Below are 56,006 nucleotides of genomic sequence, written 5' to 3' on the forward strand. Positions count from 1 at the left end.
GGTTGTCGCCGGCAAGGGCTTTCGAGTGGTTATGGCCCGCCGACATCAGCAGGCTGGAGATCAGGTAGGCCTCGGCGTGCTCGGCCAGCGGGCCGCCACTCTGAAGCCCGGTGCCGGCATCGAGCGTGAGCCGCAGGTAGTCGATGAAATGCACCAGCGGCGCGAGCGTGGGGCTGTCCAGCGGCACGCCGAGGTCGAACACCAGCGGCTTTCCGACAGGTGCCTGCAGCAGCGATTCGAGCCGTGAAAGCAGCGCTGAACGTGCCAGCTGCACGATCAGGTGCGGGCTTCCGTCGGCCCAGCGCATCGACAGCGGCTCGGTGGGCGAGGGCAGCGACGCCAGGCGGGGCGTGGCCTCCACCTGCTGCGCGCCGCAGCGGATTTCGGCGCCGCCGCGCAACGGAATCTGCAACAGGAAGAAATCCTGCAGGTAGCCCGGGTCGATCTGCACGCCGGGGCCGTACTGCACGTAGTTGAGGCTCACGTCCCGGTGCAGCCGCGCGCTGTGGTGGCAGGCGTCGAGCTTGCTGCGCGGCCTGAGCATGACGAGGCCGTGCGGGCAGAACACGCGGGCCACGCTTTCACGCGCCTCGTCCACGTCGTGGCTTTCGAAAAGCCGGTAGCGCTGCAGCGGCAACGGTGGGGTCGTGAGGGTTTCCATGGGGCGAGAACGGGGCGTGGGCACCGTAGCAAAAACCATCCCCGCCCACAATTCGGACCTCCCCTCGGGGCACTTCTTGAAGTCCGCGTGGACGTCGCCCCAAGAAAACTGCGCGCCAGGGACAGCGCCTGCGTTTGCGGGACTCGTCCCGGGGCCCCTTGACCATAACGTTCGCTCCACAGGCACCAGCCGGGCCTGCCTGATCAACCGAGGAGAGCAAGCGTCATGTTCAAGGGACTCGAAGGCAAGAGCGCCATCGTCACCGGTGGCTCCACACTGATAGGCGCGGGCGTGGTGCGCGCCCTGCATGCGGCGGGCGTGAAGGTCGTCATCGCCGACATCGACGCCGCCAACGGCCAGGCACTGGCGGATTCGCTGGGCGCCGGCGTGCGCTTCGTGCGCACCGACATCACCGACGACGCGCAGGTGAAGGCCTGCGTGGCGGAAGCGGTCGGGCGGCACGGCGGCGTGCACTTTCTGGTCAACCTGGCGTGCTCCTACGTGGACGACGGCTTCAAGTCGCCCCGCGCCGACTGGCTCGCCTCGTTCAACGTGAACGTGGCCAGCGCGGTGGCGATGCTGCAGGCCGTGCATCCGCACATGGTGGCGGCCGGCGGCGGGGCGGTGGTCAACTTCACGAGCATCTCTTCGAGCGTGGCGCAGACGGGCCGCTGGCTCTATCCGGTGAGCAAGGCGGCGATGGCGCAGCTCACGCGCAACATGGCGATGGACCTTGCGCCCGACCGCATCCGGGTGAACAGCGTGTCGCCAGGCTGGACCTGGTCGGCCGTGATGAACCAGCTCACCAACGGCGACCGCGCCAAGACCGACCGCGTGGCCGCGCCCTTCCACCTGCTGGGCCGCGTCGGCGACCCGGACGAGGTGGCGCAGGTGGTGCTGTTCCTGTGCTCCGACCACGCAAGCTTCGTGACCGGCGCCGACTACGCGGTGGACGGCGGCTACTCCGCCATGGGCCCCGAGCAGGCCGTTCCCGCCATTCCCAAGTTGATGGACTGACCCGCTCCACGCGGAGCATCGAAGGAGCATGAAATGAAGCGAATCGCCATCGTCGGAGCGGGCCAGTCGGGCCTGCAACTGGGGCTCGGCCTGCTTTCCGCGGGCTACGAGGTCACGATGTTCAGCAACCGCACGGGAGAAGACATCCGGCACGGCAAGGTCATGTCGAGCCAGTGCATGTTCCACACCTCGCTGCAGATCGAGCGCGACCTGGGGCTGGACCACTGGGGCAGCGTATGCCCCACGGTGGACGGCATCGGCCTGGCCGTGCCGCACCCCGAGCAGAAAGGCGCCAAGGCCATCGACTGGGTCGCACGGCTGAATTCGAGCGCGCAGTCGGTCGACCAGCGCGTGAAGATCCCGGCGTGGATGGACGAGTTCCGGAAGAAGGGCGGCGAGCTCGTCTTCAAGGACGCGGGCATCGACGAGCTGGAGACCTGCACGCAGACCCACGACCTCACGCTGGTGGCCAGCGGCAAGGGCGAGATCTCCAGGCTCTTCGAGCGCGACGCCCACAAGTCCACCTACGACAAGCCGCAGCGCGCGCTGGCGCTGACCTACGTGAAGGGCATGAAGCCGCGCGAGCCGCACCCGGCGGTGTGCTTCAACCTCATTCCCGGCGTGGGCGAGTACTTCGTGTTCCCCGCGCTGACCACCACGGGGCCCTGCGAGATCATGGTGTTCGAAGGCGTGCCCGGCGGCCCGATGGATTGCTGGGCCGACGTGAAGACGCCCGGGGAACATCTGGCGCGCAGCAAGTGGATCGTCGACACCTTCACGCCATGGGAGGCCGAGCGCTGCCACGACATCGAGCTGACCGACGACAACGGCATCCTCGCCGGCCGCTTCGCGCCCACGGTGCGCAAGCCGGTGGCGACGCTGCCTTCGGGGCGCAAGGTGCTGGGCCTGGCCGACGTGGTGGTGCTCAACGACCCGATCACGGGGCAGGGCTCGAACAACGCGGCCAAGTGCGCCGACACCTACCTCAAGAGCATCCTCGCGCGCGGCGACGGCCCGGCCGACGCGGCCTGGATGCAGCAGACCTTCGACCGCTACTGGTTCGGCTACGCGCAATGGGTCTCGCAGTGGACCAACATGCTGCTGGCGCCTCCGCCGCCGCACGTGCTCAACCTGCTCGGCGCGGCCGGCGCGATGCCGCCGCTGGCCAGCGCGTTCGCCAACGGTTTCGACGATCCGCGTACCTACTTCCCGTGGTTCGCGGACCCGACCGAGGCGCAGCGCTTCATCGACACCTGCGCCGCCGTCGCATAGCTGGAGCCGCACCATGAAGCGACGCGTGGCCATCGTCGGCGCCGGCCAGTCCGGCATGCAACTCGCGCTCGGCCTGCAGAGTGCGGGGCACGAGGTGACGGTGTTCTCCAACCGCAGCGCGCGGGAGATCGGCGAAGGGCCGGTGATGTCCAGCCAGTGCATGTTCGAGACCGCGCTGCAGACCGAGCGCGAGCTCGGGCTCGACTGGTGGGCCGATGAATGCCCGGCGGTGGAAGGCATCGCCATGACGGTGCGCAACCCCGAAGGCGGCAAGGCCGTCGAATGGAGCGCGAAGCTCGACGGCCCCGCGCTGTCGGTCGACCAGCGGCTCAAGATACCCGCGTGGATGGCCGAGTTCGAGAAGCGTGGCGGACGGCTGGTGCTGCGCGACGTGGACATCGACGACCTGGAGACCTGCGCGCAGATGAACGACCTCGTGGTCGTGGCGAGTGGCAAGGGCGAGATCTCCAGGCTCTTCGAGCGCGACGACGAGCGCTCGCCTTTCACGCAGCCGCAGCGCGCGCTGGCGCTGACCTACGTGAAGGGCATGAAGCCGCGCGAGCCGCACCCGGCGGTGTGCTTCAACCTGATTCCCGGCGTGGGCGAATATTTCGTGTTCCCGGCGCAGACGACTACCGGACCCTGCGAGATCATGGTGTTCGAAGGCGTGCCCGGCGGCCCGATGGACTGTTGGGCCGACGTGAAGACGCCGCAGGAGCATCTGGCGCGCAGCAAGTGGATTCTCGAAACCTTCCTGCCGTGGGAAGCGGAGCGCTGCAGAAACATCGAGCTGACCGACGACAACGGCATCCTCTCTGGCCGCTTCACCCCGACGGTGCGCAAGCCGGTGGCGACGCTGCCTTCGGGCCGCAAGGTGCTGGGCCTCGCCGACGCCGTGGTGCTCAACGACCCGATCACCGGCCAGGGCTCGAACAACGCGGCCAAGTGCGCCGACATCTACCTCAAGCGCATCCTCGAGCAAGGCGACGAACCCTTCGACGCCGAGTGGATGCAGAAGACCTTCGACCGCTACTGGGAAGGCTACGCGCGCTGGGCCACCGACTGGACCAACAGCCTGCTCGCGCCGCCCAAACCTCATCTGCAGAAGCTGCTGCAGAGCGCCAGCAGCATGCCAGCGGTCGCGAGCATCGTGGTCAACGGCTTCGACGATCCGCGCGCCTTCGCGCCCTGGTGGTTCGATGCCGCCGAGGCGGATCGCTTTCTCGAAGACCGCGCGCGCGAGGCCGTGGTCGACCGCTTCGACCGGCGCGACTTCCGCAGGGCGCTTGGCCAGTTCAGCACCGGCGTGACCGTCATCACCACCCGCGCGATGGACGGCCGCCGCGTGGGCATGACTGCCAACTCGTTCTCGTCGGTCTCGCTCGATCCGCCGCTGGTGCTGTGGAGCCTTGCGCGGCAGGCGCCGAGCCTGGGCGACTTCACCGGCGCCAGCCATTTCGCGATCAACGTGCTGGCGGCGAACCAGCATCACCTGTCGCGGCAGTTCTCGACGCCGCAGGCGGACAAGTTCGGCGGCGTGGACTGCTGCGAAGGCACCTCCGGCGTGCCGCTGCTCAACGGCGTCATCGCGCGCTTCGTGTGCCGCAACGTCAGGCAGTACGATGGCGGCGACCACCTCATCTTCATCGGCGAGGTCGAGCGCTACGACCGCTTCGACGGCGAGCCGCTGGTCTTTCATTCGGGCTACTACCAGGTGACGACGCGACATCCGGAATGCATGCAATGAGCAATGAGCGCGCGGCCCGCACCATCCACCCCATGAACGGAGCAAGACACATGCAGCAGAAAGCACCCCACGCAGCAGCACCACAGCGCATCCGCATCGAGGCCACCGACGCGAGCGGCAGTTTCAGCGGCTACCTCGCGTTGCCCGCCTCGGGCACCGGGCCCGGCCTGGTCATCGCGCAGGAGATCTTCGGCGTGAACGCCACCATGCGCGAGGTGGCCGACTACTACGCCGAGGAAGGCTACGTCGTGCTCGTGCCCGACCTGTTCTGGCGCCAGCAGCCCGACGTGGAGCTGGGCTATTCGCCCGAAGACTGGCAGCGCGCCTTCGGCTTCTACCAGGGCTTCGACGAGGCCAAGGGCATGGAGGACATGCAGGCTTCGATCACCGCCTTGCGCCAGCGCCCCGAGGTGCAGGACGCCAAGGTCGGCGTGCTCGGCTTCTGCCTCGGCGGCAAGCTGGCCTACCTCGCGGCCTGCCGCACCGACGCGGACGTGGCCGTGGGCTACTACGGCGTGGGCATCGATGCCGCGCTGGACGAGGCCGACAAGATCAAGCGGCCGCTCACGCTGCACATCGCCGAGCTCGACAAGTTCTGCCCGCCCGAGGCGCGAGACCGCATCGTCGCGGCGCTCAAGGACCGCCCCGGCGTCTCGCTGCACGTGTATCCGGGCATGGACCACGCCTTCGCGCGGCTGGGCGGCGAGCACTTCCACAAGCCCTCCGCGCTGATGGCGCACGAGCGCAGCATCGCCACGCTGAAGGGTGCCATCGGCCCGCACTACGACCTCTCGGCGCTTTGGGACAAGCACTGCGAGTACGAGTTCGGCACGCGCAACGTCGACGACACCATGTCGACCATGGTGGCCGAGCCCTACGTCAACCACATCCCGACCATGACCGGCGGCGTGGGCTACAAGAACCTGCACGCCTTCTATTCGAACCACTTCGTCAACAGCAACCCGCCCGACACCTCGCTGGTGCCGATCTCGCGCACCATCGGCGCGACGCAGGTGGTCGACGAGATGCTGTTCTGCTTCACCCACACCACCGAGATCCCGTGGATGCTGCCGGGCGTGGCGCCCACCGGCAAGCGCGTGGAGATCCCGCTGCTCGCGGTCATCAAGTTCCGCGGCGACAAGCTCTATCACGAGCACATCTACTGGGACCAGGCCAGCGTGCTGGTGCAGGTAGGGCTGCTCGACGCGAAGCTGCTGCCGGTGGCCGGCGTCGAGACGGCGCGCAAGCTGCTCGACGAGACGCTGCCGTCGAACACGCTGATGCAGCGCTGAGGGCTCAGTCCGAGGCCTTCACCGCATCCACCAGGAAGCGCACGAAGGCCTTCGCCGCATCGGGCAGCGAGCGGCCCGCCATGGTTTCGATGGCGAGGTGTCGCTCGTGCATCTCGCGGTCCTTCAGCGCAATGGCGACCAGCGCCTTGCTCTGCAGCAGTGTTCGGATCGACAGCGGACCGTAGAAGGCGATGCTGCCGCCGCCCGCGGCCGCGAAGCTCAGCAGCGAATTCGCATGGTTGCTGGACATGGCCAGCTCGTAGCGCAGCTCCTGCCGCGAGCAGCTGGCATCGAGCAGGCGGCGGATGGAGCTGTCTTCCTGCGGCAGCCCCAGCGGATACGCCACCACCTGGCGAAGCGAGAGCTGCCGCTGCTGCGCCAGCGGATGGTCCATGGCCATCACCGCGAGGATGGGGCTCGGGTGCCTCAGCTCCACCTCGATGCCCGGCTCGGGCAGCGCACTGAGCGTGATGCCCACGTCGGCTTCGCCGTCGCGCACCAGCCGCGAGATGTCGGCGGGCGCGCAGACCTCCAGGTGAAAGCGGATGCCCGCGTGCTTGAGGCGGAACTGCGCGATCAGCCTGGGAATGAAGTCGAAGGCGAAGCCCTCTGTGCTCGCCACGCGCACATGGCCGCTGCGCAGCCCGCGCAGGCCGGCGATCTCGTTGGCGACGCGCTCGATGTCCTGCTGCGCCCGCTTGGCGTGCGCCGCCAGCAGCTCGCCCGCGGCATTGGGCACCATGCCGCGCGCATGGCGTTCGAAGAGCAGGGTGTCGAGCTCCCGTTCGAGCCGCGCGACCTGGCGGCTCACGGCCGAGGGTGCGACGTTGAGCTTGAGTGCGGCTTCCTTCACCGAGCCGGTCTTCACCACCTCGAGAAAGTAGCGCACCGCTGTTTCCTGCAAGGCACGAGGCGCCATGGATCGCTCCTGCACGTGGGTCCGGATGGTTGCTGAAGATTGCCGATTCGGCAACGAAGAATTCTAAACATTGCGCTTGTGACACCGGCATGACGATCCTAGGATGAACTCGTTCGCACCCTCGAACCCCTGTCATCCAGTCGAAATTCCAGGAGTCCCGATGAACCGTCTCCCACTCGTGGCGCGCATGGCCTTGCTGTGCTGCAGCCTTGGATTTGGCGCCATGCCACTGGCTTCGCTTGCCGCCGAGCCGGGGTTTCCCGCGCGGCCGGTCACGCTGGTGATTCCCTTTCCGCCCGGCGGCGCCACCGACGTCAACGGCCGCGTGATCGCCCAGAAGCTCGGCAAGGAACTGGGCCAGCCGGTGGTGATCGAGAACCGCGGCGGCGCCGGCACCGTGGTCGGCGCGAGCTACGTGGCGAAGTCCGCGCCCGACGGCTACACGCTGCTGCTGAGTTCGGGCTCCACCTTCACTGTCAATCCCGCGATCCGCAGCAACCTGCCCTACGACCCGGTGAAGAGCTTCGAGCCCATCGGCATCGCCGGGCGCGTTGCGCTGATCCTTCTGGCGAACAGCGAAGTGCCGGTACAGACGGTCAAGCAGTTCGTCGACTACGTGAAGGCCGCGCCAGGCAAGTACTCGTACGGCTCCTTCGGCACCGGCACCACCGCGCAGTTCGCGGGCGAAACCGTGCTGCACGCCACCGGCCTGAAGATGACGCACATACCCTACAAAGGCAGCGCCCCGGCCATGACCGACCTGATGGGCGGGCAGATCCCGTTCAGCATCGACACCGTGAGCGCGGCCGTTCCGCAGCTCAAGAACGGAAAGATCAAGGCGATCGCGCTGACCACCGCGAAGCGCTCGGCGCTGCTGCCCGACGTGCCCACCTTCGCCGAGAGCGGCTATCCCGATGTCGAGATGGATTCCTGGCTCATGCTCGCGGCCCCCAAGGGTGTGCCCGCCGATGTGAAGGCGAAGCTGGAGAAGGCGCTGGCCGCGACCATTGCCGATCCGGAAACCAGGAGCAAGCTGCTGGCCGCGGGGCTGGAGCCGAGCTACAGCAGCGCGGCGGCAAGCGTCGAGTTGATCAACCGCGAACTGCCGATCATGCGGGCCGTTGCCGCGCGAGCCAACATCACTGCCGATTGAATTGGCTCTCCCCAGGCTTCGCGCACTTCGTGTCGCTGCGCCAACCCCCTCGCCGGGGGCGACACCGACGGCCCGGCAAAGCCGGTTCCGTGGTGTCCCGCGAATGCGCGGCGCCATGCCCAGAACAAGAGACATCGATGACCTCCGCCAAAACAACCCACGAATCCGCCACCGAACTCGTCGAAAAATCCGCTGTCGAACTGCGCCGCCTCATCGGCAGCAAGCAGGTCTCGCCCGTCGAGCTGCTGGAGGCATGCATCTCGCGCATCGACCGCCTGAACCCCTTCGTCAACGCGGTCACCGCCACCTGCTTCGACCGCGCGCGCGCTGAAGCGAAGGCGGCCGAAGGCGCCGTCATGCGCGGCGACGCGCTGGGCCTGCTGCACGGCCTGCCGATGGGCGTGAAGGACCTGGAGCCCACCGAGGGCCTGCTCACCACCTGGGGCTCGCCGATCTACCGCGACCACGTGCCGACGGAAGACATCGAGCTCGTGGCGCGCCTGCGCCGCGCGGGCGCCGTCGTCGCGGGCAAGACCAACGTGCCGGAGATGGGCGCGGGTGCCAACTCGCGCAACGACGTGTGGGGCGCCACCGGCAATCCCTTCAATCCGAACCTCAACGCGGGCGGTTCATCGGGCGGCTCGGCGGCTGCGCTGGCGTGCGACATGCTGCCGGTGTGCACCGGCTCCGACACCGGCGGCTCGCTGCGCATTCCGGCCGCGAAGTGCGGCGTGGTGGGCTTCAGGCCATCGCCTGGCGTGGTGCCCAGCGTGCGCAAGCCGCTTGGCTGGACGCCCATTTCGGTCGTCGGCCCCATGGGCCGCACCGTGGAGGAGGCCTGCCTGCAGCTCGCCGCCTCCGCCGGCATGTGCGCGGGCGATCCGCTGAGCTATCCGCTCGACCCGATGTCATTCCTCGTGCCGCCTTCGGTTGACCTGGGCCGGCTGCGCGTGGCGTGGACCGAAGACTTCGGCATCTGCGCGGTGGACGACGGCATCCGCGCCACCTTCCGCCGCAAGATCGAAGCGATGCGGCACCTGTTCGGCCGCTGCGACAAGGTCGAGTTCGACATGGGCGAGGCGCACCGCTGCTTCGACGTGCTGCGCGCCGAGGCCTTCGTGGCCGGCATGCAGGCGGCCTACGAGCGCGATCCGGACAGCCTCGGCCCCAACCCGCGCGCCAACTACGAGATGGGCGCGAAGATGAGCCTGCTCGACAGCGCCTGGGCACAGGCCGAGCAGACCCGGCTGCTGAAGCGCTTCCAGGCCACCTTCGCCGACTACGACCTCGTGCTGTCGCCGACCACGCCCGTCTCGCCCTTCCCCTGGACGCAGCTCTACGCCGCCACCATCAACGGCGAGCCGCAGGCCAACTACTACCGCTGGCTGGCGCTGACCTACGTGGTCACGCTGACCACGCATCCGGCGATAACGCTGCCCTGCGGCCTCGACCACGCGGGTATGCCCTTCGGGCTGCAGGTGGTGGGCGGGTTCAGGGCCGACCACCAGGTGCTGGGCGCTGCCCATGCGATGGAGGCGGCGTTCTCGTCGAACCCCGAGCTGCGCCGTCCGCGCCCCGACCTGGCTGCGCTGCGCGTGGTCGAGCCGGCGCTGACTTCGATCGTCAAGGCGCCGCCGGTCTTCGGTGACGGCCGTGCTGTCGCATCGGCCGCGGTGTCGGCCGTCTAGCCATTCGCCACCGCGTAGGGCGTGAACCGGCTTTCGTTCTCGTTCACGTCCAGCGCCCGCCCGATGAACGGGAACGCCCGCTGCGGGCAGGCCGTGCGCTCGCACACCTTGCAGCCCATGCCGATGGGCGTGGGCGCTTCCTGGTCCGCGAGGTCGAGGCCCTTGGAATAGATAAGCCTCGGCGCATGCCGGATGTCGCAGCCCAGGCCGATGGCGAAGGTCTTGCTCGGTGAGCCGAAGCCGCGCTGTCCGTGCGACACCGTGCGCGCCACCCACAGGTAGGTGCGCCCGTCGGGCATGCGCGCGACCTGCCGCAGCACCCGCCCGGGCTGCGCGAAGGCCTCGTACACGTTCCACAGCGGGCAGGTGCCGCCGGTCTTCGAGAAGTGGAAGTGCGTGGCCGACTGCCGCTTGGAGATGTTGCCGGCACGGTCGACGCGGATGAAGAAGAAGGGCACACCCGGCGCGCCGGGACGCTGCATCGAGCTCAGGCGGTGGCAGATGGTTTCGAAGCCCACGCCGAAGCGGCGCGCCAGCAGGTCGATGTCGTAGCGCAGGGCTTCCGCCGTCTTCAGGAACAGGCCGTAGGGCAGCAGCATTGCGCTGGCGAAGTAGTTCGCCAGTCCGATGCGGGCCAGCGCATGCGTGGGCGCGTCGTCGTTGAAGTTGGCGCCCTGCAGCAGCGACTCGATCAGCCGCGCCTGCTCCAGCAGCGCCAGCTGGGTCGCGAGCTGGAAGGCCTGCTGCCCGGGCTCCAGGCCGGCCGACAGGTGCAGCACGCGGTTGACGGGGTCGTAGCGGCGCTGGCTGTCGATGGCGTCGTCGTCGGTGGGCACCACGTGCACGCCGTGCTGCCTGGAAAGGCGCAGCTGCAGCCACTCCGACAGCGGACCGCCGCGACCGCGCGCTTCGTCCGCGAGCTTTTCCGCTTGCAGGTCCAGCTCCCCGAAATGGTTCTGGTGGGCGAAGAAGAAGTCGCGCACCGCCTCGAAAGGCATGGGCCGGGCGTTCGTGAGTTCGCCGCGCCCGTCGCCGAGTTCGGTGGCCATGATCTCCAGCCGCTCCATCGCTTCCTGGTGGCGGCGGTGCAGCGCCAGCAGCGCACGTGCCACGGCCGGCATCTGCGAGGCCACCTCGCGCAGCTCGGGCAGGGCGACGGCTTCACCGCCGGGGTTGTCGGCCAGCGCATCGCGCATGCCCGAGACCAGGCGGGCTTCCTCGTCTTCGGAGAACTGCTGCACGTCGACGCCGAGCGTGCGGCTGATCCTGAGCAGCACGGCCACGGTGAGCGGCCGCTGGTTCTGCTCCAGCTGGTTCAGGTAGCTGGGCGACAGGCCCAGCGCCTGCGCCAGCGCCACCTGCGTCATGCCGCGCTCGGCGCGCAGCTTGCGCAGGCGCACGCCCATGAAGGTCTTGCTCATCGTGCGGTTCCTTGCTGCCCCTGTGATGTTCGCAATATTCGCAAATCAGGTGCTTTCCATTCGCAATGGTTGGCCAATTCAGTCCTTCATTATGGGCGCGCATTTGCGTAAATTGCGAATCATGACAAACCGGAACACGGCACTCGAGCTCACGGAAATCGTGTTCCCGGAGCATGCGAACCACTACGGCACGCTGTTCGGCGGCAATGCGCTGATGCTGATGTCCAAGGCGGCCTTCCTGGCGGCGCGCGACTTCGCGCAGGCCGACGTGGTCATGGCCGGCTGCGGTGACGCGCAGTTCCTCGCGCCCGTGCCGGTCGGCAGCGTGCTGCGGCTGCGCGCCTGGGTCAGCCGGCAGGGCCGCAGCTCGCTCACCGTCAGCGTCACCGGCAGCTTCGAGCAACTGGGGCAGGCGCCGCGCGAGGCGCTGCGCTCCTTCTTCGAGATGGTCGCCGTGGACAAGAGCGGACGGCCCAGGCGCATCCCCAACGCACAACCGAATCCAGAAAAGGAAGCAGCATGAACGACATCGCCACCCCCGCCGAGGCCTCCACCGAAGCCGCAGCCGGCTTCAAGCCGAAGAAGTCCGTGGCCCTGTCCGGCGTGACCGCCGGCAACACCGCGCTGTGCACCGTCGGGCGCACCGGCAACGACCTGCACTACCGCGGCTACGACATCCTCGACATCGCCGAGGTCTGCGAGTTCGAGGAAATCGCGCACCTGCTGGTGCACGGCAAGCTGCCCACCGCCGCGGAGCTGCGCGCCTACAAGGCGAAGCTCAAGTCGATGCGCGGCCTGCCCGCGAGCCTGAAGGAAGCGCTGGAGCAACTGCCCGCCGGCGCGCACCCGATGGACGTGATGCGCACCGGCGTCTCGTCGCTGGGCTGCATGCTGCCCGAGAAGGAAGACCACAACCTGCCGGGCGCGCGCGACATCGCCGACCGGCTGATGGCTTCGCTCGGCTCGATGCTTCTGTACTGGTATCACTGGTCCACGCAGGGCAAGCGCATCGACGTGGAGACCGACGACGACTCCATCGGCGGCCACTTCCTCCACCTGCTGCATGGCCGGAAACCTTCGCAAGCCTGGGTGCGCGCGATGCACACCTCGCTCAATCTCTACGCCGAGCACGAGTTCAACGCGTCGACCTTCACCGCGCGCGTGGTGGCCGGCACCGGCTCCGACATGTACTCGGCCATCACCGGCGCCATCGGCGCGTTGCGCGGGCCCAGGCACGGCGGCGCCAACGAGGTGGCCTTCGAGATCCAGAAGCGCTACGACTCGCCCGGCGAAGCCGAGGCCGACATCCGCCGCCGCGTCGAGGCCAGGGAAGTGGTGATCGGCTTCGGCCACCCGGTCTACACCGTGAGCGATCCGCGCAACGTGGTCATCAAGGGCGTGGCGAGGTCGCTGTCGCAGGAGGCCGGTTCGACCAAGATGTTCGACATCGCCGAGCGGCTCGAAGGCGTGATGTGGGAGGTCAAGAAGATGTTTCCCAACCTCGACTGGTTCAGCGCCGTGAGCTATCACATGATGGGCGTGCCCACGGCCATGTTCACGCCGCTCTTCGTCATCGCGCGCACCTCGGGCTGGGCGGCGCACATCATCGAGCAGCGCATCGACAACAAGATCATCCGGCCCAGCGCCAACTACACCGGGCCGGAAGACCTGAAGTTCGCGCCGATCGAGGATCGGAAGTAAAAAGAGAAGAAGACGAGACAAGACAAGACACCGCAGAAGAGGCCCGAGCGCCGCCCCATGAATACCCAGTACCGCAAGAACCTTCCCGGCACCACGCTGGACCATTTCGACGCGCGCGAAGCCGTCGAGGCCCTGCGTCCCGGCGCCTGGGCCACGCTGCCCTACACCTCGCGCGTGCACGCCGAGAACCTCGTGCGCCGCTGCGATCCGGCCATCCTCGAGCAGAGCCTGCGGCAGATCGTCGAGGGCCGGCGCGAGCACGACTTTCCGTGGTTTCCGGCGCGCGTGGTGTGCCACGACATCCTGGGCCAGACCGCGCTGGTCGACCTGGCCGGCCTGCGCGATGCCATCGCCGAACAGGGCGGCGACCCGGCGAAGGTGAACCCGGTGGTGCCGGTGCAGCTCATCGTGGACCATTCGCTGGCGGTGGAGTGCGGCGGCTTCGACCCCGACGCCTTCGAGAAGAACCGCGCCATAGAAGACCGGCGCAACGAGGACCGCTTCCACTTCATCGACTGGACGAAGCGGGCCTTCAGGAACGTGGAGGTGATACCGCCGGGCAACGGGATCATGCATCAGATCAACCTGGAGCGGATGTCGCCCGTGGTGCACGCGCAGGACGGCGTGGCCTACCCCGACACCCTGGTCGGCACCGACAGCCACACGCCGCACGTCGATGCGCTGGGCGTCATCGCCATCGGCGTGGGCGGGCTGGAGGCCGAGAACGTGATGCTGGGCCGGGCCTCGTGGATGCGCCTGCCCGTCATCGTCGGCGTGAAGCTCTCGGGCCGGCCGCAGCCGGGCATCACCGCCACCGACGTGGTGCTGGCGCTGACCGAGTTCCTGCGCCAGTCGAGGGTGGTGGGCGCGTACCTGGAGTTCCACGGCGAGGGCGCGGCCAGCCTCACGCTGGGCGACCGCGCGACCATCTCCAACATGGCGCCCGAGTACGGCGCCACGGCCGCGATGTTCGCCATCGACCAGCAGACCATCGACTACCTGCGTCTCACCGGCCGAAGCGACGAGCAGGTGCGGCTGGTGGAAACCTATGCGAAGCACACCGGCCTGTGGGCCGATGCGCTGAAGGACGCGGTGTACGAGCGCGTGCTGCATTTCGACCTCTCGACGGTGGTGCGCAACATGGCGGGCCCGTCGAATCCGCATGCGCGCGTGGCCACAACCGAGCTCGCGGCGCGCGGCATCGCGGCGCCCTGGCGCGACGAGCCGGGCCGCATGCCCGACGGCGCGGTGATCATCGCGGCCATCACCAGCTGCACCAATACCAGCAACCCGCGCAACGTGATCGCCGCCGGCCTGCTGGCGCGCAATGCCAACCGGCTTGGGCTCGTACGCAAGCCGTGGGTCAAGTCATCGCTGGCGCCGGGCTCCAAGGCGGTGACGCTGTACCTGCAAGAGGCCGGCCTGATGGGCGAGCTGGAGCAGCTCGGCTTCGGCGTGGTGGCCTACGCCTGCACCTCGTGCAACGGCATGTCGGGCGCGCTCGATCCCGCGATACAGCAGGAGATCGTCGAGCGCGACCTGTACGCGACCGCCGTGCTCTCGGGCAACCGCAACTTCGACGGCCGCATCCACCCGTATGCGCGGCAGGCCTTCCTTGCCTCGCCGCCGCTGGTGGTGGCTTACGCGATCGCCGGCACCGTGCGCTTCGACATCGAGCGCGACGTACTCGCCGTGGTCGACGGCAGGGAGGTGCGGCTGAAGGACATCTGGCCCGACGATGCGGAGATCGACGCCATCGTGAAGTCCAGCGTCAAGCCCGCGCACTTCCGCGAGGTGTACGAGCCGATGTTCGCGATCCGGCCCGACACGGGCGACAAGGTGGCGCCGCTGTACGACTGGCGCGCCGCCTCCACCTACATCCGCCGTCCGCCCTACTGGGAAGGTGCGCTGGCCGGCGAGCGCACGCTCAGGGGCATGCGGCCGCTGGCGATCCTGCCGGACAACATCACCACCGACCACCTCTCGCCCTCCAACGCGATCCTCATGGACAGCGCGGCCGGCGAGTACCTCCACAAGATGGGCCTGCCCGAGGAGGACTTCAATTCCTACGCCACCCATCGCGGCGACCACCTCACGGCGCAGCGCGCCACCTTCGCCAACCCCACGCTCAAAAACGAGATGGTGCGCAAGGAAGACGGCAGCGTGCGCGCCGGCTCGCTGGCGCGCGTGGAGCCCGAGGGGCAGGTCATGCGCATGTGGGAGGCCATCGAGACCTACATGCTGCGCAGGCAGCCGCTGATCATCGTGGCGGGTGCCGACTACGGCCAGGGCTCCTCGCGCGACTGGGCGGCCAAGGGCGTGCGCCTCGCGGGCGTGGAGGCCATCGCGGCCGAGGGCTTCGAGCGCATCCACCGCACCAACCTGATCGGCATGGGCGTGCTCCCGCTCGAATTCAAGCCCGGCACCAGTCGCCTGACGCTGGGCCTGGACGGCACCGAGACCTACGACGTGACCGGCGCCCGCGAGCCGCGCGCCGACCTCACGCTGGTGGTCCGCCGCCGCAACGGCGAGCGGCTCGAAGTGCCGATGACCTGCCGCCTCGACACCGCAGAGGAAGTGTCCATCTACGAAGCGGGCGGTGTGCTGCAGCGCTTCGCGCAGGATTTCCTCGCCCGCGCCACACCCGTGGCCGCATGAACCGAGAATCGCAGCCCATGGCTTCCTTCGGACCACAGATCAGGATTCCCGCGACCTACATGCGCGGCGGCACCAGCAAGGGCGTGTTCTTCCGCCTGCAGGACCTGCCCAAGGCCGCGCAGGTGCCCGGCAAGGCGCGCGACGCGCTGCTGCTGCGCGTCGTCGGCAGCCCCGACCCCTACGGCAAGCAGATCGACGGCATGGGCGCCGCCACCTCCAGCACCAGCAAGGCGGTGATTCTTTCGAAGAGCGACAGGCCCGGCCACGACGTGGACTATCTCTTCGGCCAGGTGTCGATCGACCAGCCTTTCGTCGACTGGAGCGGCAACTGCGGCAACCTCTCGGCGGCCGTCGGCCCCTTTGCCATCGCCAACGGCCTGGTCGACGGCGGCTGCATGCCGCGCGACGGCGTGGCGGTGGTGCGCATCTGGCAGGCCAACATCGGAAAGACCATCGTTGCGCACGTGCCCATCGGCGATGGCGCGGTGCAGGAAACCGGCGACTTCGGGCTCGACGGCGTGACCTTCCCGGCCGCCGAGGTGCAGCTCGAATTCATGGACCCGGCTGCCGAAGAAGAGGGCGCGGGCGGCGCGATGTTCCCGACCGGCAATCTGGTCGACGAGCTCGAGGTGCCCGGCGTCGGCACGCTGCGCGCGACGATGATCAACGCCGGCATCCCGACCATCTTCGTGCAGGCCGAAGCCGTCGGCTACACGGGCACCGAGCTGCAGGACGCGGTCAACGGCGACGCCGCCGCGCTCGCGAAGTTCGAAGCGATCCGCGCGCACGGCGCGGTGCGCATGGGACTCATCGGGCACGTCGGCGAAGCGGCAGGGCGGCAGCACACGCCCAAGGTCGCGTTCGTCGCCAGGCCCGCGAGCTACACGGCTTCCAGCGGCAAGCCGGTCGCGGCGGGCGATGTCGACCTGCTGGTGCGCGCGCTGTCGATGGGCAAGCTGCACCACGCCATGATGGGCACGGCGGCCGTGGCCATCGGCACGGCGGCCGCCATTCCGGGCACGCTGGTCAATCTCGCGGCCGGCGGCGGCGAGCGCTCGGCGGTGCGCTTCGGCCATCCCTCGGGCACGCTGCGCGTTGGCGCGCAGGCCAGCCAGGCCGATGGCGAGTGGCGCGTGACCAAGGCCGTGATGAGCCGCAGCGCCCGCGTGCTGATGGAAGGCTGGGTGCGCGTGCCCGGCGACAGTTTCTGATTGGAGTGTTTTCCGAATGTCCACCCGCAAGCAACTCAAGTCCCTCGCGCAGGCCCGGCGCGGCCTGATCGTTCCCGGCGCCTTCAACGCGTTGTCCGCCAGGGTCGTCGAAGACCTGGGCTTCGAGGCGATCTACATCACCGGCGCGGGCGTCACCAACATGTGGTTCGGCATGCCCGACCAGGGCTTCATGGGCCTCGCGGAGATCGCCGACCACACCGCCCGCATCCGCGACGCGGTCTCGGTGCCGCTGCTCGTCGATGCCGACACCGGCTTCGGCAATGCGCTGAACGTGCGCCACACGGTGCGCACGCTGGAGCGTGCCGGCGCCGACTGCATCCAGTTCGAGGACCAGGTCGCGCCCAAGCGCTGCGGCCATTTCTCGGGCAAGGAAGTGATCTCCACCGAGGAGGCCGTGAGCAAGATCAAGGCGGCCGTCGACGCCCGCCAGGACCAGGACCTGCTGATCATGGCTCGCACCGACGCGGCCGCCGTCCACGGCTTCGAGGCCGCGGTCGAGCGTGCGCAGAAGTTCGCCGAGGCCGGCGCCGACATCCTTTTCGTGGAGGCCGTGACGAAGGAGGAGGAGGTGCGGGCGCTGCCCAGGCGCCTGGACAGGCCGCAGCTCATGAACATGGTGATCGGCGGCAGGACGCCGATCTTCAACGCCACCGAACTCGGCAAGCTGGGCTACGGCATCGTCCTGTATGCCAACGCCGCGCTGCAAGGCGCCGTGGCGGGAATGCAGAAGGCGCTGACCGTGTTGCGCGACGAGAAGGAGGTGCAGGAGTCCAGCGGGCTGGTCACGCCGTTCGCGGAGCGCCAGCGGCTGGTGGGCAAGCCCGAGTGGGATGCGCTGGAGAAGCGGTACACCTGACGGGGCAGGGGTGCGCGGGCCCGTTTTCCCGACGGCCTTCACGACGAACGGCACGAGTAGACTCCGCGGCTTTTCCTTTCCGCAGAGGAGCGACCCGCGATGGCAATCCTGGACGCCGGACCCTTCTTCCACGGCACGCGCGCGGATCTTCAGGTGGGAGATCTGCTCACGGCCGGCTTCAGGTCGAACTACGACGGCCGCGTCGTCATGAACCACATCTACTTCACCGCCTGGCCCAAGGGCGCCGGGCTGGCCGCCGAAATGGCGAAGGGCGAGGGCCGTTGCCGCGTCTACATCGTCGAGCCCACCGGCGCCTACGAGGACGACCCCAACGTCACCGACAAGAAGTTCCCCGGCAATCCCACGCGCTCGTACCGAAGCCGGGAGCCGCTGCGGATCGTCGGCGAGCTGGAGACCTGGGAGCCCTTCGACGCGGAGTACATCCGCCAGCTCAGGGAGCGCGTGCGCGTCGGTATGGGAGAGATCGTCAACTGACTCCCGCCTGCGTTGGCCGGCGTGGCCGCGGCCGCCCGTCAGCGCAGTACCAGCACCGGAATGTGCGAGTGCGTCAGCACGTGCAGCGTCTCGCTGCCCATCAGCAGGCGCGCCAGGCTGCGCCGGCCGTGCGAGGCCATCACGATCAGGTCGCACTGCTGGTTCTTCGCGGCCGCGATGATGGCCTCGGCCACCTGGTTCGACTTCATGACCACGGCCCTCGGATTGCGCACGCCCCTGGCGGTCGCGGTGGCGACCGACCTGTCGACCAGCCGGCGCGCGGCCTGGTCCGACTGCTCCTGCGCGGCCTCGATGTCGCGCAGGCTCAGCATCATCGAACCTTCGAAGTAGCCGGTGGGCTCGATGTGCGCGACGGTGACGCTCACCAGTTCGGCATTGCAGAGCAGGGCCAGCTCGATGGCGGCATTGACCGCTTGCTCCGACAGCGCCGAGCCGTCGGTAGCCACGAGAACACGCTTGTACATGGCAGGCTCCTTGGCCCCCGGCACCGCGGGTGCCCTCGCATTTCAGTCTAGTTCGCGATCCCGGCCGTGCAAGAGATCGCGGGGCGATCAGGGGCGGCCCTCTATTTTTCGCGCCGGCTGCCGATATAGATCCTTTCCATGCAGGACAACCGAAGGAGGATCGGGATGCTGAATGCCATCGGCGCGAGCGGCAGCGCAACAAGGAGCGGGGGCAACGCCAACGCGGAGATCGCGAAGATCCAGCGGCAGATCACCGCCACGCAGAAACAGATCGGCGAGACGCAGGCCCAGCTGCTCGCCGCGCCCGAGGATGCCCGCGATGCGATCCGGATGCAGCTTGAGGCGCTCGCGGCCAAGCTCGCGATGCTGCAGCAGCAGATGAACGCGCTGCGCAACGCCGGCGTCCAGCAAAGCGCGATGGCCTCGCTGGAAGAAAGCGCCGCCAGCACGCAGCGCGCCAGCCACGGCGCCTCGGGAAAGCTGGGGAGCGTGGTGGACGTGCAGGCCTGATCGCCCGCAGGGTCAGCCGCCGGGTCAGCCGCCGGGTCAGCCGCCGCGCTCGGGCCAGCGGTGCCGCGTGCCGCCCGAGCGGCGGTCGGCCTTCTCCGCCACCACGCCCTGCGCGAGCAGCGCTTCCCCGCGCTGCTCCAGATGCTGCAGGCAGCGCAGGAAGGCGTCCAGGTCCGCGGGCGCCACGCCTTCCAGCAGCTCGGTGTTCAGCCCCGCGATGCGCGGGAAGAGCCGGCCGAAGAGCTGCTGGCCCGAGGCGCTCAGCCGCACGTGCACCTCGCGCCGGTCTTCCGCGTTCTGGCGGCGGTGCACCAGCTTCTTGTCGACCAGGCTGCGCAGTCCGCGCGAGGTGCGTACGCGGTCCAGATGCAGCAGCGTGGCCAATGCCGACGCTGTCATCTCGCCCTCCTGCGCGAGCGTGGCGATCATTCCCCACTCGCGGCGCGTGATGCCGAAGCCACCCTCGACCAGCCGCGTCGCCATGCCGTTGCCGGCCCGCACGGCGCGCACCATGCGGTAGAGCACCAGGTCGTCCAGTGAACGGGGCGTGCGCAGCGCGTCGGCGTCGGGGAAAGCTTGTCGCATACGGGGGTGAGGGTGACGTGATTGCGGAAACGCCGGGAGTGTGGTTCGCCCGCCTCGGCAGGCAGTTGGTTGATTAGATCAACTGTTTCCCCATACGTATAAACCAGTAACAAATTTGAACGAGCGGAAACAGTCTTGACTCGCGATTTTCGCCGCGAAAACGCGCCTGTCCCCCCGCTCGCACCCACCGTCCGCAGGAGACCCGATCCGATGCCCGCATTCCTTTCCCGGCGCAAGCTCATCATGGCAGGAGGCTTCGCCCTGGCCGCCTGCGCTCCCCTGGCCCAGGCCCAGGCGCCCGCCGCGCTGGACGGCGGCCCGCTCACCCTCGTGGTCGGCTATGCCGCGGGCGGCAGCACCGACCGGATCGCGCGGCTGATCGCCGAGCGGCTCACGCCGAAGCTCGGGGTGCAGGTGAGCGTGGAAAACCGTCCGGGCGAAGGCGGCCGTCTCGCGGCCAAGGAGGTGAAGCGCGCGCCGGCCACGCAGAACGTGCTGATGCTGGGCAACCCCGCCGTGATGGTGGTCGCGCCGCTGGTCATCAAGGACGCGGGCTACGACCCCGACAAGGACTTCGTGCCCGTCTCGCAGGTCAGCAGCTACGACTTCGCATTGGCCGTCGGCAGCAAGCTCCAGCTCGACCGCGCGATGTTCCTGGTGGGCCGGCTCTGGGCGCACCCCGAGGAGGCCATCTTCGGCGTGCCCGCCACCGGCAGCCTGCCGCACTTCTTCGGCCTGATGGTGGGCGACGCGCTGAGCGTGCAGCCGCAGATCAAGGGCTATGGCGGCTCGGCGCCGCTGGCGGCCGACCTGGTCAACGGCAGCCTGCCCATCGCCATCGACACGCTCGACTCGCTCTACCCGCAGCACGTGGCCGGCAAGATCCGCATCCTCGCCACCTCGGGCAAGAAGCGCGCGAGCTTCGCGTCCAACATTCCGACTTTCCGCGAGGCCGGCATGAAGATCGATGCCGACGGCTGGAACACCTTCTTTGCGCCGGCTTCCATGCCGCCCGCCAAGGTGCAGCTGCTGGCCAACGCGATCCGCGACGTGATGAAGGACCCTGGCCTGCAGAAGGCGGCCGAGTCGCTCTTCATCACGCCGGTGGTGAGCAATACGGCGGAGACGGCGCAGATGCTCAAGGCGTACCGGGCGCAGTGGGAGCCCGTGGTGCGCCGCTCGGGCTTTCATCCCTGAACTTGATACTCCCCCAGGCTTCGCGCACTTGGTGTCGCGCGCGCCTTTCCCCTCGCCGGGGGCGGCATCTGCGGCCCGGCAGAGCCGGTTCCGCGGTGTCGCGCGAACATGCAGTGGAAGCTCAGGAGGCGAGGGCGCCCATCTCGGCGATGAGATCGGCCTTGCCCTCGAGGCCGATGCAGGGCATGGGCGGGCCCTCCCTCAGACGATCCGTACCGCCAGCTCCGGCAGCCGGTCGATGTGGATCTGGATCAGGTCGCCCCGCACCACCGGCCCCACGTTCTCCGGCGTGCCCGAATAGATGATGTCGCCCGGCTTCAGCTCGAAAGCCTGCGACAGGCGGCTGATCTGCTCGGCCACCGACCAGATCATGTGCCTGAGCGTGGCGTTCTGTTTGGTCTGCCCGTTCACCTTGAGCCAGATCGCGCCGTCGCTGAAGTGCCCGACCTTCGCCACGGGGTGGATCGGCCCGACGGGCGCCGAGTGGTCGAAGCTCTTGCCGATCTCCCAGGGCTTCTTCTGATCGCCCATCTCGCGCTGCAGGTCGCGGCGCGTCATGTCCAGGCCCAGCGAGTAGCCGTACACATGGTCGAGCGCGGCGCTCGTCGCGATGTCGCGCCCGCCCTTGCCCAGCGCCACCACCAGTTCGACCTCGTAGTGGTAGTTCTTCGTGAGCGTGGGATAAGGATGGTCGGCCACCACGCCGGGCGTCACGACCTGGATCGCATCGGCCGGCTTCTGGAAGAAGAAGGGCGGCTCGCGGCTCGGGTCCGAGCCCATCTCGCGCGCATGCGCCTCGTAGTTGCGGCCGATGCAGTAGATGCGGCGCACCGGAAAGACCTGGTTGCTGCCGACGATCGGAATGGTCGACGATGCGACGTCGAACGGCGTGGCGGCCGAGCGGCCTGCCCCTGCGGGCAGTGCACAGCCGGCGATCGCACCGGTGGCCATGGCGGCGGAACCGGCCAGCAGGCCGCGGCGGGAAGTGATCATGGCGTCTGTCTCCTTGGTCTTGTGGAATGCGTCGTCGCCGTGCCTCTCACGGCTGGTCGATTCTGGGACGGCAGGCCGGCGAGCAAGTGGACGCATCTATGCAAAAACAGGACATAGCTCATCGAGCAGCGGGGGGCGCGGTGGCGAGCCGGCGGGCATGAGCCTCGATCCAAACCTGCCGGGCTCTCAGAAGCTGCGGACGAAAAAAGGCCCATGCGGCGAGGGCCCGCCTCCACGTCGGTGCGTGGCGGCGGGCCCTGCCGCATGGGCCGGGCTGGCTGGCTCGGGGCTAGCTGGCGCTTTGCTGGTGTCGCCGTCCCAGCGCGAACACCGAATTCGGCGCGTCGACGACGAAGGGCTTGCGCGTGGCGGGCTGGCCGCTGGGCGAACGCCGCACCTCGTTGCGCACCGCGGCCTGCACGCCCTTGGCCTTTTGTTCGTCGACCAGGCTCTGCAGCGAGATCGACTTCAGGAACTCGACCGCCCGCAGGTTCACGGTGGCCCAGAGTTCGTCGATCTCGCAGCGGCCGGCTTCACCCGGCGCATCGGCGTCGCGCCTGTGGGTGGTTTCGGCATCGTGTTCCTCGATCGAAAGGACGATGTCGGCCACGGAAATCTCCGTCGCCTTGCGGCTCAACGAATAGCCGCCGCCAGGGCCCCGGGTCGATTCGACCAGGCTGGCGCGGCGCAGCTTGCCGAACAGCAGTTCGAGGTACGAGAGCGAAACGCGCTGGCGCAGGCTGATCGAGGCCAGCGTGACGGGGCCCGACCGCCCATGAAGGGCGATGTCGATCATCGCGGTGACCGCGAAGCGGCCTTTGGTGGTGAGACGCATGGGATGTTCCTTCCTTTTCTTCCTTCGTGGGGAATCACTCGTCCCGGCCGCCGGCGATGCCCAGCAGGGCCAGCAGCGACTGGAAGACGTTGTAGATGCTGAGATACACACCCAGCGTGGCGGAGATGTAGTTGGTCTCCAGGCCATCCTTCACGCGCTTGAGGTCGTGCAGGATGAAGGCCGAGAAGATGCCGATGGCCAGCACCGACAGCGTCATCATCAGCGCGCTCGACTTGATGAAGAAGTTGGCGATGCCCGCCACCAGCAGCAGGATGGCGCCGATGAAGAGCCACTTGCCCATGGAGGACAGGTCGCGCTTGATGACCGACGACAGCGTGGCCATGCCGAAGAAGATCGCGCCGGTGCCGGCGAAGGCCGTCATCACCAGGCTGGCGCCGTTGGCCAGGCCGAGCACGGTGCCGACCAGGCGCGACAGCATCAGGCCCATGAAGAAGGTGAAGGCCAGCAGCACCGGCACGCCGGCGGCCGATTCCTTGGTCTTCTCGATCGCGTACATGAAGCCGAAGGCGCCGCCGAGGAACACCATCAGGCCGATGCCCGGCGACATCGCGCGCGAGAAGCCCGTGGAGACGCCGATCCAGGCGCCGAGCACGGTGGGCACCATCGACAGCGCGAGCAGCCAGTAGGTGTTGCGCAGGACGCGGTTGCGCTCCTGCGGCGAGGCGATCGGCAGCTCGATGCTGTCGTGGTAGGCGGTAGGGCTGTTGTTCATTGTGTTGATTCCTTGAAGCTGGACCGGCACCGCGTGCGCGCAATGGATGTCGCGCGCAACGAGGGCACAGGGCCGTGAATGGGAGAGAGAGCAGGTAGCGGCTGTTGCGAAGCGGGCGGCGCCGGATGACGGCCGGCCAGGGTCACAACAAGGGGGCGGGAGCCATGGCGGCTCCCGGTCGCGAAGGCTGTTCGAGCCTAGGCGACGAAGGCAGCGGCGCGGGGTGGCCGCTTGGGTCGCGCCAGGAACGGCGAGACGATGGTGGTCAGGCCGAGTTTCGGCGGCTGTTCCGTGAAGCGCAGCAGCGCGGGCGCGCCATTGCGTGCGTCGACGAGTTCGGCGTGTTCGGAGCCGGCTTCGTCCAGGGAAAGGGAGTCTTCCGACGCCTGGTCGGCATCGCCTGCCGGCTTTTGGGCGTCGGAGAGATCGGAGATGTCGGAAAGATCCGGGAAGGCGACGCTGACGATCAGCGTCTGGGTTGCCTGGGCCGTCTGCGGTTCAGCGTGCGCATGGCCGGCACCGGGCATGTTGTGCGCAAGCACGGCGAAGCCGTAGCAGGACAACATGATGGCAAGAACGGTAGCGGCAAACMAGCGGGACATGTAGGGGTATTTTACCTGCCGCGCGGGAGGGTACCCGCGGCGGCGCTTTCAACCGACCTGATCGCACGGATGTTCACTGTCCCTCAGGCCGGCGCGGTCGTGTTTTCGCTGCCTTCGGGCTGCAGCCATTCGCTCGCGTGGGCGCGCAGGGCGTCTATCTGCAGCCAGATCAGACCGAGTTCGGTATGGAAAGTTCGCGCGTGCGGATCACCGCGTTCGCCGCTATCGGCCGCCGCCTGCGCCAGCGCGGCGCGCGCGGCAGCTTCAGATTCGATGCTGCCTGTTACATCCACCGTGCCCTTTTCCAGTCCGTCCGCCAGCGCCTCCAGCGCCGCGATCGCCCCCTCGGCCGACGCATGCAGCACCGCCATCTGCGCCGAATCGGGCAGCACCGCGCGATGCGCGCCGAGCGCCGACAGATAGCTCAACAGCGTGTGCGAGCGGATGAGGAAGCGCAGAGCCACCCCCGCGCGCGGCCGCACGTAGCCCGGCTCGCGGAACATGTCCGACACCGCGGTGGACAGCGCCGCGTCCGCGTTGTGGTCGTTGCGCCGTGCCAGCCGGTAGTCGAGGTGGTCGCGCGCGCCGGTGCGGTACTGCCCCACGATCTGCCTCAGATAGCCCGCATGGCCGCGCATCGCGGCGGCCGCCAGTTCGTTGATGCGCCGCGCCTGCCAGTGCGGCAGCACCAGCAGCACCGCCAGCCCCGCGATGGCGCTGCCGATGGCGGTGTCGACCAGCCGCGGCACCAGCAGCACACCGCTGTCGCCGACCTGGTTGAAGCACATCAGCACCAGCAGCGTCATCGAGGCCGTGGCCAGCAGGTAGCGCGTGGTGCGGGTCGCGAAGAACAGCACGCCGGCGATCACCGCGAGCACCGATTGCACCAGCGGCTGCGGAAAGAGCTGCAGCAGCGCCCAGCCCGCCACCACGCCGAGGGCAGTGCCGGCAATGCGCTGTCCCATGCGCGCGATGGTGTCGCCATACGTCTGCTGGCAGACGAACAGCGTGGTCAGCAGGATCCAGTAGCCCTGCGCCGGGTGGATGAAATGCATCACCCCGTAGCCCGCCACCAGCGCGATCGACAGCCGAAGTGCATGCCGAAAGAGCGGCGAGCGCACCGTGAGCTGCCGCCGCACCCGCTCCACCGCGTCGCGCCAGGAGCGCGGCGAGCGATCGAACAAACCCATCTCCGTACGGCCCGCGCGCGCCGAAGGCTGGCTGGCCCCCGCGAGCTGGCCGTCGAGCAGCGCGAGATTGCGCGCCAGCGCCTCCACCGAGGCCAGCAGCGCCAGCCGGGCGGGCGTGTCTGCCCGTGCGCGTTCGTGCTCGATGGCGCTGCGCAGATCGGCCAGCGCCTGCACGGTCTCGGTTCCCACCTCGAAGGGCTCGCGCCGCTCCACCGAATCGGCCAGCCGTTGGCAGGCCAGCCCTTGCAGGCCCAGCACGCGCTGGCAGCGGTAGAGCAGGTCGCTGTGGAAGAAGGCATCGGCCAGTGCGTTGTAGTCGTCGTGCGAGGAACTGGCGCGCTCGTGCACGTCCTGCGCGATCAGGTAGAGGCCCCGGTAGCGCGAGATGCGCCCGGTCGGCGCCCGCGCGCCGATGCGGCGGAAGATGCTCTCCTTGGCCGCATTGAGCTCCGTCACCACCTCGGCGTTGAGCTGCGCGAGCGCAAGCCGCTTGCGCTCGATGTCGATGCCGCGCAGCGGCTCGAAGAGCGACGCCTTGAAGCGCACGTAGTTGCCCAGCACCGTGAACAGAGCCACCAGCCGCGCCTGCACCGGCTGCGCCGGAAAGGCCGCGCACCACAGCACGGAGAACACGCCGTACCAGGCCGCGCCGGCCACCAGCAGCAGGGGTTCGCGCCCGCGCTGCGCCACGCCGTGCACGCCCATGTTCTCGATGCCCAGCGTGGCGTACATCGCGAGGATCAGCGTCGCATACGCGATCGCCCTGTAGCGCGCCTCCACGGCGCCGAGCATCGTCAGCCAGAAGGCCGCGAGCGCGAGCCCGGCGATGAACAGCAGCGGCATGCCGAAGGCCGCCTCCACCGCGAACGCGATGGCCGCGAAGCAGCCCAGCGTGACCACCTGTGCGCGCAGCCGTCCGCGCCAGCTGTCGTCGGTCTCGGCGAGCGCGCTGGCGATGGCGCCGAGGAAAAGGGGGATCACCGCATCGGTGTGGCCGGTCCAGGCGCAGCCCGCCATGAGGCTGCCGAGTGTGAGAAGAATGCGCACGGGCTGCGCGCGAGAGGCGAAAGACCGCAGCCGCTGGCGCAGCGCGTCGGGAGACAGGGGAAGCATGATGGGCCGATCTTGCACGATGCATGCCACGGCCGTGTGGCGCTGAGAGTCGATCAGCGCCGGCTGTGCAGGAATCCGTGGCGCGGCGCGATCCACCGGACCTGTTCTTCGTCGGCCGTGGGCGCATCGGAAGTGCCCGCGAACAGCATTCCTTCTTCGACCAGCAGGAACCGGCTCGCCCGCGAACTCCCATCGCCCGGCAGCACGCGCAGCGTGGCATCTCCGATACGGATCTGCTCGCCCGGTGCCGGCACCATGGTGGCTGCATCGGAAGCCGCCTGCGTCGACAGACGCCATCGCACACGCCCCGGCGTGGCGGCGGCAAGCGCCTCGGCATGCGCGGAGCTCGCGGGCGATGCGTCGATCAGCGCGCAATCGCCGCCCGCCGCTCCTACAAAGTAGCTGTGCACCAGCGTGCCGAACCCGTCGCCGGCTTCTCCGGTCACCCGCAGCACCCGCGCCGACAGCCGCATGACCAGCCCGGCCTCATGCGCATAGCGCCCGCCGCCTTCGCCATCCGGATCGACAAAGCCGACCTCCTCGTACGCAGGCTCTTCCATGTTCACCGGCCGCCTCCCTGCCGGACCATCCGCCAGCCGCGGCATCACGCGCGGAATGTGCTTCAGCCCGCGCGCATGCGCCATGAGCCCGTCCACGCTTTCGAATTGCGCGAGTTCCAGCAGGATGCGGCGCGTCACGTTCATCAGCTTCAGTCCGCGCGCCGGGTCCGCTGCATCGGCGGGCCGCAGCCACATGTGTTCGACCGTCTCCCGGCCATCGGGCCGCACGCTCTGCGCCTCGGGCATGGCCGCGAGAAAGAAGCGTGTGTCGAAGCGGCGCGGCATTCCCGGCGGCGTGAGCCAGTGCGAGAAATACGCGAGCCGGTCGGCCGCGAGCCGCCAGCCGTGCTGCGCGCACAGCGACAGCAGCGCGTCGGTGCCTTGTTCCGCCGCATGGCGCATCCCGGCGAGCTGGCCGAAGGGCAGGCCGTCCAGCGTCACAGGCCGTCCGGCGTCGTCGGTCGCGAACAGCAGGCCGGCTTCCTCGAAGCATTCGCGGATCGCCGCCGCGTAGTAGTCCAGGCCGCCCTCGGGCACTTCGAGCCGTACGCTCGCGGCCCCGTCGTCGAGGCCGCTGCAGCAGCCGTGCAGGCCACGGTCGTGCGCGTCGATCACGCCACCCGGGAACACACTCGCGCCGCTGTTCTGGTCGTTGGCCTTCTCTGCCCGCCGCAGCATCAGCACCTCGAGGCCGCTGCTTCCGTCGCGCAGCACGATGAGTGTGGCCGCCATGCGCACGGGGCGTGGCGGTGCGGGGCGGGTCGGGGCATCCGTGGGGCTGGCGGTCATGCACGCATTGTCGCGCCGGCCGCTGCTGCCAAGGTGACAGCACCGGAGCGCCGCTGTCGCGCGGAAGACCGTTCGAAAGGCCGCGCGCAACGTACCTTCAAGGCACACCACATACATCGACTCTTGCTGAAGGACGCACCATGCATTTCGAATTCACGCCCCGGGTGATCGCGCTGCGCGAGGAACTGCTCCGGTTCATGGACGAGTACGTCTATCCCAACGAGAAGCGCCACGAAGAGGAGCTTGCCGCCAACGCCCGCGCCGGCCGCCCGTACGCCGAGCTGCCGATGATGGCCGGCCTCAAGGCCAAGGCGCGCGAGCGCGGACTGTGGAACCTGTTCCTGCCCGAGTCGGAGCACGGCCCAGGCCTGAGCAACGTCGAGTACGCACCGCTGTGCGAGATCATGGGCCGGCGCTACTGGTGCTCGGAGATCTTCAACTGCTCCGCGCCCGACACCGGCAACATGGAAGTGCTCGCGCGCTACGGCACCAGGGCGCAGCAGGAGCGCTGGCTCAAGCCGCTGCTGGCCGGCGAGATCCGCTCCTCCTTCGCGATGACCGAGCCCGAGGTGGCCTCCAGCGACGCCACCAACATCCGCTGCAGTATCCGCCGCGAGGGCGACGAGTACGTCATCAACGGCCGCAAGTGGTACATCACCGGCGCGATGAACGAGCGCTGCGAGATCTTCGTGCTCATGGGCAAGACCGACCCCGACAACGCCGACCGCCACAAGCAGCAGTCGATGATCCTCGTGCCGAAGAACACGCCCGGCGTGACCATCGTGCGCGACATGGCGCTGCTGGGCGTGTACGACCCGCCCTTCGGCCATCCGGAGATCGTGTTCGAGAACGTGCGCGTGCCGGTCGAGAACATCCTGCTCGGCGAAGGCCGCGGCTTCGAGATCGCGCAGGGCCGCCTCGGGCCGGGCCGCATCCACCACTGCATGCGCGCTATCGGCATGGCCGAGGCGGCGCTGGAGATGATGTGCCAGCGCCTGGTGTCGCGCACCGCCTTCCACAAGCCGCTGTCGGAGCAGGGCGTCTGGCGCGAGCGCATCGCCGAGTCGCGCATGCTCATCGAACAGTCGCGCTGGATGGTGCTCAACGCCGCCTATCGCATGGACACCGTGGGCAACAAGGTCGCCGCGAAGGAGATCGCGATGATCAAGGTGCTAACGCCCAACAACTGCGTGAAGGTGATCGATTGGGCCATGCAGGCCTACGGCGCCATGGGCCTGAGCCAGGACACGCTGCTCACCAACTTCTACGCCTACGAGCGTCACCTGCGCGTGGCCGATGGCCCCGACGAGGTGCACCGCAACGCGATCGCCAAGCAGGAGCTGGCGGCGTACCAGTAACGGCAAGCCTGGGCCCATTGCCAGGGCCTGTCAGACCATTTTCTCGCCGGTTGACATTCCGGCGGTGTCTTCCCTTTTTTTCGCAAGCTCTCGGCTGCTTTGAGTTGACAAATGTTGACTTGCAGTCCGCATTGCTCGTCTATCTGGAAGGCGAAATTCCCGCACGTTCCCTCGAAATTCCGTGACATTTTTCTCGGGTGCCAAGTTCCGCCACGCCGCGAGTGGCTACTCGCAATCCTTCCGAAATAACATTGAAATAAAACAAAAAAGCATTGCTTAACTGGTAGTGCAGAAAAATCAATTGTTAATGTTTTCAAATAAAGGAGGGAGTAATGAAAACAGAAAATGTCCGCGCCTTGCCGTATGTACGGCTGTTTGCCACGGCCGCCGCGGCCGCGGCAATTTCCGCATGTGGAGGTGGCAGCGGTGGCGGCGGTCTTTCCATGCTGCCGATGGCACCCGCTCCGGCGCCGGCACCCGCGCCTGCCCCAGCGCCCGCGCAACCGGCTGCCGTAGTGGAGAGCTCGGCTGCGTGCTTCAACGAGGCGGATTTTCGCGAGGGAACCACCCTGGAATTCGAGGCGGTATACCCGGGAGCCAGTTCAACGGCCAAGCCTTTCCGCAGAAAGAGCGTGACTGAAGGACGTGAGTCGTTTGCCGGAGCCAATCCGATTGCTTTCAATGTCGGCTCGGAAATGATCGACGTGCCGCAGTTCCAGCAAAGCACCGTCAAGAAGGAGTACAAGGATTTCGCGGGCGGCAACGTCATGCTCTATGGCAAGGCGACGGTGACCAGGACCAAGATCACGCCGCCACAGTCCACGACACCGTCGTCGGACACGGCCTTTGCCTCTTCTGAAACTTATTCGCCCCCGCTTTCGTTTCCGATCGACATGAAGGCTGGGCAGGTCGTTCAGCAGAAGATTTCCTTCACAAAGACGCAAACCGCCAACGGCCGCATCACTTCGACAAACTCCGTTCCGGCGACGGGCGAGCTCGTCTACGTCGGTCGCGAGAAGCTGGACTCTCCGCTGGGGACGTTCAACACTTGCAAGTTTTCCTTGACGGTCACGGTGGGTACCTCATCGCTGGCCAAGGTCACGGTCAACGAGATCTGGCAAGCGGCCGAAGGTCCCTACCGAGGTCAGGTGCTGAAGGGAATCGATCCGAAGTCCCCGATGCTCGTGACGAAGATGACATATTCCCCCAAGTAGCGTTGCACCGGCTGGCCTGCCGGCGCGGCATTGATGCGATCAGATCGCGTCTTCGCTTGCCGGCTTGCAGCAGCTACTGCGAGGGCGGCCCTTCGCCCGCAGAGCCATCCGCTCTGACCGCGGCCCGGAACATGGACAAACGGTAATGAAGCCGCCGCCCCTTCTCTGATCCAATGCCGACTAGGACGGCCCCGGCGGCACCCGCGTGAACGTAACGGCGGCGCGCCGGCCGACTCCATCGCCATGAGCATCAGAACGCAGCCTCCTCACCGTCCTCATTTCTCACCGCCGGCTTTCCATGCCGCTCCGTACCGGGGCGCCGCACCGGCGTGTTAGGCCCCACTGCCATGTGGCGCTGCCTCATCGTCGAGGACGACGCCGACAACGCGCGCTACATCGCCGACGGTTTCCGCTCGCTCGGCCACGTGGCTGTGATCAGCCGCGACGGCGCTGACGCGCTCGCGCGCGCCACCGGAGAGCAGTGGGACATCGTCATCCTCGATCGCATGCTGCCCAACGAGGTGGACGGCCTTTCGATCCTCTCGACCATGCGCGCGCTCGGCAAGAAGACGCCGGTGCTGGTGCTCAGCGCGCTGAACGCGCTGGACGAGCGCGTGCGCGGACTCAAGGCCGGCGGCGACGACTACCTGGCCAAGCCCTTCGCTTTCTCGGAGCTCGCGGCGCGCGCGGAGGCGCTGGTGCGGCGTTCGCGCACAGGGCCCGAGATACGCATGCTGCGGATCGCCGATCTCACGCTCGACCTCGCGCGCCGGCACGTCGAGCGCGGCCGCCGGGCCATCTCGCTGCAGCCGCGCGAGTTCCGCCTGCTGGCCTATCTCATGATGCATCCGGGCCAGGTGGTCACGCGCACCATGCTGCTGGAGGCGGTGTGGGACTACCAGTTCGACCCGCAGACCAACGTGATCGACGTGCAGGTCAGCCGGCTGCGCGGCAAGCTCGACGCGGGCGGCGCCCCCACGCTGATCCACACCGTGCGCGGCGTGGGCTACACGCTGTCGGCGCCGCAATGACCGCAGCCCTGCGCCGGCTGTGGCGCTCGGTCGGCTTCCGGCTCGCCTTCTACTATGGGCTGCTGGTGGCGATCACCATGCTGGCGGCGCTGGCCATCGTCTACATGCAGACGGTGGGCGTGCTGCAGCAGCGCATGGTGCGGCAGGTGGCCGCGAGCATGCAGCAGCTGATGGTGCGCTACGACGCACGCGGCGCCGACGGCGTGGCCGGCGAGATCGCGAATGCGCTGTCCGACGGGCGCAACTCCGACAACGAGATCTACCTCCTGACCGACCGCGAGGGCCGCAAGCTCGCCGGCAATCTCGACCAGATGCCCTCGCAGGCCCCCGATGCCGGCGACGGCGTGCACCGCCGCGTGGTGCGCTCTGGGCAGACCGTCATCGCGTACCTGGTGATGCGCCCGCTGCCCGACGGCGGCCTGCTTGTGGTGGGGCACGACCTGCGCGACCAGGAGTCCATCGAATCGCTGGTGGCAAGCGCCAGCGCGGCGGCGGGCATCGTTGCGGTGCTCCTGCTGATCGGCGGCACCTTCGTCTTCCGCCAGGAGCTGGAGCGCAGCGTGGGCGCGGTGCGTCGCACGGCCGCACGCATCGCCGAGGGCGAGTTGCAGGAGCGCGTGGAGCCTTCGGGCGAGGAAGACGAGTTCGCGCTGCTGGAGCACGACATCAACGCCATGCTCGACCGCATCCAGTCGCTGATGGATGGCGTGCGCCACGTTTCCAACACCATCGCGCACAACCTGCGAACGCCGCTCACGCGCGTGCTGGTGCGGCTGCGCGCGGTGGAGGCCGGGCTCGGCGCGGGCGACCCGCAGCGCGAGGCGGTGAGCACCGCCATCCGCGAGCTGGAAGAGCTGGCCGTGGTGTTCGAGAAGCTGCTGCAGATCGCCGAGGTGGAAGCCGGCGCGCGGCGGCAGCAGTTCGCGCCGGTGGCGTTGCACGTCATTGCCGACGACGTGGCGGAACTCTATGAGGCGGTGGCCGAGCTGCGCGGCATCGTGCTGCTGCGCGAGCCCGCCGACATGGCGGTGGCATTGGGCGACCGCGACCTGCTGGCGGGCGCGGCCGCCAACCTGCTCGACAACGCGCTGAAGTACGCCGGCACCGGCGCGACGGTGCGCATGGGCACCCGCACGGTGGACGGCAGGGCGCAGCTTTTCGTGCAGGACGACGGGCCGGGTATTCCGCAGGCCGAGCACGAACGCATCGGCGTGCGCTTCCACCGGCTCGACCGCAGCGTGCCGGGCCACGGGCTGGGCCTTGCGAGCGTGCTCGCGGTGGTGGCGCTGCATGGCGGCCGGCTCGATTTCGCGGATGCGAAACCGGGCCTGCGCGCATGCATCGACCTGCCGATGGCGGACGGTTGAGCGGGCGCCTGCGTTCCCGACATTGCCGAATCGCAATGTTCTGTTCATGCACAGCCAGGCCGTGAATTCCTAGGATCGACCGGGCGCACATACCGTGCGATCAACGCAGTTCCTTCCAGGAGACATCAACGGTGAGAATCAAGAGTCAGAGAGACTTCTGCTCGGGCGTGCTCTTCAGCGCCTTCGGCGTGGCCTTCGCATGGGGCGCCACCACATACAACGTCGGCACCGGCGCCCGCATGGGGCCGGGCTACTTTCCCCTGATCGTGGGCATCCTCATCGCGCTCATGGGCGTGCTCATCACGCTCAAGGCGCTGGCCGTGGAGACGGAGGACGGCGAGCCCGTCGGGCGCATCGCGTGGAAGCCGCTGGTTTTCATCATCGGCGCGAACCTGATGTTCGGCGTGCTGCTGGGCGGCCTGCCGAGCATCGGGTTGCCATCGATGGGGCTCATCGTCGCCATCTACGCGCTCACCTTCATTGCCAGCCTTGCGGGCGACAACTTCGGCTGGAAGGGCGTGACCATCCTCGCCACCATCCTCGCGCTGGGCAGCTATCTGGCCTTCGTGGTCGCGCTGAAGCTGCAGTTCCAGGTGTGGCCGACCTTCATCTCGGGCTGATCCGCGGCAAAGAAGACACAAGAACAAGACAAGAAAAATGGACCTGATTACCAATCTCTCGATCGGCTTCGGCGTCGCCTTCACGGCGCAGAACCTCGTCTATGCCTTCGTGGGCTGCCTGCTGGGCACGCTGATCGGCGTGCTGCCGGGCATCGGCCCCGTGGCGACCATCGCGATGCTGCTGCCCGCCACGTATGCGCTGCCGCCGGTGTCGGCGCTGATCATGCTGGCCGGCATCTACTACGGCGCGCAGTACGGCGGCTCCACCACCGCGATTCTGGTGAACCTGCCGGGCGAGTCATCGTCGGTGGTGACCGTGATCGACGGCTACCAGATGGCGCGAAAGGGCAGGGCCGGGCCGGCACTTGCCGCAGCGGGCCTCGGCTCGTTCTTCGCGGGTTGCGTCGGCACGCTGATCCTGGCCGCCTTCGCGCCCCCGCTCACCGAGCTGGCCTTCAAGTTCGGCCCCGCCGAATACTTCTCGCTGATGATCCTGGGCCTGATCGGCGCCGTGGTGCTGGCTTCGGGCTCGCTGCTGAAGGCCATCACGATGATCCTGCTGGGCCTCGCGCTCGGCCTCGTGGGCACAGACGTGAATTCGGGCGTGGCGCGCTACAGCTTCGACATTCCGGAACTCACCGACGGTATCGGCTTCATCGCCATCGCGATGGGCGTGTTCGGCTACGGCGAAATCATCGCCAACCTCGCGGTGCCCGAGCACGAGCGCGAAGTGTTCACCGCCAAGGTGAAGGGCCTGTGGCCCACCAAGCAGGACTTCAAGGACATGACGCCCGCCGTGCTGCGCGGCACGGCGCTGGGTTCCGCGCTGGGCATCCTGCCGGGCGGCGGCGCGCTGCTGTCCGCCTTCGCGGCCTACACCATCGAGAAGAAGATCAAGCTCAAGCAGGGCGAGATGGCCTTCGGCAAGGGCAACATCCGCGGCGTGGCGGGCCCCGAGTCGGCCAACAACGCCGGCGCGCAGACCTCCTTCATTCCGCTGCTGACGCTGGGCATTCCGCCCAATGCGGTGATGGCGCTGATGGTGGGTGCCATGACGATCCACAACATCCAGCCCGGTCCGCAGGTGATGACCAGCAACCCCGAGCTGTTCTGGGGCCTGATCGCCTCGATGTGGATCGGCAACCTGATGCTGATCGTGCTGAACCTGCCGATGATCGGCATCTGGATCAAGCTGCTGACCATTCCCTACAAGTGGCTCTTCCCGTCGATCGTGCTGTTCTGCGCGGTGGGCGTGTACTCGGAGAACAACAACACCTTCGACGTGTGGATGGTGGCGATCTTCGGCATCGTGGGCTACCTGTTCCTCAAGCTGAAGTGCGAGCCCGCGCCGCTGCTGCTGGGCTTCATCCTTGGGCCGATGATGGAGGAGAACCTGCGCCGCGCGCTGCTGCTGTCGCGCGGCGACTGGAGCGTGTTCGTGTCGCGGCCGCTGTCGGCGGGCCTGCTGGCCGCCGCCGCGCTGCTGCTGGTCGTGGTGCTGCTGCCTTCGGTGAAGGCCAAGCGCGAAGAGGCCTTCGTCGAGGACTGACGGGCGGGGGAGTGCGCCGGAGAAGGAACTCCGCGCGATACTTGCGGTCCGACGCTGCCGCCGCCTTCCCTTCCCCTGATGACCGACGTGCGACTTCTTTCCGCTCCCCTGATCCTTCTTCGTGCGCTCGCCGCGAGCGCGATCCTGCTGGCCTCCGGTGCCCTGCACGCGCAGGCCTTGCCGCCCGGTGTTCGCCTGGGCATGTCGGCCGAGGAGTTGCAGGCCGCGTTGCCCGCCGCCGAACGCGTGCACAGGCCGCAGCGGCTCGGCGGCGGTCTCGTCGGCTCGTGGCGCGCGGCGCCGGTCGAGATGGCGGGGTTGCTGTTCGAGCCGACCTTCTTCTTCGCGGCCTCGGAGCTGCGGCGCGTCGAGTACGCGGCCTCGGCCCAATCCGCGCCCGATGCCGGCGCGGCAGCCTTCGCCTCCCTCGTGCAATGGGGCCGAGGCGTGTTCGGCAACGAGCTGGCCTCCCGCGACCCCGGCAGTGCATATGCCGCATGGGTCAGCGGCGACACCGACGTCTACGTGCAGCAGCTCAGCGACCCGCGCCGCGCCAGCGTGCGGCTGGTCTACAAGGCGCGGCAGTTGCGCGACGGCAGCGAACTCTGAGAAGAAGGGCCGTCATGGCCCTTTCCCTGCGCGGTGCCTCAGGCCGCGCCGCGCTGATCGAGCTTTTGCAGCGCCATCGCCAGCTCCTCGACTTCGACCGGCTTCAGCAGGTGATGATCGAAGCCGGCCCGCGCAATGCGCAGGCGGTCGTCGGGCTGGCCCCAGCCAGTGAGAGCGATCAGCCCGATCGCATGCAGCTGTGGATGCATCCGCAGGCGGCGCGCGAGTTCACAGCCGTCCATGCCGGGCATGCCGATGTCCAGTATGGCGACCGACGGTTGGAAGTGCTCGGCCTTGCCCAGCGCATCCGGGCCGCTGAAAGCCACGGTGGCCTGCGCGCCAAGCAGGCCCAGCAGCGCGGCGAGCGACTCGGCCGCGTCGCGGTTGTCGTACACCACCAGGATGCGGTGCTGCACCGCCATCGCGGCCTCCGGGGCCCCGGCCTTTGAGTCGGCCCGCGCCTTGTGGTCGAGCAGCGGCAGGGACACGGTGAACTCGCTGCCCCGGTTCGTGCCCTCGCTGCTTGCGCCGACCGTGCCGCCGTGCAGCTCCACCATGCTCTTCACCAGCGTGAGGCCTATGCCCAGGCCACCCTGCGCGGCGCGCGCGGTGCCGCTGACCTGCACGAACATGTCGAAGATCGCGTCCAGCATGGCGGCCGGAATGCCCGCACCGGTGTCCTTCACGCGCACCACCGCATGGCCTCGGCCGTCGTTTTCGACGAACACGTCGATGCGTCCGCCCTCGGGCGTGTACTTGGCGGCGTTGTTCAGCAGGTTCGCGAACACCTGCGTGAGGCGCACGCTGTCGCCCCGCACCGACAGCGAGGCATCGGCGACATGAACCTCGAGCGTGTGGCGGCCGGCGTCCATCAGCGGGCGGCTGAGTTCCACCGCGCCGCGGATCACCTGCTCGAGCGCGAGATCGTCCAGTTGCAGTTCGATCTTGCCGCGCGTGATGCGAGAGACCTCCATCAGGTCGCTCACCAGACGCACCATGTGGTCGAGCTGGCGGCCCATGATGTCGTAGTAGGAGCGGGCTGCTTCCGACGTGAGCGGCTTGCGCTTGAGAATGGCCAGCGCGGTGCTCAGCGGTGCCATCGGGTTGCGCAGTTCGTGCGCCAGCGTGGCCAGGAATTCGGTCTTGCGCCGGTCTGCCTCGTTGAGGTCTTCCAGGATGCGGCGCAGTTCGTACTGCCGGCGCCGCGCGCGCAGCGCGCTGCGCAGTGCGCTCACCAGCGAAGCCACGCGGATCGGTCGTTCCAGCACGGTGACGTTGGCCATGCCTTCCATGGCGGTGGTGACGGCACGCGAGTCCGCGCCTTGCCGCGCGAGTATCAGCACCGGCAGGTCGGACCAGGGGGGCTGGGCCGCCACGGCTGCGGCGAGTTCGGCGGCACCGTTGCCCGCCAGCATTTCCTCGGAGACCAGCAGCGCGCCGGCACCGTTCCCGATTTCGCGCAGCAGTTCGGGAAGATCGGCACACACCTGTGCCTCGATGCCGGCGTGCAGGAGTACGGCGGCGGCCATCACGGCGTCCTTCGCGGTGGCCGTTCTCATCAGTACGCGCAGCTGCGGATCTCGCGGCTGCGGCGGCTGGATCGTCGGGCCGTCTGTCACTGCGAGGGCGTGGAAATGCCGTCGATCGGCACCGGCACGCCAGTCAGGATGCCTCTGAAACGGCGCAGCGGCTCTCCCACGTTCAGTCCCCGCTGGTCCATCGAAAACGCGCGTATGGAGCGCTCGTGCATGCCGCCGCGCTTCTTGAGCACCGATATGGCCTGGCGCACTTCGCCTTCGGCCTCGTAGTAGCGCAGCAGCACCACGGCGTCGGCAAGGTAGCTGGCGTCCACGGGTGTCTGCATCTGCGCGCCGATGAGCCCGTGCTGCGCGCCGATCAGCAGCGTGGCCACACCGGCCTGCCCGAGGTAAGTGAGCAGCTCGTGCAGCTGCACGATGAGAAAGCGCTCGTCGGGCATCGCGTTGAGGTAGCCGTTCAGGCTGTCGATCACGATCACCTTCGCGCCGTGCCGGGTCACGGCCTGGCGGATTTCGTGCACCAGTTCGCCGGGGGAGAGTTCGGCCGGATCGACCTGCTTGATGCGGATGCGGCCCGTCTGAAGGTAGGGCTCAAGCTTCATGCCCAGGCCGGCGCTGCGGGTGCGCAGCGTGTTCACGCTCTCGTCGAAGACGAAGAGCGCGGCAGCCTCGCCGCGCTCGGCCGCCGCAATGGCGAACTGCACCGCCACCGACGATTTGCCTGTGCCCGGCGCTCCCACGAACAGGGTGCTGGTGCCCTTTTCGAGGCCACCGCCCAGCAGCGCGTCGAGCGCCTCGATGCCGCTGGTGAGCTTGGTCAGCGTGGTGTCGGTGACGTGTTCGGCCGCCACCAGGCGCGGAAACACCTGCAGGCCGCCGCGGTGGATCTTGTAGTCGTGGAAACCGCCGCGAAACGACTGGCCGCGGTACTTCACGACCAGCAGGCGGCGGCGCGCGGCGCCGTAGTCGGAGTTCGACTGCTCCAGCCTCACCACCGCGTGCGCGATGCTCTGCACCTGCAGGTCGTGCTCGGTGGCGGTCATGTCGTCGAGCAGCAGCACCGTGCACTGGCGCCCCGCGAAGAACTGCTTGAGTGCCAGGATCTGCCGGCGATAGCGCAGCGAGGTGCCCGACAGCAGCCGCAGCTCGGAGAGCGAATCGAAAACGATGCGTGAAGGCTTGTTGGCCTCCACGTCGCTCAGGATGCGCAGCGTGGTTTCGCTCAGCTCCACCTCGGACGGGTGGAACATGGTGTATTGCTCGTCAGGCTGCAGGCTGTCCTGCGTGGGCAGCATCTCGCGCACGTGGATGGTGGAAATGTCCCACCCGTGCGAGGCGGCCACGCCGCGCAGTTCCTGCTCGGTTTCGGACAGCGTCACATACAGCACCGATTCGCCGCGCGCCGCGCCTTCGAGCAGGAACTGCATTGCAATGGTCGTCTTGCCGGCGCCCGGCGTGCCTTCGAACAGGTAGAGCCGGTTGGGCTCGAGTCCGCCGCCGAGCACATCGTTCAGGCCCGGCACGCCCATGCCCAGCAGCCGCTGGTGGTGAGGCTCCATGGTGGCTTCTCCGCGAATGAATAAGGTGACCGGCAGATTCAAGCATCGCGGTCGCGCGACGCATGCAGGACGGCACCGCGTGGCGGGCGGCGGCGCGCGACTATGGAAGTTGTCCTGCAATGGGGAGCGGATTCGTCCGGCCGGCCCGGCGGTGGGGCCGGAGAGACTGCGTCACCGGGCCCTGCCGCCCTTGCCCTTCAAACCGAAAGTTTCCGGCTCTTCAGGAGAAGACGATGCGCGAAGACACAGAGATCCGCATTCCACGCGACGACGAACGGATCGACGTCACTGACCTCAAGGAGGTCGACTACTGGACCCAGTGGTTCGGCGTGAGCGAACAGCGGTTGCGCACTGCGGTGGCCTTTGCCGGCACGGTAAGAGACGACCTGCGGGTCTACCTCGGCCTGCCCTGAGATCCTTCGTGGCGGGCCTCAGCCCGCGGCGAGCATGCCCCGCTCCTCGATGAACGACACCACGTCGGCCACGCCCGAAAGCGTCTTGAGGTTGGTCATCACGTACGGCCGCTGGCGGCGCATGCGCTGCGTGTCCTGCTCCATCACATCGAGATTCGCGCCCACGTAGGGCGCGAGGTCGGTCTTGTTGATCACGAAGAGGTCGCTCTTGGTGATGCCGGGGCCGCCCTTGCGCGGGATCTTCTCGCCGGCCGCCACGTCGATCACGTAGATCGTGAGGTCCGACAGTTCGGGGCTGAAGGTGGCCGCGAGGTTGTCGCCGCCCGATTCGACGAACACCACGTCGGCGTCCGGAAAGTCTTCCAGCATGCGGTCGATGGCTTCCAGGTTGATCGAGGCGTCTTCGCGGATCGCCGTGTGCGGGCAGCCGCCCGTTTCCACGCCCATGATGCGCTCGGCGGGCAGCGCGCCGGCCACGGTGAGGAGGCGCTGGTCTTCCTTGGTGTAGATGTCGTTGGTGATCGCGATCAGGTCGTACTTGTCGCGCATCGCCTTGCAGAGCATCTCCAGCAGCGTGGTCTTGCCCGAGCCGACCGGGCCGCCGATGCCCACGCGCAGCGGCGGAAGTCTCTTGGTGCGGTTGGGAATGTGGTGCAGGGCGGAGGTCATGAGGGTGGTGTCCGGTTCAGCTTCTGAAAAGGCGGGAATATTGTGTTTCATGGCGGGCCGACAGCACCGCCAGCAGGGGCGCGAAGGCCTGGCGCTCGTCGTCGCCGAGGGCCATGGCGCGGGTCACGGCATCGGGCATTTCCCGCGCCAGCCGTCCGAGGATGCGCTGGYSCGCGCTCTGGCCCAGCGGCACGGCCTTGACGGCGGCGGCCACCATGTTCTCGGCCCAGCCGAAGGCGAAGGCCAGGCTGCCGTCGTGCACCGTGGCGCCCGCGCGGCTGGCCGCGAAGGCGAACGCGACGGGGTAGCTCGCGCCCAGGTCGGCGAAGACTTCCGCCGTGTCGGTGTGGTGCAGCTTGAGCCACTCGACGAAGGAGCGGCCCATCTGCTCGGTCTGCAAAAGGAATTCGGCCGACTCGCGGGTGGCCATCACCCAGCTGTTGAGCTGGCGGATGCGCGGCATGTCATTGGCGCGCCAGGCTGCGATGGCCTGCCCGCAGACGGCGAGATCGCCGCGGGCGAAGCTCAGGTGCAGCTGGTCGGAGAGCCACTCGGCCGCGCGCGGCTCGGAGTCGATGCCGGCCCATTCGACGGCGGCTTCCACACCCTCGGAGTACGAGAAGCCGCCGACCGGCAGCGCGGGCGAGGCGAGCCAGATCAGCTGAAGGAGGCTCTGGGCGGACACGTCAGTGGGGGCGTCAGTGGGAATGGCCGTGGTGCCCGTGGCCGTGATCATGGCCGTCGTGGTCGTCCAGCAACTCCGGCGCGAGCACCAGCGGCTTCGGGCCGCTGCCATGGTCATGCGAGCGGCCGTGATCGTGCGAATGCCCGTGGTCATGGCTGTGGCCATGCGAATGCTCGTGCGATCCATACGCACCGCCCTCGGGCTCGAAAGCCTCTTCCACCGCCACGACGATCAGGTGCATCGAGCGCAGCATGTCGGCCAGCACATGGTCGGGCTCGATCTTCAGGTGGTCGGGCTTCAGCTCGATCGGCACGTGCCGGTTGCCCAGGTGGTAGGCCGCGCGCGTCAGGTCGAAGGGCGTGCCGTGGGCGGTGCAGTGCGTGATGCGAAGCACCGGCTGCGGCGCGGCGATCACGCGCACCAGCGAACCGTCTTCCGCCACCAGCACATCGCCGCCGCGCACCAGCGTGCCGCGCGGCAGGAACACGCCGATCTGGCGGCCCTGCGAATCGGTGGCGTCGAAGCGGCTCTTCTGGCGGATGTCCCAGTCGAGTTCGATGGTGGCGGCACGCTTGAGCAGCACGGGCGCGAGGCCGCGGCCCTGGGGCATGAGTTTGTTGGCGGTGAGCATGGTGGCTTGCGGCTACGGATGAAGCGAAATAATATAACGATTGTTATAACTTTGGCTCGATGGAGCGTCCAATGTCCGCCCTCAAACTGACCCAGATCGGCAATTCCGTCGGTGTCATCCTGCCCAAGGAGGTTCTTGCGAGCATGAATGTGGGAAAAGGCGACACGGTCTACCTCACGCAAGCGGCCAACGGGGGCTTCACCATCACGCCATACGACGACGAGTTCGAACGCCAGATGCAAGCAGCCCGCCGCGTCATGAAGAAGCGGCGCAACGTTCTGCGCGAGCTCGCGAAGTGAGCGCGGCGAACCAGCACTGGATCTGGCTCAGCGCGAGCGTGATCCAGCTGGTGCATGAAGAGCAACTGGCCGAGCATGGCGGTCCGGCCGGAGTGCGTGACGAGGGAATGCTCGCCTCCGCAATGGCGCCGCCGCAGAACCGTGCGGCCTACGAATCCGTCGACGTCGCGGCCTTGGCCGCGAGCTACGCCTTCGGCATCGCCCGCAACCATCCGTTCGTCGACGGAAACAAGAGAACCGCCTTCGTCGCGATGGAAACCTTTCTCGACCTCAACGACTTCGAGCTTCTCGCGTCCGACGAAGGCTGCGTCCTGAAGACACTCGGCCTCGCCGCGGGTGAGATCGACGAAGCTTCTTTCGCCCAGTGGATTCGAGACCACCTCGCACCGCGCAGCGCCTGACATTCAGAACAGGAAATACCGCTGCGCCATCGGCAGCAGCTTTGCCGGCTCGCAGGTCAGCAGGTTGCCGTCGGCGCGCACCGCGTAGGTCTGGGCGTCGATCTCCATCTTCGGCGCGTAGCCGTTGTGGATCAGGTCCTTCTTGCGCACGTTGCGCACGTTCTTCACCGCGCTGATCTGCTTCTTCAGGCCGTAGCGCTCGCCGACGCCCGCGGCCAGGCCGGCCTGCGAGACGAAGGTCAGCGAGCTCTTCGCGAGCGAGCCGCCGTAGGCGCCGAACATCTGGCGGTAGTGCACCGGCTGCGGCGTGGGGATCGACGCGTTGGGGTCGCCCATGGCGGCCAGCGCGATGCTGCCGCCCTTGATGATGGTGAAGGGCTTCACGCCGAAGAAGGCCGGCTTCCAGATCACGATGTCGGCCCACTTGCCGACCTCGAGCGAGCCCACCTCGTGCGCGATGCCGTGCGCGAGGGCCGGGTTGATCGTGTATTTGGCGACGTAGCGCCTGGCGCGGAAGTTGTCGTTGCGGCTGCTGTCCTCGGGCAGCGTGCCGCGCTGCAGCTTCATCTTGTGCGCGGTCTGCCAGGTGCGGATGACCACCTCGCCGACGCGGCCCATGGCCTGGCTGTCGGAGCTGAACATGCTGATCGCGCCCAGGTCGTGCAGCACGTCCTCGGCAGCGATGGTCTCCTTGCGGATGCGCGACTCGGCGAAGGCCAGGTCTTCGGCGATGCCGGCGTCGAGGTGGTGGCACACCATGAGCATGTCGACGTGCTCGTCGAGCGTGTTCACGGTGTAGGGCATCGTCGGGTTGGTCGACGACGGCAGGAAGTTGCTCTCGCCCACCACGCGCAGGATGTCGGGCGCGTGGCCGCCGCCCGCGCCCTCGGTGTGGAAGGCGCAGATGCCGCGACCGCCCACGGCGGCAATCGTGTTCTCGACGAAGCCCGATTCGTTGAGCGTGTCGCTGTGAATGGCCACCTGCGTGTCGGTGGCATCGGCCACGTCCATGCAGTTGCTGATGGCCGCGGGCGTGGTGCCCCAGTCTTCATGCAGCTTCAGGCCGATGACGCCGGCCTCGATCTGCTCGTGCAGCGCCTGCGGCAGGCTGGCGTTGCCCTTGCCGAGGAAGCCGAGGTTCATCGGGAAGGCGTCGGCCGCCTGCAGCATGCGCTCGATGTGCCAGGGGCCCGGCGTGGAGGTGGTGGCGAAGGTGCCGGTGGCGGGGCCAGTGCCGCCGCCGAGCATGGTGGTCACGCCGGAGGAGAGCGCCTCCTCGATCTGCTGCGGGCAGATGAAGTGGATGTGGCTGTCGATGCCGCCCGCGGTGACGATGTTGCCCTCGCAGCTGATGATCTCGGTGCCCGGGCCGATGACGATGTCCACGCCCGGCTGCACGTCGGGGTTGCCGGCCTTGCCGATGGCGGCGATGCGGCCGTCCTTCAAGCCGATGTCGGCTTTCACGATGCCCCAGTGGTCGAGGATGAGCGCGTTGGTCAGCACCGTGTCGACCGCGCCTTGCGCCCGGGTGCGCTGCGACTGCGCCATGCCGTCGCGGATTGTCTTGCCGCCGCCGAACTTCACCTCTTCGCCGTAGCCGCCGGCGCGCAGGGTGTAGTCGGCCTCGACCTCGATGACCAGCTCGGTGTCCGCGAGACGGACGCGGTCGCCCACCGTGGGGCCGAAGATTTCGGCGTAGGCACGCCTTGAAATGGTCGCCATCAGAGCTTCCCTTGAACCAGGCCGCGAAAGCCGTAGACGATGCGATCGCCCGAAAAGTCGACCAGCTCGACCGTGCGCTGCTGGCCCGGCTCGAAGCGCACCGCGGCGCCCGAGGCGATGTTCAGCCGCATGCCGCGGGCGGCCTCGCGGTCGAAGCCGAGCGCACCGTTGGTCTCGGCGAAGTGATAGTGCGAGCCGACCTGGATCGGCCGGTCGGCGGTGTTCTGCACCACCAACGTGAGGGTGCGGCGGCCGGGGTTGAGCGCGTGCTCGCCGTCGTCGGTGAAGAGTTCGCCGGGAATCATGCTGGCCCCTCAGATGGCTTGCGCCAGCAGTGTCGCGCCCAGGCCGACGACCGCCGCGCCGGCCACGCGCGGCAGCCATGCGTTGGCATTGCGCAGCGCCCAGCCGATCGCGATGCCCGCGGCGTGCAGCAGCACGGTCGCGCAGACCATGCCGGCCAGCGTGAGGGCGGCGCCTTGTTCGCTCGCCAGCTCGTAGCCGTGCGCCACGCCGTGGAAGACCGCGAACACGCCCACCAAAGCCATCGCCGCCACCGCCGGCAGGCGCACGCGCGTGACCACCAGCAGGCCCAGCACCAGCAGCGAGGCCGCGATCATCGGCTCGACCGCCGGCAGCTGCACGCCTGCCAGCCCCGCCAGCGCGCCCGCCAGCAGCATGCCGGCGAAGGCCAGCGGTGCCCAGAGCAGGTCGGGCCAGGCGCGGCGCGCGGCCAGCGCGCTCCACAGGCCGACCGCGACCATGGCCGCCAAGTGGTCGGCTCCGGTCAGCGGATGCATGAAGCCGGTGACGAAGCCGTGGTGCATGCCGCCGTCCACTCCGGTGTGGGCGCTGGCCGCGAGGGGCAGGGCCGCGACTGCGGCGAGCAAGACGGTGGGGATGGATCGATGAATGCGCATCAGCAGGTCTCCAATGGGATGAGTCACTTCGAGGGAACACCACGGAACGGGCTCTGCCCGGCCGTAGGTGTTGCCCTCGGCGAGGGGGTGGGCGAAGCGACACGAAGTGCGCGTAGCCTGGGGAAGGTCATAGGATCGGCTGGTGGACGGTCACGAGCTTGGTGCCGTCCGGGAAGGTGGCCTCGACCTGGATGTCGGGAATCATCTCGGCGATGCCGTCCATCACGTCGGCGCGGGTGAGCACGCTGCGCCCCTCGCTCATGAGTTCGGCGACGCTCTTGCCGTCGCGCGCGCCTTCCATGACGGCGGCGGAGATCAGGGCGACGGCCTCGGGGTAGTTGAGCTTGAGGCCGCGGGCCTTGCGGCGTTCGGCCAGGAGCGCCGCGGTGAAGATCAGCAGCTTGTCTTTTTCGCGCGGGGTCAGTTCCATGGGATCGGCATCGGGTGGCGGGAGAAGGCGGCCATTATGGGCAAGCCGGCTTCTTTGCAACAGTCGTGCCTTGTGCGCCAAAAGCCGTATGGATGGCACGGAAGATGCACCGAAACGGTGTGAACACCGAAGCCGCCCCTACCACCCCCGACGACGCCCCGCAGCGCATCGTCAAGGTGCGGCGCGACTACAACAGCTGGGTGGCCAGCGAGACGCTGGAGGACTACGCGCTGCGCTATACGCCGCAGCGCTTCCGGAAGTGGTCGGAATGGCGGGTGGCGAACACTGCCTTCGGGGCTGCGTCGTTCCTGATCCTGGAGGCGGTGGGCGCCACGCTGCTGGTGCAGTACGGCTTCGCCAACGCCTTCTGGGCGATCCTGGCGACCGGGCTCATCATCTTCCTGGCGGGCGTGCCGATCAGCGTCTACGCGGCGCGCTACGGCGTGGACATGGACCTGCTCACGCGCGGCGCGGGCTTCGGCTACATCGGCTCCACGCTCACCTCGCTGATCTACGCGAGCTTCACTTTCATCTTCTTCGCGCTGGAGGCTGCCGTGATGGCCTATGCGCTGGAACTGGCGCTCGGCATTCCCCCGGTCTGGGGCTACCTGGTGTGCGCGCTGGTGGTGATTCCGCTGGTCACGCACGGGGTGTCGGCCATCAGCCGGCTGCAGCTGTGGACCCAGCCGCTGTGGCTCTTGATGCTGGTGGTGCCTTTCGCCTACGTGCTCGTGCGCGATCCTGGTGCGTTCGCGGGCATCGTGCACTACAACGGCGTGCGCTCGGGCACCAAAGGCTTCGATCTGCACCTGTTTGGCGCGGCGCTCACCGTCGGCATCGCGCTCATCACCCAGATGGGCGAGCAGGCCGACTACCTGCGCTTCATGCCGGCGCGCACCGCGGCCACGGCGCGCCGCTGGTGGGCCGGGGTGCTGGCTGGCGGGCCGGGCTGGGTGGTGCTGGGCGTGTTCAAGATGCTGGGCGGGGCGCTGCTGGCCTACCTGGCGATCACGCACATGGTGCCGGCCGACCGGGCGGTCGATCCGAACCAGATGTACCTCGCGGCCTACGAGTACGTGTTTCCGCACTACGGCTGGGCGGTGGCGGCCACGGCGCTGTTCGTGGTGATCTCGCAGCTCAAGATCAACGTGACCAACGCCTACGCGGGCTCGCTGGCCTGGAGCAACTTCTTCTCGCGCGTGGCGCACAGCCACCCGGGGCGGGTGGTGTGGGTGGTGTTCAACGCGCTCATCGCCTTCATGCTGATGGAGATGAACGTGTTCGAGGCGCTGGGCGACGTGCTGGGCCTGTTCGCCAACATCGCCATCGCCTGGATGATGGCGGTGGTGGCCGACCTGGTCATCAACAAGCCGCTGGGCCTGTCGCCGCCGGGCATCGAGTTCAAGCGCGCGCATCTGTGGGACATCAACCCGGTGGGCGTGGGCGCGATGGCGCTGGCCTCGGGGCTGTCGATCACGGCACACCTGGGCGTGTTCGGGCCGCTGGCGCAGGCTTTTTCGGCGCTGATCGCGCTGGGCACGGCGCTGGTGGCATCGCCGCTGCTGGCCTGGGCGACCGGCGGCAAGTACTACCTGGCGCGTGGTGTGCCTTCATCCGGGGCCGGCGCGGTGCGATGGGCCAGGGTCGAGCACGAGGGCAGCTACCAGCGCCTGAAGGTGCAGCACTGCGTGATCTGCGAGCGCGAGTACGAGGGGCCGGACATGGCCCACTGCCCGGCCTACCAGGGCGCGATCTGCTCGCTGTGCTGCACGCTGGATGCGCGCTGCGGCGACCTGTGCAAGCCGCATGCGAGCCTGTCTTCGCAGTGGTCGGCGGTGCTGCGCTGGCTGCTGCCGCGGCGCAGCTGGCGTTACCTCGACACGGGGCTGGGGCACTTCCTGCTGCTGATGCTCATCATCGTGCCGCTGCTGGCGGTGGTGTTCGGCGTGCTCTACCAGCAGGAACTGCGCGCCTTCGGCGAGGGCGCGCTGGAGCTGGCCTCCGAGTCGGAGGTGGCGGCCGCGCTGGCCAGCCTGCAGAAGCTGTCGCTGCGCTCGGGCTTCCTGAAGGCGTACATGGCGCTGCTGGTCATCGCGGGCATCGTCGCGTGGTGGCTGGTGCTGGCGCACCAGAGCCGCAAGGTCGCGCAGGAAGAGTCGAACCGCCAGACCCACCTGCTGGTGCGAGAGATCGAGCTGCACCGCGAGACCGACCGCGCGCTGCAGGCCGCCAAGCAGTCGGCCGACGAGGCGCGCGAGATCGCGGAGCAGGCCAAGCTCGCGGCCGAGCTGGCCAAGCAGGCCGCCGACCAGGCCAACCAGGCCAAGAGCCGCTACATCAGCGCCATCAGCCACGAGCTGCGCACGCCGCTCAACAGCATCCTGGGCTACGCGCAGCTGATGGGCGAAGACCATTCGGTGCCGCCGCACCGGCAGCAGGCGGTGGCCGTCATCAAGCGCGGGGGGGAGCACCTGCTCTCGCTCATCGAGGGCACGCTGGCCATCGCGCACATCGAGGCCGGCAAGCTCACGCTGCATGCGCGGCCGATGCGCTTTGCAGACACCCTGCGCGAGCTGGCCGACATGTTCGAGCTGCAGGCTGCGGAGAAGGGGCTGCAGTTTCGCTTCGAGGCGGCGGGCCCGCTGCCCGAGGTGGTGCGCGCCGACGAAAAGCGCGTGCTCCAGATCCTCATCAACCTGCTGGGCAATGCGATCAAGTTCACGGCGGCGGGGCAGGTCACGCTGCGGCTGGCCTATGCGCGCGAGTTTGCGTCCATCGAGATCGAGGACACGGGCCCGGGCATGCCGGCCGGGGACATCGAGCGCATCTTCGAGCCCTTTGCGCGCGGCAACGCCACGGGCACGGCAGCGGCGCCGGGCGCGGGGCTGGGGCTCACCATCGCCAAGATGCTCACCGACCTGATGGGCGGCGAGATGAAAGTGAGCAGCACGCCGGGCGTGGGCTCGCTCTTCTGCGTGCGCCTGTTCCTGCCGCGCGTGCACGACACCGTGGCCGGCGCCGGGCGCGCGCTGCCCGTCGCGCGCGCGCGGCGCGGCTACGAGGGCCCGCGCCGCCGCCTGCTGGTGGTGGACAACGAAGAAGCCGACCGCGATCTGCTGGGCCACCTGCTCGCGCCGCTGGGCTTCGAGCTGCGCAGCGCGGCCAGCGGGCATGATGCGCTCGACCTGGTCGCGGCCGGCTACCGGCCCGACGCGATGTTCGTCGACCTCGCMATGCCCGGCATCGACGGCTGGGAGACCATCCGCCGCGCGCGCAAGCTGGGGCTGACCGAGGCGGCCGTGGCCATCGTCTCGGCCAACGCCTTCGACAAGGGGCTGGACAACGACGTGGGCATTGCGCCGGAGGATTTCTTCGTCAAGCCCGTGCGCCACACCGAGCTGCTCGACTGGCTCGAACGCCGGCTCGGGCTGCGTTGGACCGAGACCGCCGCGAAGCCCGCCGCCATCGCCGAGTCGCGCGCGATGTTGGCGCCTTCGCTGGAGCGCCTGCGTGCGCTGGAGGAGGCCGTGGGCCTGGGCTACTTCCGGGGCATCATGACCCAGCTCGACGACATCGACGCCGCGCAGCCCGAGTGCGCGGCATGGACCGACGCCCAGCGCGTGCTGGCCCGCCAGTTCCAGTTCGAGGCCATGAGCCGCGCGCTGGCCGAGGCCGTGGAGAGCGCAGCGTGACCACGACGCCAATTCCCGCCATGGAAACCTCCTCGCTCGCCAAGGCCCTGCGCGAACAACAGGGCGCCAACAGCGACCTCGTGCTGATCGTCGACGACGTGCCCGACAACCTCGCGGTGCTGCACGACGCGCTGGACGAGTCGGGCTACACCGTGCTCATCGCCACCAACGGCGAGCAGGCGCTGCAGCGCGCAGTGCAGGCCAAGCCCGACATCGTGCTGCTCGACGCGATGATGCCGGGCATCGACGGCTTCGAGGTCGCACGCCGGCTCAAGGCCGATGCCGCGACGGCGCACATTCCCATCGTGTTCATGACGGGTCTCACGGAGACCGAGCACCTGGTGGCCGCGCTGGAGGCGGGGGGCGTCGACTACGTCACCAAGCCCATCAAGCCGAAGGAAGTGCTGGCGCGCATGAACGTGCACCTGCAGGGCGCGCGCCGCGCAAGGCAGGACGCGCGGCAGGCCGGCCAGGCGCGCAACGCGCTCGACGCTTTCGGCTACGCAAGCATCACGGTGCGGCTGCCCGAAGGCAAGCTGATCTGGCAGACGGCGCTCGCGCGCGACCTGCTGCTGCGCTACTGCGACACGCGCGCGCCCGAGACGCCGCCGGCGGTGCTCGAATGGCTGCGCAGCCACACGCCCGATGCGCGCGAGCGCGGCATCGAGCCGCCGGCGCTGTCCATCGTGCAGGGCGCCAGCAGCCTCACGCTGCGCCTGCACCAGCAGACCGGCGGGGACGACGACGGCGACGAGTGGATGATCATCATGCGCGAGGTGTCCGACACCGCCGTCATCGAGGCCATGAGCCTGAGCCTGAAGCTCACCGCGCGCGAGGCCGAGGTGCTGTACTGGGTGGTCAAGGGCAAGACCAACAAGGACATCGGCGAGATCCTCGGCAGCAGCCCGGCCACGGCCAAGAAGCACCTGGAGCGGGTGTACGTAAAGCTGGGCGTGGAGACGCGCACGGCGGCGGCGGGCGTGGCGATCAAGCGCATCCGCGAGCTGCAGCCGCAGTTCGAGATCTGAGGGTACCCACCGCGCTGCGCCGCGTCATGGCGCCTACTTTGCGCGTCCCTAGAATGGTTCGAGGCCCCGGGGATGCGAGCGATGAAGAACACCAGGCACAGCAGGACAACGAACCGACAGCCATCGCGCGGCTGGGTGCTGGCGGCTTCCTGCTTCAAGGCGGGATTGCTCGCAGGACTGCTCGCGGCGCCGGCCGTCCACGCGGCAGGGCATTTCGACGTGGACGACGCCAGCACACTCGACCCCGGCCAGTGCCAGTACGAGACCTGGTGGGGCCGCACGGGCGTCGAGCCCGTCACCGGCTTTCACTTCGGGCCGGCCTGCCGCGTCGGGCCGTTCGAGCTGGGCCTGAACCTCGATCGCACCTCGGTGGGCGGCGTTCATTCGGTCACCGGCGGGCCGCAGCTCAAGTGGAACTTCTACGGGCCGGCGGCCGATGCGCCTTTCAGCGCGGCCGTGTCGATGGGCGCGGTGTTCGACTTCAGGCGCGGCGGCCGCGCGGGCGGGCAGTTCGTCATTCCCGTCACCTGGCGGCCACTGGACAGCCTGCAGATACACGCGAACGTCGGCGCCGACTGGGCGACCGGAACCGGGGTGCGCACGCCGCGCGGCGGCGTCGGCGTCGAATGGGCGCTGAACGACACGGTGTCGATCATTGCGGAGCGCAACCGTGCGTCGAACGTCTGGACCTCACGCCTGGGCGGGCGCTTCAGCATCACGCCGCTGATCAGCGTGGACGTGAGCGCGTCGCGCACCGGGCCGCAGGGCGTGCGCGGCTTCGTGATCGGGCTGAACCACGAGTTCAGCTGGAGGTGAATCGGCGCCTAGCGCAGGTGGCGCTGGATGCGCTTCTCGTCCTCGGCCAGTTGCTGGCGCATGAGCGAGATGAAGTCGCGCGCGGTGGCCGAAAGCACCTTGCCCGCCGGCAGCGCCAGCAGGCAGGTGAAGTACACATCGACCGAGAACTTGCGCACCACCAGCCCGCGCTCCGCGTAGTCGAGCGCCGTGATCGGGTTGACCAGCCCCACGCCCAGGCCGCGCAGCGCCATCTCGCACACGCTGGCCGCGTAGGGCGTCTGCACAAGCACGCGCAGCGCCACGCCGTGCGGAGCCAGCGCCGCCTCCAGCCGCTGGTGCGAAGGGTCTTCGGGGTTGAGCGAGATGAAGGGCGCCTCGGCGAGCTGCTCGGGCTTGATGGTCTTGAAGCGGGCCAGCGCGTGGTCGGGCGGCATCACCACCACGCCGGGAAAGCGCGAGAAGGTCGAATGGTCGATGCCTTCGAGCGAGAGTTCGTCGGCCATCAGCCCGAAGTCGGAGATGCCCATGGCCACGCGGTCGCGCACGTCCTTCGAACTCAGCACCTGCAGCGACACCTGCGGCCAGGGGCTCGCGCCGCGGTGCGCCTTCAGCCTCGCCAGCGCGCGCGGCATGAAGCCCAGGCCGTAGGCCGGAAAGCTGCTGAGCTCGAGCTGGCTGACGCCGAAGTCGCGCAGGCTGCGCACCCGGTGCTCGATGGCGTCCATGCCGATGAAGACCCGTTCCACCTCCACCCACAGCGCGCGCGCCTCGGGCGTGGGCACCAGCCGCCCGCCGGTGCGCTGGAACAGCAGCATGCCGGCCTGGGCCTCCAGGCGCTTGAGCGACTGGCTGATGGCAGGCTGCGTCACGTGCAGCAAGGCAGCGGCCTTGCGCGTGGAGCTGCTGCGCATGAGTGCCCGGAAAGTTTCGATTTCGCCGAATCGCATCGATAAGTTTTGTTATCGGTTGAGTATCTGAGGCTGCGTAATTTTATTTCCGATTGCATAAGATTTAGTCACAACTTCATCAAGCGCAGACCCCCGTGACGACATCGCCCGTTCTGGACTTCAAGTTCGCCGCTCCCCCGCTGGACCCGCTGAGCCATGCCCCGTCCCCGGGCCATTCCCTGGGGCTGGTTCGCGACCGCACGCCGAAACCCGCGCGCAACCCGAACCTGCGCGGGCTGCAGTGCCTGCGATGCGATGCGCTCTACCCGGTCACGCTGACGAACGACGGCTGCCCGGCATGCAGGCGCGAGGGCATTCACGTGGCGTTGCGCGCCAGCTACCTGCCCGACAGCACGGAGCTGATGCCCATGCCCTACACCTCCAGCTTCGCGCTGGGCGAAGGGCAGACGCCGCTGCAGGACATGCCCGGGCTGGCGCGGCAGTTCGGCGTGTCACGCCTGTCGATCAAGGACGAGTCGTGCAACCCCACCGGTTCGCACAAGGACCGCATGACCGCGGTGGGCGTGGCGCAGGCGCTCGACTTCGACGCCCACACGCTGGTGCTGGCCTCCTCGGGCAACGCGGCCGTTTCGGCGGCGCACTACGCATGGGCCGCGGGCCTGGGCTGCGAGGTCGCGACCTACGAAGGCATGCCGGCCACCTACGCACGGCAGCTCGACGCGCTGGGCGCGCGCCGCTACGTGTTCTCCGACAACGCCGGCCGCTGGGCCTTCGTGCGCGAGCGCTCGCAGCACCCCGGCTACTTCGCGCTCACCAACTACCGCCTGCCCGCGCTGGGCAGCGCGCCGCTGGCGATCGAGGGCTACAAGCCGATCGCGCTCGAGTGCCTGAACGATGGCGGCCTGCCCGACCACGTCGTGATCCCGACTGCGCGCGGCGACCTGGCATGGGGTATCTACGCGGGCTTCCGCGACCTGCTGGCGGCGGGGCGCATCGCGCGGCTGCCGAAGCTCTGGCTGGTGGAGCCGTTCCCGCGCCTGGCGCGCGTGTTCGCGGGCGGTGCCATCAATGGCAGCTACCCGGGGCACACGGCGCAGTTCTCCACGGCGGGTGCCACGGTCACCTACCTGCAATGGCAGGCCGCGACGGCCACGGGCGGTGGCGCGGTGGTCGTGGACGATGGAGAAGCACGTGCCGCGCGGCGCGTGCTCACGGCCGCCGGCGTGAGCGCCGAGCTGTGCGCGGCGGGCGGCCTCGCCGCGCTGCGGCAATTGCGCGAGAACAACTCCATCGCGGCGGACGCGCACGTGGTGCTGATGTTGACCGCCAACGCGACCGGCGACCCGAGCTGGCCCGATCGCCCGATTTAGGGTCTGTTCACACTATTTCCGGGGTCGCGAAGGGCAGCCAGGGCGGGCCACTCGGCGTTGCGCTCCTAGCGTGTGCGCATGCACACGCGTCGTCGCGCGCCTTGATTGGCCCGCCCTGGCTGCCCTTCCCGCAGGGTTGGTGCTCCAAGGGGCCGTCTGCGGCGTTGCCCGCGCTTGCAAGGCATCAGCCTTGCTGCGCACGGGCGCCTTGCAGCCAGCCCCTTGGAGCACCAACGCGACCCCGGAAATAGTGTGAACAGACCCTAACCTCTTCAGGAATCCGACATGCCGACGATGAATCGCCGGGCCTTCGTGGCCGCCGGCTCTACAGCCCTGCTCGCTTCTTCCGTCAGCCCCGCGTGGGCGGCGTATCCCGACAAGCCCGTGAAGCTCGTCGTGCCGTGGGCGGCCGGCGGCAGCACCGACGCGATTGCTCGCGCCATGGCGCAGCGCATGAGCCAGACCATCGGCAGCCCGGTGATCGTGGACAACCGGCCCGGCGCCGCCGGCATGATCGGCACCGACGCGGCGGCCAAGGCCGCGCCCGACGGCTACACCATCGCCATCGTCGAACTGCCGCACGCCATCGCACCGGCGGTGACGGCGAAGCTGCCCTACGACCTGCTGCGCGACTTCACGCCGGTGACCATGATCGGCACCTCGCCGCTGGTGTTCTTCGCGGGCATGGGCGACGACAGCAAGGACTTCAAGACCTTCCTGAAGACCGCGGCGGCGGCCGCGGCCAAGGGCTCGCCGCCGGCCATCGCGCACAGCGGCGCGGGCACGGTGAGCCACCTCGCGGCGGAACTGCTCGCGAGCCGCACGAAGATCGCGTTCAACATGGTCCCGTACCGCGGTTCGGCGCCCGCGCTCACTGACGTGGCGGCAGGCACGGTGGCAGGCCACTTCGCGACGCTGGCCAGCGGCTCCAGCCTGCTGGGTGCCAACCGCATCCGCCCGCTGCTGGTGACGAGCGCGCTGCGGGTGAACCTGCCCGGCCTGCAGAACGTGCCGGCGCTCGCCGAGAGCGGGCTCAAGGGCCTGGAAATCGGCCAGTGGTGGGCCATGGTGGCGCCGGCCACCACGCCGCTGGACGTGATCGAGAAGCTGCGTCGCGAGGCCGTTGCCGCGCTCGAGCATCCGATGGTGAAGGAGCGGCTGTCGGCGCTCGGCGTGCAGATGAAGGGATCGACGCCGGCCGAGCTGCGCGCCTTCCTGCGCTCGGAGGCGGAGCGCTGGCAGAAGGCCGCGCACGAGATCGGGCTGCAGCCGCAATAAACGGCAGGCGCTCCTGCCCCTGCTGCTACTTCGCGTCGCTGTAGACGGTGGCGCGCGACACGCCCATGTGCGCCGCTGCGATCTCGGCGCCGCGGCGGACTTCCAGCATCCCGGCCTTCTTGAGTTCCTGCACCAGCTGCTTGCGATCGGCCGGCTTCAGCGAGCGCGGCGTGGTTGCGCGCGCGGCCGCGAACTCGTCGATGCGCGCGTGGATGCGGTCCGAGTGGTTGCCGCCGCCGCCGGCTTCCAGGTGCTCGTGCACTTCCTTGTCGTCGATGCGCGTGAACTGCGAGATCGCGCTCTGGAAGCTCTGGAACAGCGTGAGGTCGACGTTCAGGCACAGCGCGGCCACGTACTCGCCGCTCTCGTCCTTGATGCCGATGGAGGTGCTCTTGACCTTGCGGCCGTCGGGAAAGGTGTTGGCGTAGTTCGCGATCACCGCCGGGAACTCCGGATCGCGGATGCGCGCGAGGCCCAGCTCGGTGACCGACTCGCCGACCTCGCGGCCGCTGAGGCTGTTTTCTATGGCGTAGATCGCGTTCCTGGGGTTGCTCAGGTCGTGCACCACCACTTCGCAGAAGGGCGCGAAGGTCTGGCCCAGGCCCTCGGCCATGTTGCTCAGCATCTCGAGCAGCTGCTTGTTCGGCTTCTTCTTCATGCAGGGAAATGTATCCAGCTCTGGACGAACAATCTGATTTATACGAAAAGTATATAGTTGGATGTATTATCCAGAAATGTTCAGATTGATCCAGGAGCCACGAATGACAGAACGCGCACGCTACGTCGATCCCCGCACCGGCCGGCACCACGAGCTGTCCGAGCGCCGCTGGCGTTCGGACGACGGCAACCCGATGCTGGTCACGCCGCTGCCGGGCATCGGGCGCGACGACATCGATTCGCGCACGCGCTCGCTGTGGCGCTACCGCGCGGCGCTGCCGGTGAGCATCGACAGGCCCGCGAGCATGGGCGAAGGCTGCACGCCGCTGGTGCGGAAGCGCTGGGGCGACTTAGAGCCGCACTTCAAGCTGGAGTGGTTCAACCCGACCTGCAGCTTCAAGGACCGTGGCGCGGCGGTGATGATGTCCTTCCTGCGCCAGATCGGCGTCGATGCGGTGCTGGAAGACAGCTCGGGCAACGGCGGCGCGGCCATCGCCGCTGCGGGCGCTGCCGCCGGCATGCGCGTGAAGGTGCTCGCGCCCAGCTACACGCCCGCGCCGAAGGTGGCGCAGATCCGCGCCTTCGGCGCCGAGGTGCAGCTGGTGCCCGGGCCGCGCGAGGAGTCGGAATACGAGGCTGTGCGGCAGTCGGAGTCGATCTTCTACGCGAGCCACAACTGGCATCCGTTCTTCCTGCAGGGCACGAAGACGCTGGCCTACGAGCTGTGGGAAGACCTGGGCTTCGTGGCGCCGGACAACGTCGTGATCCCGACGGGTGCGGGCAGCAACGTGCTCGGCTGCTGGATCGGCTTCAAGGAGCTGCTGGCGGCGGGGCAGATCAAGAAGCTGCCGCGCATCTTCGTCGCGCAGCCGCTGAACTGCTCGCCGATCGACGCGAGCTTCACGGCGGGCGTCGACACGCCAGTGGAGCGCGCCGTGCAGCCGACGATCGCCGAAGGCACGGCGATCAAGCGGCCGGTGCGGCTGGCGGAGATCGTGCAGGCGTTGCGCGAGACGAACGGCAGGACCGTGGCGCTGGCCGAGGAGCAGATCGCGGCGGCGGTGCGCCGGCTCGCGGCCTGCGGCCTGTATGCCGAACCCACTTCCGCGTCCGCCGCGGCGGCCATCGACGTGCTGGCGCAGCGCGGCGACATCCAACGCACGGAGACGACGGTCGCGCTGCTGACGGGTACCGGCCTCAAGTCGACGCAGTTCATGACCGGGCTCTTCGCGGACGCTTCTGCCGCATAGCGAGCCGCTGAAAAAATGGCCCCCACGCCGCTCGGCATGGGGGCCATCCACTTGCTTGCCGATTCGTTGCCGGCTCGCTCCCTGATTGGCTCTATTTCCTCCGAGCCCTTATTTCCACTTCCAGCCCACGCCGGCGTTCACGCCCCATTCCTTGCCGGTGGTCGAAATGCCCGCGCCCCACGACATCCTTCCGTCGCCGGCCAGCGCCTTGAAGGTCAGCGCCACGGCGCTGTAGCCCTTGTAGCTGCCTACCCCGACGCCCACGGTCTTCTCGCCCGGAGCGAGCGTCGGCAGGTAGGTGCCCGA

53 protein-coding genes and 1 pseudogene (2 of these 54 cut by a window edge) are annotated in these 56,006 nt (G+C 68.4%); 31 read left to right on the top strand and 23 right to left on the bottom strand.

The features are described from left to right. Positions 1–661: the 5' portion of an AraC family transcriptional regulator gene (locus QMO14_RS07985; protein ID WP_301505824.1), read on the bottom strand. 350 nt of this gene lie to the left of the window's left edge; 661 of the gene's 1,011 nt are visible here — the first part of the coding sequence; the start codon lies at positions 659–661; its stop codon lies off the left edge, out of view. A 225-nt stretch (positions 662–886) separates the two neighbouring features. On the opposite strand from QMO14_RS07985, the gene QMO14_RS07990 reads away from it, so the two are divergent. From QMO14_RS07990 to QMO14_RS08010, 5 genes and pseudogenes are all read left to right on the top strand, one after another. Continuing rightward, on the top strand, positions 887–1,678 hold the full coding sequence (locus QMO14_RS07990) for an SDR family oxidoreductase (RefSeq protein WP_301505825.1): 792 nt from the start codon (positions 887–889) through the stop codon (positions 1,676–1,678). A 33-nt stretch (positions 1,679–1,711) separates the two neighbouring features. Continuing rightward, positions 1,712–2,950 carry a styrene monooxygenase/indole monooxygenase family protein gene (locus QMO14_RS07995; protein WP_301505826.1) on the top strand — a complete coding sequence of 413 codons (1,239 nt, stop codon included), beginning with the start codon at positions 1,712–1,714 and terminating at the stop codon, positions 2,948–2,950. 13 nt (positions 2,951–2,963) lie between these two features. Continuing rightward, positions 2,964–4,178 (top strand): annotated as a pseudogene (locus QMO14_RS33355) (styrene monooxygenase/indole monooxygenase family protein); the annotation flags it as partial. A gap of 18 nt (positions 4,179–4,196) precedes the next feature. Further along, a complete protein-coding gene (locus tag QMO14_RS08005) occupies positions 4,197–4,697 on the top strand; it encodes a flavin reductase family protein (protein ID WP_301506025.1) in 501 nt (166 codons plus the stop codon). Between the two features lie 50 nt (positions 4,698–4,747). Further along, positions 4,748–5,989, top strand: a complete 1,242-nt coding sequence (locus tag QMO14_RS08010) for a dienelactone hydrolase family protein (protein ID WP_301505827.1) — start codon at positions 4,748–4,750, stop codon at positions 5,987–5,989. Between the two features lie 4 nt (positions 5,990–5,993). Here the strand turns inward: QMO14_RS08010 and QMO14_RS08015 are convergent, their stop codons facing one another. After that, positions 5,994–6,908: a LysR family transcriptional regulator gene (locus QMO14_RS08015; protein WP_301505828.1), complete on the bottom strand. Its 915-nt coding sequence runs from the start codon at positions 6,906–6,908 to the stop codon at positions 5,994–5,996. A gap of 160 nt (positions 6,909–7,068) precedes the next feature. Between QMO14_RS08015 and QMO14_RS08020 the strand changes: the two genes are divergently transcribed. Continuing rightward, complete coding sequence (locus QMO14_RS08020) at positions 7,069–8,061, top strand: tripartite tricarboxylate transporter substrate binding protein (RefSeq protein WP_301505829.1); 993 nt, start codon at positions 7,069–7,071, stop codon at positions 8,059–8,061. Between the two features lie 137 nt (positions 8,062–8,198). Beyond that, on the top strand, positions 8,199–9,749 hold the full coding sequence (locus tag QMO14_RS08025; RefSeq protein ID WP_301505830.1) for an amidase: 1,551 nt from the start codon (positions 8,199–8,201) through the stop codon (positions 9,747–9,749). On the opposite strand, the gene QMO14_RS08030 is transcribed toward QMO14_RS08025, so the two are convergent. Beyond that, entirely contained in the window at positions 9,746–11,170 is a 1,425-nt protein-coding gene (locus QMO14_RS08030) for a short-chain fatty acyl-CoA regulator family protein (RefSeq protein ID WP_301505831.1), read from the bottom strand. The genes QMO14_RS08025 and QMO14_RS08030 overlap by 4 nt on opposite strands. A 121-nt stretch (positions 11,171–11,291) precedes the next feature. Between QMO14_RS08030 and QMO14_RS08035 the strand changes: the two genes are divergently transcribed. The 6 genes from QMO14_RS08035 (at position 11,292) to arr (ending at position 18,112) form a co-directional block, all read left to right on the top strand. Beyond that, positions 11,292–11,693 (top strand): acyl-CoA thioesterase, encoded by a 402-nt coding sequence (locus QMO14_RS08035; RefSeq protein ID WP_301505832.1) that lies wholly within the window; start codon positions 11,292–11,294, stop codon positions 11,691–11,693. Next, positions 11,690–12,871, top strand: a complete 1,182-nt coding sequence (gene prpC / locus QMO14_RS08040; protein ID WP_301505833.1) for a 2-methylcitrate synthase — start codon at positions 11,690–11,692, stop codon at positions 12,869–12,871. Before QMO14_RS08035 ends, prpC begins: the two co-directional genes overlap by 4 nt. A gap of 57 nt (positions 12,872–12,928) precedes the next feature. After that, on the top strand, positions 12,929–15,529 hold the full coding sequence (acnD, locus tag QMO14_RS08045) for a Fe/S-dependent 2-methylisocitrate dehydratase AcnD (RefSeq protein WP_301505834.1): 2,601 nt from the start codon (positions 12,929–12,931) through the stop codon (positions 15,527–15,529). Between the two features lie 17 nt (positions 15,530–15,546). Then, the gene (prpF, locus tag QMO14_RS08050) at positions 15,547–16,740 is read left to right on the top strand and encodes a 2-methylaconitate cis-trans isomerase PrpF (protein WP_301505835.1); all 1,194 of its coding nucleotides are present in this window, start codon (positions 15,547–15,549) and stop codon (positions 16,738–16,740) included. Between the two features lie 16 nt (positions 16,741–16,756). Then, positions 16,757–17,617 carry an oxaloacetate decarboxylase gene (locus tag QMO14_RS08055; protein WP_301505836.1) on the top strand — a complete coding sequence of 287 codons (861 nt, stop codon included), beginning with the start codon at positions 16,757–16,759 and terminating at the stop codon, positions 17,615–17,617. Positions 17,618–17,716: 99 nt separating this feature from the next. Continuing rightward, entirely contained in the window at positions 17,717–18,112 is a 396-nt protein-coding gene (gene arr, locus QMO14_RS08060) for an NAD(+)--rifampin ADP-ribosyltransferase (protein WP_301505837.1), read from the top strand. Positions 18,113–18,150: 38 nt separating this feature from the next. Here the strand turns inward: arr and QMO14_RS08065 are convergent, their stop codons facing one another. After that, positions 18,151–18,597 (bottom strand): universal stress protein, encoded by a 447-nt coding sequence (locus QMO14_RS08065; protein WP_301505838.1) that lies wholly within the window; start codon positions 18,595–18,597, stop codon positions 18,151–18,153. A gap of 165 nt (positions 18,598–18,762) precedes the next feature. Between QMO14_RS08065 and QMO14_RS08070 the strand changes: the two genes are divergently transcribed. Beyond that, positions 18,763–19,107, top strand: coding sequence for a FlxA-like family protein (locus tag QMO14_RS08070; RefSeq protein WP_301505839.1), 345 nt, complete (start codon positions 18,763–18,765; stop codon positions 19,105–19,107). Between the two features lie 36 nt (positions 19,108–19,143). Here the strand turns inward: QMO14_RS08070 and QMO14_RS08075 are convergent, their stop codons facing one another. After that, entirely contained in the window at positions 19,144–19,692 is a 549-nt protein-coding gene (locus QMO14_RS08075; RefSeq protein ID WP_301505840.1) for a MarR family winged helix-turn-helix transcriptional regulator, read from the bottom strand. Between the two features lie 210 nt (positions 19,693–19,902). On the opposite strand from QMO14_RS08075, the gene QMO14_RS08080 reads away from it, so the two are divergent. After that, entirely contained in the window at positions 19,903–20,889 is a 987-nt protein-coding gene (locus QMO14_RS08080) for a tripartite tricarboxylate transporter substrate-binding protein (protein WP_301505841.1), read from the top strand. A gap of 201 nt (positions 20,890–21,090) precedes the next feature. Here QMO14_RS08080 and QMO14_RS08085 read toward each other — a convergent pair whose 3' ends face one another. From QMO14_RS08085 to QMO14_RS08110, 6 genes are all read right to left on the bottom strand, one after another. Beyond that, complete coding sequence (locus tag QMO14_RS08085) at positions 21,091–21,882, bottom strand: fumarylacetoacetate hydrolase family protein (protein WP_301505842.1); 792 nt, start codon at positions 21,880–21,882, stop codon at positions 21,091–21,093. Positions 21,883–22,171: 289 nt separating this feature from the next. Next, positions 22,172–22,717 (bottom strand): Rrf2 family transcriptional regulator, encoded by a 546-nt coding sequence (locus tag QMO14_RS08090; protein ID WP_301505843.1) that lies wholly within the window; start codon positions 22,715–22,717, stop codon positions 22,172–22,174. A gap of 34 nt (positions 22,718–22,751) precedes the next feature. Further along, a complete protein-coding gene (locus QMO14_RS08095) occupies positions 22,752–23,450 on the bottom strand; it encodes a Bax inhibitor-1/YccA family protein (RefSeq protein WP_301505844.1) in 699 nt (232 codons plus the stop codon). Between the two features lie 197 nt (positions 23,451–23,647). Next, complete coding sequence (locus tag QMO14_RS08100; RefSeq protein ID WP_301505845.1) at positions 23,648–24,052, bottom strand: hypothetical protein; 405 nt, start codon at positions 24,050–24,052, stop codon at positions 23,648–23,650. 83 nt (positions 24,053–24,135) lie between these two features. Then, entirely contained in the window at positions 24,136–26,355 is a 2,220-nt protein-coding gene (gene yccS / locus QMO14_RS08105) for a YccS family putative transporter (RefSeq protein WP_301505846.1), read from the bottom strand. A 53-nt stretch (positions 26,356–26,408) separates the two neighbouring features. Further along, positions 26,409–27,704: an NUDIX domain-containing protein gene (locus tag QMO14_RS08110; protein WP_301505847.1), complete on the bottom strand. Its 1,296-nt coding sequence runs from the start codon at positions 27,702–27,704 to the stop codon at positions 26,409–26,411. A gap of 140 nt (positions 27,705–27,844) precedes the next feature. Between QMO14_RS08110 and QMO14_RS08115 the strand changes: the two genes are divergently transcribed. The 7 genes from QMO14_RS08115 (at position 27,845) to QMO14_RS08145 (ending at position 35,452) form a co-directional block, all read left to right on the top strand. Continuing rightward, positions 27,845–29,062, top strand: coding sequence for an acyl-CoA dehydrogenase family protein (locus QMO14_RS08115; RefSeq protein ID WP_301505848.1), 1,218 nt, complete (start codon positions 27,845–27,847; stop codon positions 29,060–29,062). 332 nt (positions 29,063–29,394) lie between these two features. After that, a complete protein-coding gene (locus QMO14_RS08120; protein ID WP_301505849.1) occupies positions 29,395–30,276 on the top strand; it encodes a hypothetical protein in 882 nt (293 codons plus the stop codon). 347 nt (positions 30,277–30,623) lie between these two features. Next, complete coding sequence (locus QMO14_RS08125) at positions 30,624–31,307, top strand: response regulator transcription factor (protein WP_301505850.1); 684 nt, start codon at positions 30,624–30,626, stop codon at positions 31,305–31,307. Further along, the gene (locus QMO14_RS08130; RefSeq protein ID WP_301505851.1) at positions 31,304–32,674 is read left to right on the top strand and encodes an ATP-binding protein; all 1,371 of its coding nucleotides are present in this window, start codon (positions 31,304–31,306) and stop codon (positions 32,672–32,674) included. The genes QMO14_RS08125 and QMO14_RS08130 overlap by 4 nt, the downstream gene beginning before the upstream one ends. A 131-nt stretch (positions 32,675–32,805) precedes the next feature. Beyond that, positions 32,806–33,294 (top strand): tripartite tricarboxylate transporter TctB family protein, encoded by a 489-nt coding sequence (locus tag QMO14_RS08135; protein WP_019656505.1) that lies wholly within the window; start codon positions 32,806–32,808, stop codon positions 33,292–33,294. A gap of 37 nt (positions 33,295–33,331) precedes the next feature. Beyond that, complete coding sequence (locus QMO14_RS08140) at positions 33,332–34,843, top strand: tripartite tricarboxylate transporter permease (RefSeq protein WP_301505852.1); 1,512 nt, start codon at positions 33,332–33,334, stop codon at positions 34,841–34,843. A gap of 78 nt (positions 34,844–34,921) precedes the next feature. Then, complete coding sequence (locus tag QMO14_RS08145) at positions 34,922–35,452, top strand: hypothetical protein (RefSeq protein ID WP_301505853.1); 531 nt, start codon at positions 34,922–34,924, stop codon at positions 35,450–35,452. 38 nt (positions 35,453–35,490) lie between these two features. Here QMO14_RS08145 and QMO14_RS08150 read toward each other — a convergent pair whose 3' ends face one another. Both QMO14_RS08150 and QMO14_RS08155 read right to left on the bottom strand, forming a co-directional pair. Next, a complete protein-coding gene (locus QMO14_RS08150; protein ID WP_301505854.1) occupies positions 35,491–37,011 on the bottom strand; it encodes a hybrid sensor histidine kinase/response regulator in 1,521 nt (506 codons plus the stop codon). Between the two features lie 56 nt (positions 37,012–37,067). Continuing rightward, positions 37,068–38,549, bottom strand: coding sequence for an ATPase domain-containing protein (locus QMO14_RS08155; RefSeq protein ID WP_301505855.1), 1,482 nt, complete (start codon positions 38,547–38,549; stop codon positions 37,068–37,070). Positions 38,550–38,782: 233 nt separating this feature from the next. On the opposite strand from QMO14_RS08155, the gene QMO14_RS08160 reads away from it, so the two are divergent. Then, complete coding sequence (locus QMO14_RS08160; RefSeq protein WP_301505856.1) at positions 38,783–38,962, top strand: DUF3606 domain-containing protein; 180 nt, start codon at positions 38,783–38,785, stop codon at positions 38,960–38,962. 18 nt (positions 38,963–38,980) lie between these two features. Here the strand turns inward: QMO14_RS08160 and ureG are convergent, their stop codons facing one another. The 3 genes from ureG to ureE are packed head-to-tail and all read right to left on the bottom strand — an operon-like array spanning position 38,981 to position 40,947. Beyond that, positions 38,981–39,631: an urease accessory protein UreG gene (gene ureG, locus QMO14_RS08165; protein WP_301505857.1), complete on the bottom strand. Its 651-nt coding sequence runs from the start codon at positions 39,629–39,631 to the stop codon at positions 38,981–38,983. A gap of 16 nt (positions 39,632–39,647) precedes the next feature. After that, on the bottom strand, positions 39,648–40,367 hold the full coding sequence (locus QMO14_RS08170) for an urease accessory protein UreF (protein ID WP_301505858.1): 720 nt from the start codon (positions 40,365–40,367) through the stop codon (positions 39,648–39,650). Next, a complete protein-coding gene (gene ureE / locus QMO14_RS08175; RefSeq protein ID WP_301505859.1) occupies positions 40,330–40,947 on the bottom strand; it encodes an urease accessory protein UreE in 618 nt (205 codons plus the stop codon). Before ureE ends, QMO14_RS08170 begins: the two co-directional genes overlap by 38 nt. 71 nt (positions 40,948–41,018) lie before the next feature. Here ureE and QMO14_RS08180 point away from each other — a divergent pair, with 71 nt between their 5' ends. Continuing rightward, a complete protein-coding gene (locus tag QMO14_RS08180) occupies positions 41,019–41,246 on the top strand; it encodes an AbrB/MazE/SpoVT family DNA-binding domain-containing protein (RefSeq protein ID WP_301505861.1) in 228 nt (75 codons plus the stop codon). After that, positions 41,243–41,647: a type II toxin-antitoxin system death-on-curing family toxin gene (locus tag QMO14_RS08185; RefSeq protein ID WP_301505862.1), complete on the top strand. Its 405-nt coding sequence runs from the start codon at positions 41,243–41,245 to the stop codon at positions 41,645–41,647. Before QMO14_RS08180 ends, QMO14_RS08185 begins: the two co-directional genes overlap by 4 nt. Before the next feature lie 3 nt (positions 41,648–41,650). Here the strand turns inward: QMO14_RS08185 and ureC are convergent, their stop codons facing one another. The 4 genes from ureC to QMO14_RS08205 all read right to left on the bottom strand — a co-directional run bounded on the left by ureC (position 41,651) and on the right by QMO14_RS08205 (position 44,719). Further along, entirely contained in the window at positions 41,651–43,369 is a 1,719-nt protein-coding gene (gene ureC / locus QMO14_RS08190) for an urease subunit alpha (protein ID WP_301505864.1), read from the bottom strand. Continuing rightward, positions 43,369–43,674 (bottom strand): urease subunit beta, encoded by a 306-nt coding sequence (locus tag QMO14_RS08195; protein ID WP_093057422.1) that lies wholly within the window; start codon positions 43,672–43,674, stop codon positions 43,369–43,371. Before QMO14_RS08195 ends, ureC begins: the two co-directional genes overlap by 1 nt. A 9-nt stretch (positions 43,675–43,683) precedes the next feature. Beyond that, on the bottom strand, positions 43,684–44,289 hold the full coding sequence (locus tag QMO14_RS08200; RefSeq protein WP_301505873.1) for a HupE/UreJ family protein: 606 nt from the start codon (positions 44,287–44,289) through the stop codon (positions 43,684–43,686). A gap of 127 nt (positions 44,290–44,416) precedes the next feature. Further along, a complete protein-coding gene (locus tag QMO14_RS08205; RefSeq protein WP_301505874.1) occupies positions 44,417–44,719 on the bottom strand; it encodes an urease subunit gamma in 303 nt (100 codons plus the stop codon). Between the two features lie 104 nt (positions 44,720–44,823). On the opposite strand from QMO14_RS08205, the gene QMO14_RS08210 reads away from it, so the two are divergent. From QMO14_RS08210 to QMO14_RS08220, 3 genes are all read left to right on the top strand, one after another. Next, positions 44,824–48,411, top strand: coding sequence for an ATP-binding protein (locus QMO14_RS08210; protein ID WP_301505876.1), 3,588 nt, complete (start codon positions 44,824–44,826; stop codon positions 48,409–48,411). A gap of 20 nt (positions 48,412–48,431) precedes the next feature. Further along, on the top strand, positions 48,432–49,439 hold the full coding sequence (locus QMO14_RS08215) for a response regulator transcription factor (protein WP_301506027.1): 1,008 nt from the start codon (positions 48,432–48,434) through the stop codon (positions 49,437–49,439). Positions 49,440–49,520: 81 nt separating this feature from the next. Next, positions 49,521–50,255, top strand: coding sequence for a hypothetical protein (locus QMO14_RS08220; protein ID WP_301505878.1), 735 nt, complete (start codon positions 49,521–49,523; stop codon positions 50,253–50,255). A gap of 8 nt (positions 50,256–50,263) precedes the next feature. Here the strand turns inward: QMO14_RS08220 and QMO14_RS08225 are convergent, their stop codons facing one another. Further along, positions 50,264–51,184 carry a LysR substrate-binding domain-containing protein gene (locus QMO14_RS08225; RefSeq protein WP_367618152.1) on the bottom strand — a complete coding sequence of 307 codons (921 nt, stop codon included), beginning with the start codon at positions 51,182–51,184 and terminating at the stop codon, positions 50,264–50,266. A gap of 95 nt (positions 51,185–51,279) precedes the next feature. On the opposite strand from QMO14_RS08225, the gene QMO14_RS08230 reads away from it, so the two are divergent. Further along, positions 51,280–52,515, top strand: a complete 1,236-nt coding sequence (locus tag QMO14_RS08230; protein WP_301505883.1) for a pyridoxal-phosphate dependent enzyme — start codon at positions 51,280–51,282, stop codon at positions 52,513–52,515. Positions 52,516–52,800: 285 nt separating this feature from the next. After that, positions 52,801–53,793, top strand: a complete 993-nt coding sequence (locus tag QMO14_RS08235; protein ID WP_301505884.1) for a tripartite tricarboxylate transporter substrate binding protein — start codon at positions 52,801–52,803, stop codon at positions 53,791–53,793. 25 nt (positions 53,794–53,818) lie between these two features. Here QMO14_RS08235 and QMO14_RS08240 read toward each other — a convergent pair whose 3' ends face one another. Then, the gene (locus tag QMO14_RS08240) at positions 53,819–54,451 is read right to left on the bottom strand and encodes a transcriptional regulator (RefSeq protein ID WP_301505886.1); all 633 of its coding nucleotides are present in this window, start codon (positions 54,449–54,451) and stop codon (positions 53,819–53,821) included. Between the two features lie 103 nt (positions 54,452–54,554). Here QMO14_RS08240 and QMO14_RS08245 point away from each other — a divergent pair, with 103 nt between their 5' ends. After that, positions 54,555–55,700: a pyridoxal-phosphate dependent enzyme gene (locus QMO14_RS08245; protein WP_301505888.1), complete on the top strand. Its 1,146-nt coding sequence runs from the start codon at positions 54,555–54,557 to the stop codon at positions 55,698–55,700. A gap of 108 nt (positions 55,701–55,808) precedes the next feature. On the opposite strand, the gene QMO14_RS08250 is transcribed toward QMO14_RS08245, so the two are convergent. Continuing rightward, positions 55,809–56,006, bottom strand: partial view of a YadA-like family protein gene (locus QMO14_RS08250; protein WP_301505890.1) — the 3' end only. Its footprint extends 1,800 nt past the window's final position; 198 of the gene's 1,998 nt are visible here — the last part of the coding sequence; the start codon falls outside the window, past its right edge; its stop codon occupies positions 55,809–55,811.

Origin of the sequence: Variovorax sp. CAN15, assembly GCF_030462475.1 — a bacterium.
GTDB lineage: Bacteria > Pseudomonadota > Gammaproteobacteria > Burkholderiales > Burkholderiaceae_C > Variovorax.

Bases quoted from the DNA above. Each gene is read 5' to 3' on its own strand.
- QMO14_RS07990 (WP_301505825.1), top strand. From the start codon at position 887: ATGTTCAAGGGACTCGAAGGCAAGAGCGCCATCGTCACCGGTGGCTCC.
- QMO14_RS07995 (WP_301505826.1), top strand. From the start codon at position 1,712: ATGAAGCGAATCGCCATCGTCGGAGCGGGCCAGTCGGGCCTGCAACTG.
- QMO14_RS08010 (WP_301505827.1), top strand. From the start codon at position 4,748: ATGCAGCAGAAAGCACCCCACGCAGCAGCACCACAGCGCATCCGCATC.
- QMO14_RS08015 (WP_301505828.1), bottom strand. From the start codon at position 6,908: ATGGCGCCTCGTGCCTTGCAGGAAACAGCGGTGCGCTACTTTCTCGAG.
- QMO14_RS08020 (WP_301505829.1), top strand. From the start codon at position 7,069: ATGAACCGTCTCCCACTCGTGGCGCGCATGGCCTTGCTGTGCTGCAGC.
- QMO14_RS08025 (WP_301505830.1), top strand. From the start codon at position 8,199: ATGACCTCCGCCAAAACAACCCACGAATCCGCCACCGAACTCGTCGAA.
- QMO14_RS08030 (WP_301505831.1), bottom strand. From the start codon at position 11,170: ATGAGCAAGACCTTCATGGGCGTGCGCCTGCGCAAGCTGCGCGCCGAG.
- QMO14_RS08035 (WP_301505832.1), top strand. From the start codon at position 11,292: ATGACAAACCGGAACACGGCACTCGAGCTCACGGAAATCGTGTTCCCG.
- prpC (WP_301505833.1), top strand. From the start codon at position 11,690: ATGAACGACATCGCCACCCCCGCCGAGGCCTCCACCGAAGCCGCAGCC.
- acnD (WP_301505834.1), top strand. From the start codon at position 12,929: ATGAATACCCAGTACCGCAAGAACCTTCCCGGCACCACGCTGGACCAT.
- prpF (WP_301505835.1), top strand. From the start codon at position 15,547: ATGGCTTCCTTCGGACCACAGATCAGGATTCCCGCGACCTACATGCGC.
- QMO14_RS08055 (WP_301505836.1), top strand. From the start codon at position 16,757: ATGTCCACCCGCAAGCAACTCAAGTCCCTCGCGCAGGCCCGGCGCGGC.
- arr (WP_301505837.1), top strand. From the start codon at position 17,717: ATGGCAATCCTGGACGCCGGACCCTTCTTCCACGGCACGCGCGCGGAT.
- QMO14_RS08065 (WP_301505838.1), bottom strand. From the start codon at position 18,597: ATGTACAAGCGTGTTCTCGTGGCTACCGACGGCTCGGCGCTGTCGGAG.
- QMO14_RS08070 (WP_301505839.1), top strand. From the start codon at position 18,763: ATGCTGAATGCCATCGGCGCGAGCGGCAGCGCAACAAGGAGCGGGGGC.
- QMO14_RS08075 (WP_301505840.1), bottom strand. From the start codon at position 19,692: ATGCGACAAGCTTTCCCCGACGCCGACGCGCTGCGCACGCCCCGTTCA.
- QMO14_RS08080 (WP_301505841.1), top strand. From the start codon at position 19,903: ATGCCCGCATTCCTTTCCCGGCGCAAGCTCATCATGGCAGGAGGCTTC.
- QMO14_RS08085 (WP_301505842.1), bottom strand. From the start codon at position 21,882: ATGATCACTTCCCGCCGCGGCCTGCTGGCCGGTTCCGCCGCCATGGCC.
- QMO14_RS08090 (WP_301505843.1), bottom strand. From the start codon at position 22,717: ATGCGTCTCACCACCAAAGGCCGCTTCGCGGTCACCGCGATGATCGAC.
- QMO14_RS08095 (WP_301505844.1), bottom strand. From the start codon at position 23,450: ATGAACAACAGCCCTACCGCCTACCACGACAGCATCGAGCTGCCGATC.
- yccS (WP_301505846.1), bottom strand. From the start codon at position 26,355: ATGCTTCCCCTGTCTCCCGACGCGCTGCGCCAGCGGCTGCGGTCTTTC.
- QMO14_RS08110 (WP_301505847.1), bottom strand. From the start codon at position 27,704: ATGACCGCCAGCCCCACGGATGCCCCGACCCGCCCCGCACCGCCACGC.
- QMO14_RS08115 (WP_301505848.1), top strand. From the start codon at position 27,845: ATGCATTTCGAATTCACGCCCCGGGTGATCGCGCTGCGCGAGGAACTG.
- QMO14_RS08120 (WP_301505849.1), top strand. From the start codon at position 29,395: ATGAAAACAGAAAATGTCCGCGCCTTGCCGTATGTACGGCTGTTTGCC.
- QMO14_RS08125 (WP_301505850.1), top strand. From the start codon at position 30,624: ATGTGGCGCTGCCTCATCGTCGAGGACGACGCCGACAACGCGCGCTAC.
- QMO14_RS08130 (WP_301505851.1), top strand. From the start codon at position 31,304: ATGACCGCAGCCCTGCGCCGGCTGTGGCGCTCGGTCGGCTTCCGGCTC.
- QMO14_RS08140 (WP_301505852.1), top strand. From the start codon at position 33,332: ATGGACCTGATTACCAATCTCTCGATCGGCTTCGGCGTCGCCTTCACG.
- QMO14_RS08145 (WP_301505853.1), top strand. From the start codon at position 34,922: ATGACCGACGTGCGACTTCTTTCCGCTCCCCTGATCCTTCTTCGTGCG.
- QMO14_RS08150 (WP_301505854.1), bottom strand. From the start codon at position 37,011: ATGAGAACGGCCACCGCGAAGGACGCCGTGATGGCCGCCGCCGTACTC.
- QMO14_RS08155 (WP_301505855.1), bottom strand. From the start codon at position 38,549: ATGGAGCCTCACCACCAGCGGCTGCTGGGCATGGGCGTGCCGGGCCTG.
- QMO14_RS08160 (WP_301505856.1), top strand. From the start codon at position 38,783: ATGCGCGAAGACACAGAGATCCGCATTCCACGCGACGACGAACGGATC.
- ureG (WP_301505857.1), bottom strand. From the start codon at position 39,631: ATGACCTCCGCCCTGCACCACATTCCCAACCGCACCAAGAGACTTCCG.
- ureE (WP_301505859.1), bottom strand. From the start codon at position 40,947: ATGCTCACCGCCAACAAACTCATGCCCCAGGGCCGCGGCCTCGCGCCC.
- QMO14_RS08180 (WP_301505861.1), top strand. From the start codon at position 41,019: ATGTCCGCCCTCAAACTGACCCAGATCGGCAATTCCGTCGGTGTCATC.
- ureC (WP_301505864.1), bottom strand. From the start codon at position 43,369: ATGGCGACCATTTCAAGGCGTGCCTACGCCGAAATCTTCGGCCCCACG.
- QMO14_RS08195 (WP_093057422.1), bottom strand. From the start codon at position 43,674: ATGATTCCCGGCGAACTCTTCACCGACGACGGCGAGCACGCGCTCAAC.
- QMO14_RS08200 (WP_301505873.1), bottom strand. From the start codon at position 44,289: ATGCGCATTCATCGATCCATCCCCACCGTCTTGCTCGCCGCAGTCGCG.
- QMO14_RS08205 (WP_301505874.1), bottom strand. From the start codon at position 44,719: ATGGAACTGACCCCGCGCGAAAAAGACAAGCTGCTGATCTTCACCGCG.
- QMO14_RS08215 (WP_301506027.1), top strand. From the start codon at position 48,432: ATGGAAACCTCCTCGCTCGCCAAGGCCCTGCGCGAACAACAGGGCGCC.
- QMO14_RS08220 (WP_301505878.1), top strand. From the start codon at position 49,521: ATGAAGAACACCAGGCACAGCAGGACAACGAACCGACAGCCATCGCGC.
- QMO14_RS08225 (WP_367618152.1), bottom strand. From the start codon at position 51,184: ATGCGATTCGGCGAAATCGAAACTTTCCGGGCACTCATGCGCAGCAGC.
- QMO14_RS08235 (WP_301505884.1), top strand. From the start codon at position 52,801: ATGCCGACGATGAATCGCCGGGCCTTCGTGGCCGCCGGCTCTACAGCC.
- QMO14_RS08240 (WP_301505886.1), bottom strand. From the start codon at position 54,451: ATGAAGAAGAAGCCGAACAAGCAGCTGCTCGAGATGCTGAGCAACATG.
- QMO14_RS08245 (WP_301505888.1), top strand. From the start codon at position 54,555: ATGACAGAACGCGCACGCTACGTCGATCCCCGCACCGGCCGGCACCAC.